This is a genomic window from Streptomyces sp. NPDC033221 (genome assembly GCF_055577005.1).
The window spans coordinates 169,486-223,549 of sequence record NZ_JBVIQN010000004.1; the positions used below are offsets into that span (position 1 = coordinate 169,486).

61 protein-coding genes (2 of these 61 running past the window's edge) are annotated in these 54,064 nt (G+C 71.1%); 16 read left to right on the top strand and 45 right to left on the bottom strand.

What is annotated here, in order from left to right; genetic code table 11:
• Positions 1-565, bottom strand: partial view of a LysR family transcriptional regulator gene (locus ACZ53K_RS06585; protein WP_468832550.1) — the 5' portion only. Its footprint begins 347 nt before the window's first position; the window shows 565 of its 912 coding nt (coding positions 1-565); it begins with the start codon at positions 563-565; the stop codon falls past the left edge of the window.
• Positions 566-644: 79 nt separating this feature from the next.
• On the opposite strand from ACZ53K_RS06585, the gene ACZ53K_RS06590 reads away from it, so the two are divergent.
• Together ACZ53K_RS06590 and ACZ53K_RS06595 are read left to right on the top strand one after the other, a co-directional pair.
• A complete protein-coding gene (locus ACZ53K_RS06590) occupies positions 645-1,310 on the top strand; it encodes an MOSC domain-containing protein (RefSeq protein ID WP_468832552.1) in 666 nt (221 codons plus the stop codon).
• 86 nt (positions 1,311-1,396) lie between these two features.
• The gene (locus tag ACZ53K_RS06595; protein WP_468832553.1) at positions 1,397-2,170 is read left to right on the top strand and encodes an SDR family NAD(P)-dependent oxidoreductase; all 774 of its coding nucleotides are present in this window, start codon (positions 1,397-1,399) and stop codon (positions 2,168-2,170) included.
• 61 nt (positions 2,171-2,231) lie between these two features.
• On the opposite strand, the gene ACZ53K_RS06600 is transcribed toward ACZ53K_RS06595, so the two are convergent.
• Complete coding sequence (locus ACZ53K_RS06600; RefSeq protein ID WP_468832554.1) at positions 2,232-3,788, bottom strand: right-handed parallel beta-helix repeat-containing protein; 1,557 nt, start codon at positions 3,786-3,788, stop codon at positions 2,232-2,234.
• A gap of 42 nt (positions 3,789-3,830) precedes the next feature.
• Positions 3,831-5,801, bottom strand: a complete 1,971-nt coding sequence (locus ACZ53K_RS06605; protein ID WP_468832556.1) for a DUF2264 domain-containing protein — start codon at positions 5,799-5,801, stop codon at positions 3,831-3,833.
• A 197-nt stretch (positions 5,802-5,998) separates the two neighbouring features.
• On the opposite strand from ACZ53K_RS06605, the gene ACZ53K_RS06610 reads away from it, so the two are divergent.
• The 5 genes from ACZ53K_RS06610 to ACZ53K_RS06630 all read left to right on the top strand — a co-directional run bounded on the left by ACZ53K_RS06610 (position 5,999) and on the right by ACZ53K_RS06630 (position 11,675).
• Positions 5,999-7,300 carry a LacI family DNA-binding transcriptional regulator gene (locus ACZ53K_RS06610; RefSeq protein WP_468832557.1) on the top strand — a complete coding sequence of 434 codons (1,302 nt, stop codon included), beginning with the start codon at positions 5,999-6,001 and terminating at the stop codon, positions 7,298-7,300.
• Positions 7,301-7,383: 83 nt separating this feature from the next.
• Positions 7,384-8,706: an ABC transporter substrate-binding protein gene (locus ACZ53K_RS06615; RefSeq protein ID WP_468832558.1), complete on the top strand. Its 1,323-nt coding sequence runs from the start codon at positions 7,384-7,386 to the stop codon at positions 8,704-8,706.
• Complete coding sequence (locus tag ACZ53K_RS06620) at positions 8,703-9,662, top strand: carbohydrate ABC transporter permease (protein WP_468832560.1); 960 nt, start codon at positions 8,703-8,705, stop codon at positions 9,660-9,662. The genes ACZ53K_RS06615 and ACZ53K_RS06620 overlap by 4 nt, the downstream gene beginning before the upstream one ends.
• Positions 9,662-10,597 carry a carbohydrate ABC transporter permease gene (locus ACZ53K_RS06625; RefSeq protein WP_468832561.1) on the top strand — a complete coding sequence of 312 codons (936 nt, stop codon included), beginning with the start codon at positions 9,662-9,664 and terminating at the stop codon, positions 10,595-10,597. Before ACZ53K_RS06620 ends, ACZ53K_RS06625 begins: the two co-directional genes overlap by 1 nt.
• A 28-nt stretch (positions 10,598-10,625) precedes the next feature.
• On the top strand, positions 10,626-11,675 hold the full coding sequence (locus tag ACZ53K_RS06630; RefSeq protein ID WP_468832563.1) for a hydroxyacid dehydrogenase: 1,050 nt from the start codon (positions 10,626-10,628) through the stop codon (positions 11,673-11,675).
• A gap of 112 nt (positions 11,676-11,787) precedes the next feature.
• Here ACZ53K_RS06630 and groL read toward each other — a convergent pair whose 3' ends face one another.
• Together groL and groES are read right to left on the bottom strand one after the other, a co-directional pair.
• Positions 11,788-13,410 (bottom strand): chaperonin GroEL, encoded by a 1,623-nt coding sequence (gene groL / locus ACZ53K_RS06635; protein WP_468832565.1) that lies wholly within the window; start codon positions 13,408-13,410, stop codon positions 11,788-11,790.
• Positions 13,411-13,513: 103 nt separating this feature from the next.
• Positions 13,514-13,822: a co-chaperone GroES gene (gene groES, locus ACZ53K_RS06640; protein ID WP_019329594.1), complete on the bottom strand. Its 309-nt coding sequence runs from the start codon at positions 13,820-13,822 to the stop codon at positions 13,514-13,516.
• 608 nt (positions 13,823-14,430) lie between these two features.
• On the opposite strand from groES, the gene ACZ53K_RS06645 reads away from it, so the two are divergent.
• From ACZ53K_RS06645 to ACZ53K_RS06665, 5 genes are all read left to right on the top strand, one after another.
• Complete coding sequence (locus ACZ53K_RS06645; protein ID WP_468832566.1) at positions 14,431-15,111, top strand: response regulator transcription factor; 681 nt, start codon at positions 14,431-14,433, stop codon at positions 15,109-15,111.
• Positions 15,112-15,166: 55 nt separating this feature from the next.
• On the top strand, positions 15,167-16,663 hold the full coding sequence (locus ACZ53K_RS06650; protein WP_468832568.1) for a sensor histidine kinase: 1,497 nt from the start codon (positions 15,167-15,169) through the stop codon (positions 16,661-16,663).
• Between the two features lie 133 nt (positions 16,664-16,796).
• A complete protein-coding gene (locus ACZ53K_RS06655; protein ID WP_468832569.1) occupies positions 16,797-18,050 on the top strand; it encodes an LCP family protein in 1,254 nt (417 codons plus the stop codon).
• 50 nt (positions 18,051-18,100) lie between these two features.
• A complete protein-coding gene (locus ACZ53K_RS06660; RefSeq protein ID WP_468832800.1) occupies positions 18,101-19,630 on the top strand; it encodes an FtsW/RodA/SpoVE family cell cycle protein in 1,530 nt (509 codons plus the stop codon).
• Positions 19,631-19,678: 48 nt separating this feature from the next.
• Positions 19,679-20,893 (top strand): class I SAM-dependent methyltransferase, encoded by a 1,215-nt coding sequence (locus tag ACZ53K_RS06665; RefSeq protein WP_468832570.1) that lies wholly within the window; start codon positions 19,679-19,681, stop codon positions 20,891-20,893.
• 3 nt (positions 20,894-20,896) lie between these two features.
• On the opposite strand, the gene ACZ53K_RS06670 is transcribed toward ACZ53K_RS06665, so the two are convergent.
• The 5 genes from ACZ53K_RS06670 to tsaB form a co-directional block, all read right to left on the bottom strand.
• Positions 20,897-21,262, bottom strand: coding sequence for a hypothetical protein (locus tag ACZ53K_RS06670; RefSeq protein WP_468832571.1), 366 nt, complete (start codon positions 21,260-21,262; stop codon positions 20,897-20,899).
• A 172-nt stretch (positions 21,263-21,434) separates the two neighbouring features.
• A complete protein-coding gene (locus ACZ53K_RS06675; protein WP_468832573.1) occupies positions 21,435-21,797 on the bottom strand; it encodes a hypothetical protein in 363 nt (120 codons plus the stop codon).
• Between the two features lie 58 nt (positions 21,798-21,855).
• Positions 21,856-22,986, bottom strand: coding sequence for a tRNA (adenosine(37)-N6)-threonylcarbamoyltransferase complex transferase subunit TsaD (gene tsaD / locus ACZ53K_RS06680; protein ID WP_468832574.1), 1,131 nt, complete (start codon positions 22,984-22,986; stop codon positions 21,856-21,858).
• Entirely contained in the window at positions 22,979-23,524 is a 546-nt protein-coding gene (gene rimI / locus ACZ53K_RS06685; protein ID WP_468832801.1) for a ribosomal protein S18-alanine N-acetyltransferase, read from the bottom strand. Before rimI ends, tsaD begins: the two co-directional genes overlap by 8 nt.
• A gap of 53 nt (positions 23,525-23,577) precedes the next feature.
• The gene (tsaB, locus tag ACZ53K_RS06690) at positions 23,578-24,237 is read right to left on the bottom strand and encodes a tRNA (adenosine(37)-N6)-threonylcarbamoyltransferase complex dimerization subunit type 1 TsaB (protein ID WP_468832576.1); all 660 of its coding nucleotides are present in this window, start codon (positions 24,235-24,237) and stop codon (positions 23,578-23,580) included.
• An 86-nt stretch (positions 24,238-24,323) separates the two neighbouring features.
• Between tsaB and ACZ53K_RS06695 the strand changes: the two genes are divergently transcribed.
• Positions 24,324-24,890 carry a hypothetical protein gene (locus tag ACZ53K_RS06695; RefSeq protein WP_468832577.1) on the top strand — a complete coding sequence of 189 codons (567 nt, stop codon included), beginning with the start codon at positions 24,324-24,326 and terminating at the stop codon, positions 24,888-24,890.
• 116 nt (positions 24,891-25,006) lie between these two features.
• Here ACZ53K_RS06695 and ACZ53K_RS06700 read toward each other — a convergent pair whose 3' ends face one another.
• The 7 genes from ACZ53K_RS06700 to glmS all read right to left on the bottom strand — a co-directional run bounded on the left by ACZ53K_RS06700 (position 25,007) and on the right by glmS (position 32,305).
• Positions 25,007-25,231 (bottom strand): hypothetical protein, encoded by a 225-nt coding sequence (locus ACZ53K_RS06700; protein ID WP_468832578.1) that lies wholly within the window; start codon positions 25,229-25,231, stop codon positions 25,007-25,009.
• Positions 25,232-25,372: 141 nt separating this feature from the next.
• Entirely contained in the window at positions 25,373-25,909 is a 537-nt protein-coding gene (tsaE, locus tag ACZ53K_RS06705) for a tRNA (adenosine(37)-N6)-threonylcarbamoyltransferase complex ATPase subunit type 1 TsaE (protein ID WP_468832580.1), read from the bottom strand.
• Positions 25,910-25,981: 72 nt separating this feature from the next.
• Positions 25,982-27,307, bottom strand: coding sequence for an alpha/beta fold hydrolase (locus tag ACZ53K_RS06710; protein WP_468832581.1), 1,326 nt, complete (start codon positions 27,305-27,307; stop codon positions 25,982-25,984).
• The gene (alr, locus tag ACZ53K_RS06715) at positions 27,304-28,464 is read right to left on the bottom strand and encodes an alanine racemase (RefSeq protein WP_468832582.1); all 1,161 of its coding nucleotides are present in this window, start codon (positions 28,462-28,464) and stop codon (positions 27,304-27,306) included. Before alr ends, ACZ53K_RS06710 begins: the two co-directional genes overlap by 4 nt.
• A gap of 137 nt (positions 28,465-28,601) precedes the next feature.
• Positions 28,602-30,029 (bottom strand): NAD(P)H-hydrate dehydratase, encoded by a 1,428-nt coding sequence (locus ACZ53K_RS06720; RefSeq protein WP_468832584.1) that lies wholly within the window; start codon positions 30,027-30,029, stop codon positions 28,602-28,604.
• A gap of 63 nt (positions 30,030-30,092) precedes the next feature.
• Complete coding sequence (locus tag ACZ53K_RS06725) at positions 30,093-30,461, bottom strand: holo-ACP synthase (protein ID WP_468832585.1); 369 nt, start codon at positions 30,459-30,461, stop codon at positions 30,093-30,095.
• Positions 30,458-32,305: a glutamine--fructose-6-phosphate transaminase (isomerizing) gene (gene glmS, locus ACZ53K_RS06730; RefSeq protein ID WP_468832586.1), complete on the bottom strand. Its 1,848-nt coding sequence runs from the start codon at positions 32,303-32,305 to the stop codon at positions 30,458-30,460. The genes ACZ53K_RS06725 and glmS overlap by 4 nt, the downstream gene beginning before the upstream one ends.
• Positions 32,306-32,475: 170 nt before the next feature.
• Here glmS and coaA point away from each other — a divergent pair, with 170 nt between their 5' ends.
• Complete coding sequence (gene coaA, locus ACZ53K_RS06735; protein WP_398168936.1) at positions 32,476-33,474, top strand: type I pantothenate kinase; 999 nt, start codon at positions 32,476-32,478, stop codon at positions 33,472-33,474.
• Positions 33,475-33,510: 36 nt separating this feature from the next.
• Positions 33,511-34,437: a DUF389 domain-containing protein gene (locus tag ACZ53K_RS06740; protein WP_468832591.1), complete on the top strand. Its 927-nt coding sequence runs from the start codon at positions 33,511-33,513 to the stop codon at positions 34,435-34,437.
• A gap of 10 nt (positions 34,438-34,447) precedes the next feature.
• On the opposite strand, the gene glmM is transcribed toward ACZ53K_RS06740, so the two are convergent.
• The 5 genes from glmM to ACZ53K_RS06765 all read right to left on the bottom strand — a co-directional run bounded on the left by glmM (position 34,448) and on the right by ACZ53K_RS06765 (position 40,084).
• On the bottom strand, positions 34,448-35,806 hold the full coding sequence (gene glmM, locus ACZ53K_RS06745) for a phosphoglucosamine mutase (protein ID WP_468832592.1): 1,359 nt from the start codon (positions 35,804-35,806) through the stop codon (positions 34,448-34,450).
• Positions 35,807-35,948: 142 nt separating this feature from the next.
• Positions 35,949-36,461: a 30S ribosomal protein S9 gene (gene rpsI / locus ACZ53K_RS06750; protein ID WP_398347801.1), complete on the bottom strand. Its 513-nt coding sequence runs from the start codon at positions 36,459-36,461 to the stop codon at positions 35,949-35,951.
• A 41-nt stretch (positions 36,462-36,502) separates the two neighbouring features.
• Entirely contained in the window at positions 36,503-36,946 is a 444-nt protein-coding gene (gene rplM, locus ACZ53K_RS06755; RefSeq protein ID WP_073768941.1) for a 50S ribosomal protein L13, read from the bottom strand.
• A 206-nt stretch (positions 36,947-37,152) separates the two neighbouring features.
• Entirely contained in the window at positions 37,153-38,400 is a 1,248-nt protein-coding gene (locus tag ACZ53K_RS06760; RefSeq protein ID WP_468832594.1) for a glycosyltransferase family 87 protein, read from the bottom strand.
• Positions 38,401-38,464: 64 nt separating this feature from the next.
• Positions 38,465-40,084, bottom strand: a complete 1,620-nt coding sequence (locus ACZ53K_RS06765; protein WP_468832595.1) for an ABC-F family ATP-binding cassette domain-containing protein — start codon at positions 40,082-40,084, stop codon at positions 38,465-38,467.
• Between the two features lie 56 nt (positions 40,085-40,140).
• Between ACZ53K_RS06765 and ACZ53K_RS06770 the strand changes: the two genes are divergently transcribed.
• Positions 40,141-40,965, top strand: coding sequence for a hypothetical protein (locus ACZ53K_RS06770; RefSeq protein WP_468832596.1), 825 nt, complete (start codon positions 40,141-40,143; stop codon positions 40,963-40,965).
• An 18-nt stretch (positions 40,966-40,983) separates the two neighbouring features.
• Here the strand turns inward: ACZ53K_RS06770 and truA are convergent, their stop codons facing one another.
• The 23 genes from truA to rplP form a co-directional block, all read right to left on the bottom strand.
• Complete coding sequence (gene truA, locus ACZ53K_RS06775; RefSeq protein ID WP_468832598.1) at positions 40,984-41,835, bottom strand: tRNA pseudouridine(38-40) synthase TruA; 852 nt, start codon at positions 41,833-41,835, stop codon at positions 40,984-40,986.
• Positions 41,836-41,908: 73 nt separating this feature from the next.
• Complete coding sequence (gene rplQ, locus ACZ53K_RS06780) at positions 41,909-42,403, bottom strand: 50S ribosomal protein L17 (protein ID WP_468832599.1); 495 nt, start codon at positions 42,401-42,403, stop codon at positions 41,909-41,911.
• A gap of 286 nt (positions 42,404-42,689) precedes the next feature.
• Entirely contained in the window at positions 42,690-43,712 is a 1,023-nt protein-coding gene (locus ACZ53K_RS06785; RefSeq protein WP_003956430.1) for a DNA-directed RNA polymerase subunit alpha, read from the bottom strand.
• Between the two features lie 198 nt (positions 43,713-43,910).
• Positions 43,911-44,315 (bottom strand): 30S ribosomal protein S11, encoded by a 405-nt coding sequence (rpsK, locus tag ACZ53K_RS06790; protein ID WP_004571845.1) that lies wholly within the window; start codon positions 44,313-44,315, stop codon positions 43,911-43,913.
• Between the two features lie 64 nt (positions 44,316-44,379).
• A complete protein-coding gene (rpsM, locus tag ACZ53K_RS06795) occupies positions 44,380-44,760 on the bottom strand; it encodes a 30S ribosomal protein S13 (protein WP_006604894.1) in 381 nt (126 codons plus the stop codon).
• Positions 44,761-44,965: 205 nt separating this feature from the next.
• Entirely contained in the window at positions 44,966-45,079 is a 114-nt protein-coding gene (gene rpmJ / locus ACZ53K_RS06800) for a 50S ribosomal protein L36 (RefSeq protein ID WP_003956441.1), read from the bottom strand.
• 58 nt (positions 45,080-45,137) lie between these two features.
• Entirely contained in the window at positions 45,138-45,359 is a 222-nt protein-coding gene (gene infA, locus ACZ53K_RS06805; RefSeq protein ID WP_003956442.1) for a translation initiation factor IF-1, read from the bottom strand.
• 194 nt (positions 45,360-45,553) lie between these two features.
• Entirely contained in the window at positions 45,554-46,390 is an 837-nt protein-coding gene (gene map / locus ACZ53K_RS06810) for a type I methionyl aminopeptidase (protein ID WP_468832601.1), read from the bottom strand.
• A 128-nt stretch (positions 46,391-46,518) separates the two neighbouring features.
• Positions 46,519-47,172 carry an adenylate kinase gene (locus ACZ53K_RS06815; protein WP_468832602.1) on the bottom strand — a complete coding sequence of 218 codons (654 nt, stop codon included), beginning with the start codon at positions 47,170-47,172 and terminating at the stop codon, positions 46,519-46,521.
• Positions 47,172-48,485, bottom strand: a complete 1,314-nt coding sequence (secY, locus tag ACZ53K_RS06820; RefSeq protein WP_468832604.1) for a preprotein translocase subunit SecY — start codon at positions 48,483-48,485, stop codon at positions 47,172-47,174. Before secY ends, ACZ53K_RS06815 begins: the two co-directional genes overlap by 1 nt.
• A 234-nt stretch (positions 48,486-48,719) precedes the next feature.
• Positions 48,720-49,175, bottom strand: a complete 456-nt coding sequence (gene rplO / locus ACZ53K_RS06825; protein WP_030016979.1) for a 50S ribosomal protein L15 — start codon at positions 49,173-49,175, stop codon at positions 48,720-48,722.
• A 1-nt stretch (position 49,176) separates the two neighbouring features.
• Entirely contained in the window at positions 49,177-49,359 is a 183-nt protein-coding gene (gene rpmD / locus ACZ53K_RS06830; protein WP_030016980.1) for a 50S ribosomal protein L30, read from the bottom strand.
• Positions 49,359-49,964 carry a 30S ribosomal protein S5 gene (gene rpsE / locus ACZ53K_RS06835; RefSeq protein ID WP_030016981.1) on the bottom strand — a complete coding sequence of 202 codons (606 nt, stop codon included), beginning with the start codon at positions 49,962-49,964 and terminating at the stop codon, positions 49,359-49,361. Before rpsE ends, rpmD begins: the two co-directional genes overlap by 1 nt.
• A 46-nt stretch (positions 49,965-50,010) precedes the next feature.
• Entirely contained in the window at positions 50,011-50,394 is a 384-nt protein-coding gene (rplR, locus tag ACZ53K_RS06840; RefSeq protein ID WP_406522742.1) for a 50S ribosomal protein L18, read from the bottom strand.
• A gap of 3 nt (positions 50,395-50,397) precedes the next feature.
• Entirely contained in the window at positions 50,398-50,937 is a 540-nt protein-coding gene (rplF, locus tag ACZ53K_RS06845) for a 50S ribosomal protein L6 (protein ID WP_468832606.1), read from the bottom strand.
• A gap of 22 nt (positions 50,938-50,959) precedes the next feature.
• Positions 50,960-51,358: a 30S ribosomal protein S8 gene (gene rpsH / locus ACZ53K_RS06850; RefSeq protein WP_227046489.1), complete on the bottom strand. Its 399-nt coding sequence runs from the start codon at positions 51,356-51,358 to the stop codon at positions 50,960-50,962.
• 265 nt (positions 51,359-51,623) lie between these two features.
• Complete coding sequence (locus ACZ53K_RS06855; protein WP_004571834.1) at positions 51,624-51,809, bottom strand: type Z 30S ribosomal protein S14; 186 nt, start codon at positions 51,807-51,809, stop codon at positions 51,624-51,626.
• Between the two features lie 2 nt (positions 51,810-51,811).
• Positions 51,812-52,372 (bottom strand): 50S ribosomal protein L5, encoded by a 561-nt coding sequence (rplE, locus tag ACZ53K_RS06860; protein WP_030016984.1) that lies wholly within the window; start codon positions 52,370-52,372, stop codon positions 51,812-51,814.
• Positions 52,372-52,695: a 50S ribosomal protein L24 gene (gene rplX / locus ACZ53K_RS06865; RefSeq protein ID WP_468832607.1), complete on the bottom strand. Its 324-nt coding sequence runs from the start codon at positions 52,693-52,695 to the stop codon at positions 52,372-52,374. Before rplX ends, rplE begins: the two co-directional genes overlap by 1 nt.
• A gap of 3 nt (positions 52,696-52,698) precedes the next feature.
• A complete protein-coding gene (gene rplN, locus ACZ53K_RS06870; protein WP_003974257.1) occupies positions 52,699-53,067 on the bottom strand; it encodes a 50S ribosomal protein L14 in 369 nt (122 codons plus the stop codon).
• A 131-nt stretch (positions 53,068-53,198) separates the two neighbouring features.
• Positions 53,199-53,483 (bottom strand): 30S ribosomal protein S17, encoded by a 285-nt coding sequence (rpsQ, locus tag ACZ53K_RS06875; protein ID WP_004571831.1) that lies wholly within the window; start codon positions 53,481-53,483, stop codon positions 53,199-53,201.
• Entirely contained in the window at positions 53,483-53,707 is a 225-nt protein-coding gene (gene rpmC / locus ACZ53K_RS06880) for a 50S ribosomal protein L29 (protein WP_030016986.1), read from the bottom strand. The genes rpsQ and rpmC overlap by 1 nt, the downstream gene beginning before the upstream one ends.
• A protein-coding gene (gene rplP, locus ACZ53K_RS06885; RefSeq protein WP_004571829.1) for a 50S ribosomal protein L16 crosses the window boundary here: on the bottom strand, positions 53,707-54,064 show its 3' portion. It continues 62 nt past the right edge of the window; the window shows 358 of its 420 coding nt (coding positions 63-420); the start codon falls outside the window, past its right edge — the gene reads right to left on this strand; it ends in the stop codon at positions 53,707-53,709. Before rplP ends, rpmC begins: the two co-directional genes overlap by 1 nt.

Consider the following 54,064-nt stretch of genomic DNA (forward strand, 5'->3'; position numbering starts at 1 on the left):
CGGCCAGCCGGTGGGTTTCCGGGACCAGGCCCACCAGACGGTCGACCAGGACCGGCCGGACGACCAGGTCGTCCCACTCCGCGTCGGCCGCGGGGTCGGCGCCGCGCACCTCCGGGTACCGGAAGGCCAGCGTGATCTCGCAGTCGCCGTTGCGCAGCATCTCGACGGACCGCGGCGGCTCGGCCTCCACCAGGGAGACGCGGGTGCCGGGGTGGGCGGCGCGCATGGCGGCCAGCGCGGTGGGCACCAGCGTGGAGCTGCCGGAGGGGAAGGAGACCAGCCGTACCCGCCCGGCGCGCAGGCCCGCGATGGCGGCGACCTCCTCCTCGGCGGCGGTGAGCCCGGCCAGGATGCCGGTGGCGTGCCGTACCAGCGCCTCACCCGCCTGCGTCAGCCGCATCTCGCGGCCGGTGCGGATCAGCAGCGGGGTGCCCGCGGACTGTTCGAGGGCCTTCATCTGCTGGCTGACGGCGGGCTGGGTGCAGCCCAGCTCGCGGGCGGCGGCGGAGAAGGATCCGGTCCGGGCGACGGCGCGCAGCACACGGAGATGACGGGCCTCGATCATGGCGCGATCATAAGCGAGCCTTGGGGCGGGCGCGAAATAATGGGTCGCGACTTTGGCCGGATGCCAGTAGCGTGCCGCCATGAAGCTTCTGTCTGTGAATGTGGGGCGGCCGGGGCCCATGGAGTACCCCGGTGCCACGGGCAGTACGGGCATCGGAAAGCAGCCCGTCGACGGACCGGTGGCGGTGTCCGCCCCCGGTCCCAAGGGTGTCGCCGGCAGCGGTCTGGCCGGTGACGCGGTGGTCAACCTCCAGCACCACGGCGGCGACGACCAGGCGGTTTACGCGTACGCCCGCGAGGACCTGGACGTCTGGGAGAAGGAGCTGGGCCGCGAACTGCCCGCCGGGCTGTTCGGGGAGAACCTCACCACCCGCGGCCTGGACGTGACCCACGCCCGGATCGGCGAACGCTGGCGCGTCGGCTCCCGGCTGCTGCTGGAGGTGACCTCGGCGCGCATCCCCTGCCTGACCTTCCAGGGACGGCTGGGCGAGCCGGGCTGGATCAAGCGCTTCACCCGGGCCGGAGTGCCCGGCGCGTACCTGCGGGTCGTCGAGCCGGGCGAGATCCGCGCCGGGGACCCGATCACCGTCGAGCACCGCCCGGACCACGACGTGACGGTCGCGCTCGCCTTCCGCGGCATGACCACGGAACGCGCGGTGCTGCCGCGGCTCCTGGAGGCGGGGGCGGCACTCCACCCCGAACTGCGCGAATGGGCACTCAAGTACATCCGTACCCAAGAGGCTTGAACCCGGGTGAACAAGGCGTCCGGGCCCCGGCCGGCGCGTACCGGCCAGGGGGGAGTGGCGTGCGCGGATGCGGATAGCGTGCCCGTATGACGACTGCATTGATTACGGGAGCGACGGCGGGCATCGGCGCCGCTTTCGCCCGCCGCCTGGCGGGCGACGGCCACAACCTGGTGCTCGTTGCACGCAACGAGAAGCGGCTGCGCGAGCAGGCCACCGAGCTGCACGACCTGCACGGCGTCGAGGTCTCCGTGCTCACCGCCGACCTGGCGACCGAGGACGGCATCGCCGCGGTCGAGCAGCGGCTCGGCGACCGCACCCACCCGGTGGACCTGCTGGTCAACAACGCGGGCTTCGGCAACAAGGGTGAATTCCTGGACGTACCGATGGCCGACGAGCTGAAGATGCTCAAGGTGCATTGCGAAGCGGTGCTGCGGCTGACGTCGGAGGCGCTCAAGGGGATGCGCGAGCGGCGCCGCGGCGGGGTCGTCAACGTCGCCTCGGTGGCCGCGTTCGTGCCGCGCGGCACGTACGGGGCGAGTAAGGCGTGGGTCGTGCAGTTCACCCAGGGCGCCGCCCGCGACCTGGCGGGCAGCAACGTACGGCTGATGGCGCTGTGCCCCGGCTTCGTACGGACCGAGTTCCACGAGCGGGCCGGGATGGGGACGGACAACATCCCCGACTGGATGTGGCTGGACCCCGGCAAGCTGGTGGACGCGGCGATGAAGGACCTGGCGCGCGGCAAGTCGCTGTCCATCCCGGACCCGCGCTACAAGGCACTGATGGGCGTGGCGAAGCTGGCGCCGCGCAACCTCCTCGGCGGGATCACGTCGAAGACGGGGCGCAAGTACGGGCCGCAGTGACGCGGTGCGGTACGGGCCGTGGGTGAGGAATCCGCGGCCCGTACCGTTTCCCGGACAGTCGTCAGCGGACGCCGGGGCCCTCGTAAGCGCCGATGGTGGGGGCTCCGGCGGGCAGCGGTGTGCCGAAGTAGTCGCGGCCGCCGCTGTCCGGCACGTGCTGCCCGGCGGCGTGGGCCGGTGTCCCAATGGTGAGACGGAAGTCGTCGCGCAGTCCGGGGTCGGCTGTGGTGCCGCCGGGGTTGGCGGGCAAGCGCGCCGGTGGCAGGCCGTGGAAGACGTTGTGGTCGAAGCGCAGGCCGGGTGTGGGGTTCTTCAGGGCGTAGCCGCCCTGTCCGCGGCTGACGAAGATGTTGTTGCGGACGGTCAGCTGGTGGTCGGTGGTGGTGGGGGCCGCGGTGTCGTCCTGGACCAGGTAGGCAGGGATGCGGTCCGCGTTAAGGAAGCTGTTGTTGTAAATGCGGGTGTCGAGGATGGGTCCCGCGCAGTTCTGGATCAGCCGGGCGCCGTCGTCGCGGCTGATGTTGTAGCGAACGGTGGTGCCCACGGTCTTGGCGCCGCTGTACGGGCACAGCAGCAGGAAGCCGCCCTTGTTGTCGTGGCTGTTGTTGTACTGGAACACCGTGTTCCGGGAGGCGCCGTCCGCGTCGAAGGACATGCCGTCATGGGTATTGCCACCGCCGGAGACCTCGTTGAACTGGACGAGGGTGTCGTCCGTGTTGAACGTCCAGATCCCCGCGTTGGCCGAGGGCGAGCGGAGCTGGAAGCCGTCCACCCGGTTGTGCTCGACGACGGCGCCCGCCGTGGTGTCCAGCTTGATGCCGTCGCCCGCCAGTGACCTTAGGGTGTTGTGGTGGATGCGGACCCGGGTGCTCGGGGTCCAAGCGCCGGGGTAGGTGTGCGGGTCCTGCTGGTTGCCGACGAGCGCGCGCTTGGACCAGGTCGACTTGAAGTACACGCCCTCCCGGTCGACGTCCTCGATGTGGTTCCCGGCGATCTCCAGGCCGTCGTAGCGGCTCGGCCGCGCCGTGCCTTCGACCGCGACATGGATTCCGCTGGACCCGGTCAGGGTCTTGGCGTCGCCGCCGCGTACGTCGTGCACGTACAGCCCGGTGACCGCGGTTCCGCGGGCGGTGCCGTAATCCGTCAGGCGCAGCCGTACGCCGTTGCGTTCGCCGCCGGGGCGAGCAGCGTTGACGACCTCCAGAGCGCTTAGCCGCACGTACCGCATGTTGGCCAGCAGAACGGTGTCATGCGCACCGGCGCCGTCCAGACGGGCACGGGCGGCGGCGCTCCCGTAATCGGCGATGGTGAAGGGGGCTGCGGCGGAGCCCTCGCCCCTGGGGGCGAGGGTGCCGGTACAGGTGCTGCCGCGGCGGAACAGCAGGCGGTCTCCGGGGCCGTACGGCCGGGCGTTGGCCTGCGCCAGGGTGGACCAGGGGCGGGCGCGGGAGCCGTCGCCCCCTGCGGGCGCGGCGCAGTCGACGTGGAAGACGTGCCCCGCCGAAGCGGAGGGGCGGTCGGCGGCGCGCGCGCCGGGGACTGTGACGAGCGTGAACGCGGCGGACAGAGCGAGCACGGTGGGTATCGCGCGCGCAGCGGCGCGCGGTCCGGGACTCATGGTGCGGTTCCTGAGCCGGGTCTCATGGTCCGTGGGCCTCCGTTATGGGGCGGTGGCGGTGTCCGCGGTCAGGGTCAGGGTGCTGGGGGTGCCGTCCTTCCAGGTCACGTGGATGTCGTGGGAGCCGGTGAGCCGGACCTCGGCCAGTGTGTGAGCCGGTGCCGGGCCGGGCTCGGCAGTGAGCGAGGCGATCGAGACGAACAGCGCGCCTTCCGGGGCGTCCGGCACGGTGCCGTCGAGGCAGGCAGTGCGGGTGTGCTCCCCGAAGGGCGTACTGCCGGTCGGTACGGTCCTCGGCTGCCCGCCGTCCTCACTGAAGCCGTGTACGGCGTGGAGCTGGGCGGCCGGCCCGTCGTCCGGGACGGCCCAGCCGGTCTGGCGTACCGGCGTGCCGGGGGCAGCCCCGGTGACGAGGTGGACGCGCACCTCGGCGCGGCCGTGCGCCAGGGTCGCGGACAGCACCCGTACGCCGGTGAATTCGGAGCCGTCCGCGCGGCGCGGTGTGTGTGCCGAGGCGGCCCAGCCGGGACCGCTGCCGCGCGGTTCGACCGGTCCGCGGCCGGTGGGCGTGCCGTCCACGAGCAGCGCGAAGTGATTGTCCGGGGTCGCGGCAGGAGTGGTGTCGGGGCCGGGGTTGGCGGACGTGTCCAGGTTCTCCGTGGTCTCCTCCGCGGCCGACGGGCCCGTACGCGTCGAATAGGCGAACCGCGCGTAGTTCGGGTCGGCCGGGCCGAAGACCGAGGAACTGCCGTGGTTGTGCAGCCTGACCAGCCCGTCGGCCGCCGTGGACTGCACGAGCAGGCCGGGCGCGCGCAGCGTCGTGACGGCGTCCCCGGTCTCGGCCGGCAGCGGCTCCTCCCGCTCGGTCCAGGCGGGGTGACCGTCCGGCAGCAGCAGGCCGAGAAGGCCCTTGGACGCCCAGTACGGGGAGGCGGGACCGGAGTATCCCTGGAGCATCGGCGCGTACGGGCCGTACCAGCCGAGCGGCAGGAGGCCCTCGTCCGTCACCGCGCCGTGGTCGAGGAAGTGCCGCAGGGTGCCGGAGGCCAGGCGGCGGGTGGCGCCGGGGCTGAGCGGGGTGTGGCCGGTGAGCGCGCCGAGCCAGGGGGCGGCGAGGGTGGCGAAGCGGTAGGTGAGCGAGCGGCCGAACGGCATCGGGGCGCCGTTGGCGTCGAACATCCGGCGGTACCCGTCGAGGTGGGCACGCAGCCGCTCGCCGTACGTGTCGAGCAGCGCGCGGTCGCCGGAGAGATGGGCGTGCAGGACGGGATAGAAATGCAGCGCCCAGCCGTTGTAATGGTCGAATGCCTGGTTGTCGCCGTCGCTGTACCACCCCTCGCCCCGGTACCAGCCGTCGATCCGCTCCAGCGCGCGGTCGACGGACGCCTGCGCGCGCTCCGTCTCGACACCCGCGTCGAGCAGGAAGCCGCCGACGGTGAGACCGAACAGCCACCAGTTGTTGTCGATGGGCGGCGGGTCGAGGGCGGGCAGCAGCCACTCCACGGCCCGGGTGCGGACCTTGTCGTCCAGGGTGTCCCACAGCCAGGGACGGGTCAGACGCAGGCCCAGGGCGACGGAGGCGGATTCGACGATGGCCTGCCGGGTGTCCGGCATGACCGGCCAGGCGTCGGGGTGCTTGCCGTCGAGCCCCGGCTCGGTCACCGGATGCTCGGTACCCGCGGCGAGCCCTTCGCCGTACCGCTCCAGATAGCCGTGCGGATCCCGGCCGCCGCTGCCGGCCACCCGGAAGGCGGCCGCGAGGAAGGTCCGGGCGTACCCTTCGAGACCGTCCGAGCGCGGGCCCGCCCAACTCGGCCGGGCACCCGGAAGGTTGATGAGTCCGTTGCGGGGCGACGCGTACGGGACGACCGCCCCCAGAAGGCTGTCGGCCGTGGCTTCCCAGTGCGCACGGGTCCAGCCGGTGTACGGACTGCGCTCGCGGTCCTCCGGCGGAAGCGGACCGGCCTTTCGGCCGGCGGGCTGGGCGGGCTGCGGGGGCTGGGGCACGGTCATGAGCGCTTCCCTTACGGTCGACGACCAAGAAATCCTCAACTCGCCGCGATCGAACGTCAAGAGCACCTGATCGAATGACCGGATACTGGGCCGTTCGATCACGCTGGACTAGGGTGCGTCTTCACTTGGGAGATGGGCCCGGTCCGGCCGCCGTCCCGGCCGCCACCGGTCCACCACACCGCGAGGGGGCTGCCGCCGTGCGCGAGCGTGCTGTGCAACGTCATGACCGCCTGCTGTCCTTGGTACGGCAGCGGGGCTCGGCCCGCGTCACCGACCTGGCCGGACAGCTCGGCGTCTCGCCCGTCACCGTACGGCGCGACGTCGAGGCGCTGGCCGGCAAGGGCCTGCTCGACCGGGTGCACGGCGCGGTGTCCTGGCCCCGGCAGCGCGACCGGGCGGCCGACGGCCGCGCACCCGCCGCCGAAGGGCTGGTGCTGGGCCTGCTGGCGCCCTCGGCCACGTACTACTTCGCCGACGTGATCCGCGGCGCCCACGAAGCCGCGGCGCGGGCCGGGGCCCGGCTCGTCCTGCGGATATCCGACTACCGGCCCGAGGAGGACCCGGCGCGCGCCGAAGGCCTGCTGTCGGCCGGAGCCGAGGGCCTGCTCGTCGCCCCGGGCTGGCGCGGCCCCGGCGATCCGGCCGAATACGGCGGCTGGGTCGCCGAACTGCCCGTACCCGTAGTACTGCTGGAACGCAGCGTGCCCCCGGACAGCCCGCTGGCAGCACTCGACCGGGTGTGCTCGGACCACGGCCACGGGGTACTGCTCGCCCTGCGCCACCTGATCGCGCAGGGCCACACCGCGCCGCTGCTGGTGGCCCGCGCCGACAGCCCGACGGCGCTTGCGGTGCGCGAGGGGTACGACGCGGCGCTGCGGGCCCTCGGCGCGCCGCGGCCACGACCGGTGATCGGCTCGGTGCCGGCCGAACTGGACCCGGCGGGGTTCGAACGGGCCGTACGGGAACTGCGGGCGGCGGTGGCCTCGGGGGAGGCGACGGCGGCACTGGTGCACAACGACGTGGACGCGATCCAGATGGTGCAGCGGCTGGCCGAACTGGGCGTACGGGTGCCGCGCGACCTGGCGCTCGTCGCGTACGACGACGAGGTGGCCGCGCTGGCGGACACACCGCTGACAGCCGTGGCACCACCCAAACGCGAGGTGGGACGGCAGGCCGCACGCCTCCTGGTGGACCGGCTGCGCGAAGGTGTGGACGGGGGCGGGGAACCGGGCAGGGGCGGGCGCGGGGCTTCGGGGTCGCCGGCGGGGGCGCTCCCCGGCCCGCTCACCGGCCCGGCCGGGGAACCGGCGCCGCGACGCCACCTCACCCTGCTGCCGGCCCTGCGGGTGCGCGCGTCGTGCGGGGTGGGGAGCGGTTCGGGTGGCGGGTCCGCCACTGCGGGAGGCGAGGCCTCGGGCCCCACCCCGGGCGGCGGCTCCCGCTCCCCGCTCCCTCCCCCATCCTGTTCTTTTTTCGATCAATCAATCTTTCGCTCTTGACTTCGCTCAAGGCCGGCCCAAGGATCGCGGATCGCGGCCATCACCTTCGCGCCGTATCCCTCCCCACGCTCAGGAGCCGCGCCATGAGCCCCAGTTGGAGCAGAACGACCCTCGCGCTGGCCGGCGGCCTCACCGCCCTGACCCTCCTCACGGCCTGTGGCGGCAGCAGTGGTGCCGCCGGGAGCGAAGGCCCCGTGACCCTCACGTACTGGGGCTGGACCAAGGGCACGAAGCAGGCCGTGGACGCGTTCAACGCCACCCACCGCGACACGGAGGTGCGGTTCGAGGAGATCCCCTCGGGCACCGCGGGCGGGTACGCCAAGATCTCCAACGCGGTCAAGGCGGGCAACGCGCCCGACCTGGTCAGCGTCGAGTACCCGACCCTCCCCGAGTTCGTCAGCCAGGGCGCCCTCCAGGACATCACCCCGTACGTGACGCCCGAACTGAAGAAGAAGCTGCTGCCGCAGGCCGTCCGGCTGACCACTCTCGGCGGCCGGAACTGGGCTGTTCCCTTCGACGCCGCACCGCAGGTCTTCTACTACCGCAAGGACTTCTTCACCCAGCACAAGATCGAAGTGCCGCGGACCTGGGACGCCTTCCGCACCGCCGCGGCCGCGGTGAAGAAGGCCGACCCGAAGGCCCGTATCGGCACCTTCTTCCCCGACGACCCGACCACCTTCGAGGCGATGGCCTGGCAGGCCGGTGCCCACTGGTTCGCCACCCAGGGCGACTCCTGGAAGCTGACCACCACCGACCCGGCGACCAGGAAGGTCACCGATTACTGGCAGGGCCTCCTCAAGGGCGGCCTCGTCCACACCCATGTCTCCTTCAGCCCCGGATGGACCAACTCGCTCAAGAGCGGCGGCACCGTCGGCTACCTCGGCGCCTCCTGGGGCGCGGGCGTCCTCAAGGGCACCCTGCCGGAACAGAGCGGCAAGTGGGCCGCGGCACCCGTCCCGACCTGGGACGGCAGGCCCGCCAGCGGGATGCTCGGCGGGTCGACGACCGCGGTGACCAAGGGCAGTCGGCACACCGGGGCCGCGATGCGGTTCGCGACCTGGATGTCCACCGCCGCCGACGCGGTCAAGGCCCGCGTCGCCTCCGGCGAATCCAGTGCCTACCCGGCCGCCACCGCACTGCGCCCGGTCGCCCGGCAGGCGTTCGGCACCCGCTACTACGGCGGCCAGGACGTGTACGCCCTCTTCGACGCCGCGGCCGCCTCGGTCAACGAGAAGTGGGGCTGGGGCCCGGCCACCAGCACCACCAACACCACGCTGAAGGACGAGTTCGGCAAGGTGGCGGGCGTGGGCGGCGGTACGGGCTCGCTCACCGCCGCCGTACGCGCCGGAAGCGACGCGACGGTACGCGAACTGAAGAAGCGCGGCCTGAAGGTCATGGGCCGGTGAACGCCAAAGCGCGGGCCGTCACCGTCCTGCTCACCCCCTTCTTCGCCCTGTTCACCGTGGTCATGGTCGTCCCGATCGGGTACGCGGTCTGGCTCAGCCTCTTCACCGAGCAGCAGTCCGGCCTCGGCTTCGGCGGTACGCACACGGTCTTCAGCGGACTCGGCAACTACGCGGCCGCGCTCGGCGACCACGCCTTCCGCGACGGCTTCCGCGTCCTCCTCGGTTACTGCGTCCTCTGCATCCCCCTCCTGCTGGCCGGCGCGCTGGCGCTCGCCCTGCTGCTGGACTCCACCCTCGCCCGCGCCCGGCGCTTCTTCCAGCTCGCGCTGTTCCTGCCGCACGCCGTACCGGGCATCATCGCCGCCCTGATCTGGGTCTACCTCTACACGCCCCAACTCAGCCCGGTCGTCACCGCGATGGAGTCCGGCGGCCTCGGCTTCGACTTCCTGTCCCCCTCCGGAGCGCTGCCCTCGGTCGTCAACATCGCCCTGTGGGAGTGGCTCGGCTACAACATGGTCATCTTCTACGCCGCCCTCCAGGCCATCGACCGCTCGGTGATCGAGGCCGCGACCGTGGACGGCGCGGGCGCCTGGCGCATCGCGACCGGTATCAAGGTCCCCCTCATCCGCTCCTCCCTCGTCATGGTGGCCCTCTTCACCGTCATCGGCTCGCTCCAGCTCTTCACCGAGCCGCTGATCCTCAACCAGGGCTCCGGCTCCGCCGTCACCTCCTCCTGGACGCCGAACATGTACGCCTACACCGCCGCCTTCGCCCGCAACGATTACGGCCTCGCCGCCGCCTCGTCCGTCCTGCTCGCCCTCGCCGCCGCGCTGCTCTCCTTCGCCGTCACCCGCCTCTCCCGCCGGTCCCCCCGGTCCCGCCGGCCCTCCCGGCCCGGCCGCCGCCTGCCGGGCCCGTCCCGTCCCCCGCTCGCCCACCCGAAAGACAGGCCCTGATGGCGCCCCCGCACCGCACCGCCGTCGCCGGTCCGGCGGCCTCCGTGCCCGTACGGCCGTCCCGCACCCCGTCCGTACGCGCCGCCACCCGCCGGCCGCGCAGCCGCTGGCTGTCCCCCGCCGCCGTCAATGCGGCACTCGGCCTCGCCGTCCTCTACACGCTCTTCCCCCTCGTCTGGCTGGTCACCGCCGCCACCAAGGACGCGGGCGGCCTGCTGGCCGGCGACGCCCTGTCCTTCGAGGGCTTCGACCTGGCCGGCAACCTCTCCCGCCTCGCCTCCGAGGGCAACGGCATCTACTTCCGGTGGTACGCCAACAGCCTGCTCTACGCGGGCGTCGGCGCCGCGCTCTGCGCCCTGATCTCCGTCGCCGCCGGATACGCCTTCGACAAGTACGCGTTCGCCGGGAAGGAGAAGCTGTTCGGCGTCGTCCTGCTCGGCGTCCTGGTCCCCACCACCGCGCTGGCCCTCCCCCTGTATCTGCTGGCCAGCAGGACCGGCGTGGTCAACACCTACTGGTCGGTGCTGGTGCCCGCACTCGTCAACCCGTTCGGCGTATACCTGGCACGGGTCTTCAGCGCCGGCCATATCCCGGACGAGGCGCTGGAAGCGGCGCGTATCGACGGCGCGGGCGAGCTGCGCGTCTTCTGGTCCATCGGCCTGCGGATGGTCGCGCCGGGCCTGGTGACCGTCTTCCTCTTCCAGTTCACCGCGATCTGGAACAACTTCTTCCTCCCCCTCGTGATGCTCTCCGACCAGCGGCTCTTCCCCGTGAGCCTCGGCCTGTACGCCTGGAACGGCAACGCGCACGGCGAGCCGTCCTTCTACCCCCTCGTCGTCACCGGCTCCCTCCTCGCCGTCCTCCCCCTGATCATCGCCTTCGTGACCCTCCAGCGGCACTGGAAGGCCGGACTCGCCGCCGGAAGCGTCAAATGACGCCCCGAACCAGGAGCACGCTTCCACCATGCACCACACCACTGACAATCGCCCTGACCAGGCATGTTCTCGCCCCACGCTGCTGCTCGCGATGGAACCCGGCCTCGCCGGACGCCTGTTCGCCGACCAGCACCGCGACCGTCTGGCGGCCCTGGCCCGTACCGACCCGCGCCTGGTCGCCCACGACTTGGCCGACCCGTCCCCGGCCGTGGCCGCCGCGCTGGCCGACGCCGAAGTGCTGCTGACCTCGTGGGGCGCGAGCCCGCTGACCGCCGCCGTCCTCGACCGGGCACCGCACCTGCGGGCCGTCGTCCACGCGGGCGGTTCGGTCAAACCGTATGTGGGACGGGCCTGTTGGGACCGCGGCATCGCCGTCACCTCGGCGGCCGAGGCCAATGCCCAGCCCGTCGCCGAGTACACGCTCGCCGCGATCCTCTTCGCCAACAAGCGCGTCCTGCACACCGCACACCGCTACCGCGCGCTGCGCGCCCCCCACAACTGGCACCAGGAGCTGGAAGGCGCCGGAAACCACCGCCGCGCCGTCGGCGTCATCGGTGCCTCCCGCATCGGCCGCCGCGTCATCGAACTCCTGCGACCCTTCGACCTGCGGGTCCTCCTCCACGACCCGTACGTGGACGAGGACGAGGCCACCCGCCTCGGCGTCACCCGCACACCCCTCGACGACCTCTGCGCCGCCTCCGACGTGGTCACCGTCCACGCGCCCCAGCTGCCCGCCACCCACCACCTGCTCGGCGCCCGCCAACTCGCCCTCATGCCCGACGGCGCCACCCTGATCAACACCGCCCGCGGCGCACTCGTCGACGAGGAGGCTTTGCTCCCCGAACTCGTCGCCGGCCGCCTCAACGCCGTACTCGACGTGACGGACCCCGAGCTCCCGTCCCCCGCATCACCCCTCTACGACCTCCCGAACGTCCTGCTCACCCCGCACATCGCCGGGTCACTCGGCGGGGAACTCCACCGCATGGCCGACCAGGCCCTGGACGAGGTCGAGCGCTATACGAAGGGGCTGCCGTTCCTGGATCCGGTCCGTCAGGAGGATCTTGGGCGATTGGCCTGAAGCGGGGGCCCGGGGGGAGTGGGTGGGGTGAAGTGGGCCCGGCTTCGGAGTCAACGGGACGAGGCCCGGCCCCCTCGAAAGGGGACCGGGCCTCGAACGGCTGTGAGCTGCCTCAGTGGGCGTGCCCGTGACCGTGACCGGCCTCGGGCTCCTCCTCGGCCGGCTTCTCGACGACCAGGGTTTCGGTCGTGAGCAGCAGCGACGCGATCGACGCGGCGTTCTCCAGCGCCGAACGGGTGACCTTGACCGGGTCGATGACGCCGGCCTTCACCAGGTCACCGTACTCGCCGGTCGCGGCGTTGAAGCCCTGGTTCTTCTCCAGCTCCGCCACCTTCGAGGTGATGACGTAGCCCTCAAGGCCGGCGTTCTCCGCGATCCAGCGCAGCGGCTCGACGACGGCACGGCGCACGACGGCGACACCGGTGGCCTCGTCGCCCTCCTTGCCGAGGGAGCCCTCCAGCACCTTGGCGGCGTGCACCAGGGCGGAGCCACCACCGGAGACGATGCCCTCCTCGACCGCGGCGCGGGTCGCGGAGATGGCGTCCTCCAGACGGTGCTTCTTCTCCTTGAGCTCGACCTCGGTGGCCGCACCCACGCGGATCACGCAGACGCCGCCGGCCAGCTTCGCCAGGCGCTCCTGGAGCTTCTCGCGGTCCCAGTCCGAGTCGGTGGACTCGATCTCGGCCTTGATCTGGTTGACGCGGCCCTCGACGTCGCCGGAGTTGCCGCCGCCGTCCACGATGGTCGTGTCGTCCTTGGTGACGGTCACGCGGCGGGCGGTGCCCAGCACGTCCAGACCGGCCTGGTCCAGCTTGAGGCCGACCTCCTCGGCGATGACGGTCGCGCCGGTCAGCGCGGCCATGTCGCCCAGCATCGCCTTGCGGCGGTCACCGAAGCCGGGCGCCTTGACGGCGACGGCGTTGAAGGTGCCGCGGATCTTGTTGACGACCAGGGTCGACAGGGCCTCGCCCTCGACGTCCTCGGCGATGATCAGCAGCGGCTTCGAGGAGCCGGCCTGGATGACCTTCTCCAGCAGCGGCAGCAGGTCCTGGATCGAGCCGATCTTGCCCTGGTGGATCAGGATGTACGGGTCCTCCAGGACCGCTTCCATCCGCTCCTGGTCGGTGACCATGTAGGGCGAGAGGTAACCCTTGTCGAAGGCCATGCCCTCGGTGAAGTCCAGCTCCAGACCGAAGGTGTTGGACTCCTCGACGGTGATGACACCGTCCTTGCCGACCTTGTCCATCGCCTCGGCGATCAGCTCGCCGACCTGCTTGTCCTGGGCGGACAGACCGGCGACGGCGGCGATGTCGGACTTCTCGTCGATCGGGCGGGCGGTCGCGAGGAGGTCCTCGGACACGGCCTTGACCGCGGCGTCGATGCCCTTCTTCAGGGCGGCCGGGGAAGCACCCGCGGCAACGTTGCGCAGGCCCTCGCGGACCAGCGCCTGCGCCAGCACGGTGGCGGTGGTGGTGCCGTCACCAGCGATGTCGTTGGTCTTGGTCGCCACCTCCTTCACCAGCTGCGCGCCGAGGTTCTCGTACGGGTCGTCGACCTCGACCTCGCGGGCGATGGTGACACCGTCGTTGGTGATCGTGGGGGCGCCGAACTTCTTGTCGATGACGACGTTGCGGCCCTTGGGGCCGATCGTCACCTTCACGGTGTCGGCAAGCTTGTTGACGCCGCGCTCAAGGGCGCGACGGGCGTCCTCGTCGAACTTCAGGATCTTCGCCATGAGTTACGTGTCCTTAGTCGTTCTCTGCAACGAACTGCGCCCCGGGAAACCGGTTGTTTAGACGCGGGAACCAGGGGCGCAGAACAAGGCAATCTTCGGTGAATTACTTCTCGACGATCGCGAGCACGTCGCGCGCCGAGAGAACGAGGTACTCCTCGCCGTTGTACTTCACCTCGGTGCCGCCGTACTTGCTGTAGAGCACGACGTCGCCGACGGATACGTCGAGCGGAAGACGGTTGCCGTCCTCGAAGCGGCCCGGGCCCACGGCCAGGACGACGCCCTCCTGGGGCTTCTCCTTGGCAGTGTCCGGAATGACCAGGCCCGAAGCCGTGGTCTGCTCGGCGTCGAGCGGCTGGACCACAATGCGGTCCTCGAGCGGCTTGATGGCAACCTTGGAGCTGGCGGTCGTCACGATCCGACCTCCCCCTTCGGAGATCTCACGGGGTTAACTGTCTGAGGTGGCGACCAGGTGGATCCGTCGTCGCGGGTGCCGGACCTGCCCGTCGCTGTGTTTGGCACTCCCCGGTGGAGAGTGCCAGGGCCGAGACTATGACGCGGTTAGCACTCGGTCAAGCGGAGTGCCAATTTGCTCGCGGCGCGTCTTGGGTGGGGCGGGGGTCCGTACGGCACCTTGCCCAGGTGGAGGGTTCGGCAATCCTGACCTGCGGGGCGCTGTGCGCTGCGCGCTGTGCGCGCGGGGGTCGGGTGAAGGGTCGCCGCTCTTGGTGTGAACGTTCGCGCTTCGCGCGAGGGGTGGCGCTTCGCGCCGGGTTCGCAGGGGTTGGTTTTTGGGTGCGGGTGCGCGCAGGGGGCCAACTCTCCCTCCCGTGGCTCTGCGACTCCCGGCCGGTGGGGGGAGGGGAAAGATGGTGACTCTGGTTGGGCGCCCACCCTGTGAGGAGGCTCGCGGGGCGTGGGGCGCTGGGAGGCCGTGCGCATCACCCGGCTGTGGACTCGGCCCCAGAGCCTTGTACCCAGCCCGACCCCCCAGGAATGGTCCCGAACCGTGACAATGTCCCCATGCACATACTGGTCGTCGAGGATGAAGAAGGGCTGGCCGACTCCTTGCGGCGGGGGCTGGCTGCCGAGGGGCACTGGGTTGACGTGGCGCGGGATGGTCACCGGGGGCTGGAGCTCGCGCTGACCGGGTCGTATGACGCGATCGTGCTGGATGTGATGCTGCCGGGGCCCAGCGGGTACGAGATCTGTGGGCGGCTGCGGCGTGGCGCCGACTGGACGCCTGTGCTGATGCTGACCGCCAAGGACGGCGAGTACGACGTCGCCGAGGGGCTGGACGCGGGCGCCGATGACTACCTGACGAAGCCGTTCTCGTTCGTCGTGCTGCTTGCCCGGTTGCGCGCGCTCACCCGCCGCGGCCGTGCGGCGGAGCGCCCCCGTACCCTTCAGAGCGGCGATCTCACTCTGGACGCCGACGCCCGCCGCTGCCGCCGCGGGGACACCGACATCGAGCTGACCGCCCGCGAACTGGGCGTGCTGCGCTGTCTCATGGCGGGCGACGGCCAGGCGGTCGCCAAGCGGGACATCCTCGACGAGGTGTGGGACTCGCCGGCCGACGTGGACCCCAACATCGTCGAGGTGTACGTCTCGTCGCTGCGCAAGAAGGTCGATGTGCCGTTCGGCCGCCATTCCATCCGTACCGTGCACGGCACGGGCTATCGGATGGCGCCCGATGAGGGCTGACCGCCGGCCACCGCCCCGGGCCGGGAGCAGCCGGTTCCGGACCCGGCCCGCGTCCATGCGCGGCCGTACCGCCGCGGCCGCCGCCCTCGCCATGGCTCTCGTGCTGGCCGTCGGCGGCGGCTGGCTCTACGCGCTGCTGCGCGCCAATCTCCTGGACAACACCACCAGCCGTACCGAAGTCGCCGCCCGCAAGGTCGCCGCGCAGGCGGACACCGGCGCGCTGCCCGAGGTGCTGTCCTCGCCGGCCGACGGCGTCGACCTGGTGCTGGTTCTGGACGCGGCGGGCCAGGTCGTGGCCACGAGTCTCCGTACGGCTGATCCGCTCGCCGCCGAGCTGCGGGGTTTCCGGCCGGCCCCGGGCCAGGATTCCGCCGACCGCGTCATCACCGGCTCCCCGGCCGCGGCGGCGGGCGGTACGCGCGCGGACGTGGTGGTGGTCCGTGCCACGCCGCCCGGTGGCAGCGGGCAGGAGCGGGACGGGGAGCGGTATGTGTACGCCGTGACCGTGCTGTCGGACGTTGACGACGCCACGCACGCCATCGGCGTCGCCCTGCTCGCCAGCGCCCCGCCACTGATCGCGCTGGCCGCCGCCATCGCCTGGGCGGTGACCGGGCTGGCGCTGCGGCCGGTCACGGCCATCCGGACGGAGCTGGCCGCCGTCAGTGAGAGCGAGCTGGCCCGGCGGGTGCCGGATCCGGCGGGCGGCGATGAGATCGCGCTGATGGCCCGTACGGTCAACGCCACCCTGGACCGGCTGGAGCAGGCCGTCACCCGGCAGCGCCAGTTCGTCGCGGACGCGTCGCACGAGCTGCGCAATCCGATCGCGGCGGTGCGGTCCCGGTTGGAGGTCGCGCTTGCGGATGGAGCGCGCGGAGGGGGGTGGGGCGGGGTCCGTGGCACGGCTCCTGCCGGGGCCGGTGGGTCCGCTGCGGCTCCCGCCGAGGGCGGCGATCTCCGTGACTCCGTGCGTGCTGCCTTGCGTGATACCGAGCGTCTCCAGCGGATCGCCGCCGACCTTCTTCTTCTCGCCCGGCTCGACGCGCACGCCTCGCGCGCGGCGGAGCCGGTGGACCTGGCTCTGCTGGCGGCGGATGAGGCCGCGCGCCGTCCGGCCGGTGGTGGGCCGCGGCTGGTTGTCGAGGCCGGTGAGCCTGTTCCCGTACGGGGTGATCCGGTGCAGCTGGAGCGCCTGCTGACCAACCTCGTCGACAACGCCTTGCGGTACGCGGCCTCCGAGGTCCGTGTCACCGCGCGCGCCCAGGGGCGGGAGGGCGGCGTCGGCACCGCTCAGGCCGTGCTGGACGTCGTGGACGACGGTCCGGGCATTCCGGAGGCCGACCGGGAGCAGGTCTTCGAGCGGTTCGCCCGCCTCGACGCCGCGCGCGACCGGGAGACCGGCGGTACGGGGCTGGGTCTGGCCATCGCCCGGGGTATCGCCCGCGCGCACGGCGGGGACCTGACCGTACGGGGCAGGGCGGACGGGCGGCCGGGGGCTCGTTTCGTTGCCGTCCTGCCCGTGCAGGTCGGGCACCCGCACTCCGGTCATACCTGAGTGCCTCTTCAGAACCTTCAGATTTCCTTCAGCGCCGTTCGGCCAGCCTGTTCGGATGAAGCACCGTCGCAGGCTCACCACTCCGGACGCGGCGCGCCCGCAAGGGCGTCGGCGTCGGGCCCGGCACGGGCTCATGCCCCGGCGCCGTGTCGTGCTGCGCAGGCTGGCCCTGTGTGTCTCCGTGCTCGTGCTGTGCACGGCGGGAGCGGGCTGGTACCTCTACCGGGATCTGGCCGCGCGGATCGGCTCGTCGCAGGCGCTCGGCGACGGTGCGCCCAAGTCGTCCGGCGGGGCGACCAACATCCTGCTGATGGGTCTGGACAGCCGCCGGGACCAGAACGGCGACGACCTGCCGAAGGACGTGCTGGAGAAGCTGCACGCGGGCGCCTCGTCGGACATCGGCGGCTACAACACCAACACGCTGATCCTGCTGCATGTGCCTGCCGGTGGGGGGCGGGCCACTGCGTTCTCGATTCCCCGGGACGATCTCGTGGACATCGTCCCCCAGCCACCGCCGGGGGGACCCCCAGGGCACGGCAAGGACAAGATCAAGAAGGCGTACGGGCTGGCCAAGGCCGCGGCGGAGGACCGGCTGGCGCGGCAGGGCGTCACCGATCACGACCGGCTGGAGCACGAGGGGCGGGAGGCGGGCCGGCGGGCGCAGATCGAGACGGTGCGGAACTTCCTCGGTGTGCCGGTCGACCACTTCGCCGAGGTGAACCTGGCGGGCTTCCTGCACATCGCGGACGCGCTCGACGGCGTACCGGTGTGCCTGAAGCACGCCGTCAAGGACCGGTACTCGGGAGCCGACTTCCCGGCCGGACGGCAGACGCTGGACGGGCCGCAGTCGCTGGCCTTCGTCCGGCAGCGGCACGGTCTGCCCGCCGGCGACCTGGACCGTACGCGCCGCCAGCAGGCGTTCCTCGCCTCCGCCACACACAAGCTGAACTCGGCCGGCACCTTCACCGACCCGCTGCGGCTGGTCAAGCTGATGGATGTCGCCAAGCAGGACCTGGTGATCGACGAGGGCTGGGACCTGCTGTCGTTCGTCCGGCAGGCGAAGAACCTTTCGGGCGGGAATGTACGATTCAGCACGCTGCCCGTGGAGGGGTTCGCCAAGCATCACGGGGAGGACGTGAACCGGGTGGATCCGGACAAGATACGGCGGCTGGTGGCCCGGGAAATCGGGCCCGGAAGCGGCCGGTCCACCGCTCCCACCAGCGGTGACGCCCCCGGTGACGGGCCTGTCACACCCCGCTCACCTGCGGGAACCCTGGAACCGTCGCCCTCGTCTTCCCCGTCGACGGTGGAGTCCGGTTCCGGGACGGGTGGTTCCGGGCAGACGGCTCCCATGATTGATGGCGGAGGCATCCCGTGCGTGGACTGACGAGCTCGCTCCGGCCCCCCGGGAGGCCGGAGAGCGACGCCGAACGCACGATGACGTTCGCGGCTCTCGCCCAGGCCCCGAACCGGCGGCGTACGGAGATGTGGCTGCTCGCCTTCGCCGTGCTGATCACGGTCTTCGGCTACACGTACACCGGCCTGTCCATGAACGGCCGGCTGCCCGCCGGGCTGCCGGGCTTCGCCGCCGCCATCTTCTTCATGGCGCTCGTCCCGCACCTGGTCGTCCGCCGCTTCGCGCCGCGCGCCGACCCGCTGATCCTGCCGCTCGCCACGCTGCTGTCCGGCCTCGGCCTGGTGCTGCTGAACCGCCTCGACATCACGTACGTGGCCAAGCCCGGCCTGCACATGGCCCCGGCGGCGGGCGGGCAGCTGGTGTGGACGGTGATCGGGGTGGCGGTCTGCACGGCCGCGCTGATGCTGCTGCGCGACCACCGCTTCCTCCAGCGCTACATCTATCTGACGATGGCCGGCGCGCTGGTGCTGCTGATGGCACCGGCGTTCTTCCCCGGCGACACGTACGGCGCCAAGCGCTGGATCTTCGTCGGGCCGCTGTCGCTGCAGCCCGGCGAGTTCGTGAAGATAATGATCGCGGTGTTCTTCGCGGGCTATCTGACGCTCAACCGTGACGCGCTGGCGCTCTCCGGGCGCCGCGTCATGGGCGTCCAGCTGCCGCCGGGACGCCAGCTCGGGCCGATCTTCACCATCTGGATCATCAGTCTCCTGGTGCTGGTCTTCGAACGCGACCTCGGTACGTCGCTGATCTTCTTCGGCCTCTTCGTGATCACCCTCTACATGGCCACCGAACGCACCAGCTGGGTGCTGTGCGGCCTGGCCATGGCGGTGATCGGCGCCGCCGTCGTCGGCACGACCGAACCGCACGTCAAAGGCCGGGTCGTGGCCTGGCTGCACCCCATGGACATCTTCCTGCCCGAGAAACAGCGGCCGCCGGGCCTGGTCTCCGAGCAGGCCGCCCAGGCGCTGTTCAGCTTCGGCAGCGGCGGCATCAGCGGCACCGGCCTGGGCCAGGGCCACCCCGAACTGATCGGCTTCGCGGGCAACAGCGACTTCATCCTCACCACCGTCGGCGAGGAACTCGGTCTGTCCGGGGTGATGGTCGTCCTGCTCCTGTACGTGCTGCTCGCCCAGCGCGGCCTGCGCGCCGGCCTCACCGCCCGCGACCCCTTCGGCAAGCTGCTGGCGGTGGGCCTGGCCAGCGCGCTGCTGCTCCAGGTCTTCGTCGTCGCGGGCGGCGTCACCGGGCTGATACCCCTCACCGGCAAGGCACTGCCGTTCCTGGCCAAGGGCGGGTCCTCGCTCGTCGCGAACTGGGTGATGGTCGCGCTGCTCATACGGATCAGCGACAGCGCGCAGCGCCGGCGGGAGCCGATAGGACAGCCGGGCGGGCGCGCAGGCCGTCGCGGGCGCCGCGCCCGCGACGCGGCGGTGGACCTGGACGCGACGCAGGCCACGCCCCGCGTGGTGGCGGCACTGCCCGCACCGGCCCCGCCCCAGCCCCAGGCAGGCGGCCGCGCCGCAGGCCACGGCCGCCGCTCCCGCGGCTGAACCCGCATCCCGCGCCCCGCCGCCCCCGTACGCGCGCGCTGGCCCACAATGGACCGGGTGAACCAGGCGAACGACCTCGACTCCTTCTCAGCGCTGCACACACCCGAAGGCCAGGCACTGCTGGCCGAACTGCGCGACCACGATCCGGCCGACGAACTGGCGACCGCGACCCGGCTGCGGCGCGACCACCCCGCGCCGCTGGTCTCCGCCGCGCTGGGCCAGGCGCGGCTGCGCCAGCGCGCCGCCGCCAAGTTCGGGGCGGACGCCGCGCGCATGTACTTCACGCCCAACGGCGTCGAACAGTCCACCCGCAGCACGGTCGCCGCCCACCGCGCCACCCGCCTCGCCGCCCTCGGCGTCCGCTCGCTCGCCGACCTGTGCTCCGGCATCGGCGGCGACGCCATCGCCCTGGCCCGCGCCGGCATCCACGTACTGGCCGTCGACCGCGACCCGCTGGCCTGCGCGGCGGCCCGCGCCAACGCGGAAGCGCTGGGGCTCGCCGACCGGATCGAGGTGCGCTGCGCCGACGTCACCGAGGTGGACACCGCCGCGTACGACGCGGTCTTCGTCGACCCGGCACGGCGCGGCGGACGGGGCGGACGCGGCGGACGGATCTTCGACCCCGAGGCGTACTCGCCGCCGCTGTCCTGGGCCGTGGCGGCCGCCCGGAAGGCCCCGCACGCGGCCCTGAAGATCGCTCCGGGCATCCCGCACGAGGTCGTACCGGACGAGGCGGAAGCGGAGTGGATCTCCGACGGCGGGGACGTGAAGGAAGCCGTCCTGTGGTTCGGCACCGCACCGGGCGCGCGCCGCGCCACCCTCCTCCCGGCCGGTCACTTCCTGCTGGACACCGGCCTGCCCGACCCGGAGCCCGGCCCGGTCGGCCGCTGGCTGTACGAGCCGGACGGCGCGGTCATCCGCGCCCACCTCGTCGCCGAGGTCGCCCAGCAGGTGAACGGCCGCCTCATCGACCCGACCATCGCCTACGTCACGGCCGACGCACACCGCCCGACCCCGTACGCCACCGCCTACGAGATCACCGACACGCTGCCGTTCAACGTCAAGAAGCTCCGGGCACTGCTGCGCGAACGCGGCATCGGTGTCGCCGTCATCAAGAAGCGCGGCTCGGCCGTCGAGCCCGAGGAACTGCGCAGGAAACTGAAGCTCTCCGGCCCGCACTCCTGCGTCATCTTCCTGACCCGGGTGGCCGGCGCCCCCACGATGCTCCTGGGCCGGGAGGCCCCTACGGCGCCGAAAGACTGACGCTCACGCCCGGTCCGTCAGCTCCTCCGCGAACACCTGCGACAGGGGCTGCGGCCCGACGTACTGCTGACAGGTGCACTGCCCCGGCTCGTACCTGACCGGCTTGCGCTCCTCGTCCCAGGCCGTCGGAACCTGCGTCACCTCGTGGCACTTGCCCTGCTTGTCATGCTTGGCGAGGTGGTGCGTACACCCGCACACCGGCTCCGGCGACCGCTGCGCCGCCTCCAGTTCCCGCCGCTCCCGCTGCGAGCTCTCCAGCCGCTCCATCTTCCGCGCGTGCCGCGTGCTCATCGCCTTCCGGCCCACGTCGGCGACCTTGGCGAAACCCCCCGCCATGAAAAACGCGAACACCCACCAGATCCAGTTCACGGCCTGTCCCCTCCCCCGTCACCACATATGTCAGCTGTGGCCAGGGTATGACCTGGCGTCAGGGGGTGGGGCGGGCAGGGTCGGCGGCGGCTCACACCGGGATACCGCGAGAAGGTGCTTCGGGTTACCGCGCGGGGTGCTCCGGACTACCGCGCGGGCAGCTCCGGGGCCTTCACACTCCTTCGCAGGCCACGGCGGTGTGCGCGGCGTCCAGGATGCGGCCGAGTTCCGCCGCGGCGCCGCGGGCCTCTTCCGCGTTGTCGGTGGCCACTGCCAGGTCCTCCAGCTCCCGGTACCTGGCGGCGGTGGCAGGGTCACGCTGGATGCGTACGTGGACGGCCCACTGCGTCGTGAACCGCCGCAGCGGCAGGGGGGCGGAGCCACACAGAGCCTGGTCGGCAGCCCGGGAGAGTTCGCGGACGGAGGCCGGCAGTGCCGCGGGCACCAACTGCCCCACAGCCTCGTGCAGCCGCGTGACCGAGACCGAGGCCGGGTGCTGTGCAACGAAGGGGTGTTCGGCGGAGCTGGCGGGCATGGGGCCTCCATGGGCGGGGTGAGGGTGTGGGAGGCCCGGCCGCTGCCCGGTCGCGCGCCTACGAGTACAGGTTGTCCTTGCTCAGCTCGTGGAAGTGGTCGTGGTCGTGCCCATGGCCGTGCGCGTGTCCGTCATGGTCGTGCTCCGGCCCCGGTACGTGCGGTTCCGTCACCGGCAGGGACGAGTCGGCCGAGAGGTCCCACGCGGAGGCGGGGCGGTTGCGGGCGACCATTTCGGCGCCGAGGGCGGCGACCATGGCGCCGTTGTCGGTGCAGAGTTTGGGGCGGGGGACGCGCAGCGTGATGCCCGCCTTCTCGCAGCGGTGCTGGGCCAGGGCGCGGAGCCGGGAGTTGGCGGCGACGCCGCCGCCGATCATCAGGTGGTCGACGCCGTTGTCCTTGCAGGCGCGTACCGCCTTGCGGGTCAGGACGTCGACGACCGCTTCCTGGAAGGACGCCGCGACATCCGCGACCGGGACCTCCTCGCCCGCGGCGCGCTTGGCCTCGATCCAGCGGGCGACGGCGGTCTTGAGGCCGGAGAAGGAGAAGTCGTAGACCGGGTCGCGGGAGCCGGTCAGGCCGCGGGGGAAGCGGATCGCCTCCGGGTCGCCCTCGCGCGCGTAGCGGTCGATGACCGGGCCGCCCGGGAAGCCCAGGTGCAGGACGCGGGCGACCTTGTCGAACGCCTCGCCCGCCGCGTCGTCGATGGTCGAGCCGAGGGGCCGTACGTCGGAGGTGATGTCGGGGGCGAGCAGCAGGGAGGAGTGGCCGCCGGAGACCAGCAGGGCCATGGTCGGCTCGGGCAGGGCGCCGTGTTCGAGCTGGTCGACGCAGATGTGCGAGGCGAGGTGGTTGACGCCGTAGAGCGGCTTGCCGAGGGCGTAGGCGTACGCCTTGGCGGCCGAGACGCCGACCAGCAGGGCGCCCGCCAGGCCGGGGCCCGCCGTGACGGCGATCCCGTCCAGGTCGGACGCCGCGACGCCGGCTTCCTTCAGGGCGCGCTGGATGGTGGGGACCATCGCCTCCAGGTGCGCGCGCGAGGCCACTTCCGGCACCACGCCGCCGAAGCGGGCGTGCTCGTCGACGCTGGAGGCGACGGCGTCCGCGAGGAGCGTGTGGCCGCGCACGATGCCGACGCCGGTTTCGTCGCAGGAGGTCTCGATGCCGAGGACGAGCGGTTCGTCAGCCATGGGCCTGGGTTCCTTGTGCGGGGGGAGGTGAGGAGGGGGTGCCGCCGGACGGTTCCGCGGGGAAGCCGGCCGGGGATTCGGAGGGAGTTTCGGAGGGGGACACGGTGGTACGGCGCATGACCAGGGCGTCCACGTTGCCCGGCTGGTAGTAGCCGCGCCGGAAACCGATGGGCTCGAAGCCGAACCGTTCGTACAGGCGCTGGGCCCGGGTGTTGTCGACGCGGACTTCGAGCAGCACCTCGGCGCATTCGAAGGCGGTGGCGGCGGACAGCAGCTCGGTCAGCAGCCGGGCGCCGAGGCCGGTGCCCCACTGGTCGCGGGCGGTGGCGATGGTCTGGATATCGCCGGTGCCGTCGACGGCGGCCAGGCCGCCGTAGCCGACCAGGCGCCCGTCCAGCTCGGCGACGAGGTAGCGGCGGTTGGCGGCGGGCCCGCGCGCGTACGCCAGCTCGGACCAGAACATCCCCGCCGACCAGGCGTCCTCGGGGAACAGCCCGCGCTCCAGGTCCAGGACCGGCGCGATGTCCCACCAGCGCATCTCGCGGAGTACGGCGCCGTCGCGCGCGCCGTCCCCGGCCGCCACCCGTGCGGTCACTTCGGGGTGACCACCTTGTAGTTGGCGGGGACCTGCGCGTCGGGGCGGCGCAGGTAGAGCGGCTGCGGCGGCAGCATCTCCTCGCCGCGTGCCAGCTTTTCGGCGGCGAGCGCGGCGAGCGCGCCCGCCGACTGGTGTTCGGGGCCGCCGTCGCGTACGCCGGTGAACGTGTCGGCGTACAGCAGCGCGCCCGCGCCCACCGACGGCAGCGCGCCGGCCTCGTCGGCGAGGTCCGCGGGGCGGTCCACGGCGGGCTCGGTGAGCCGGGTGCGGGCGTCGGCGTAGCGCGCCCAGTAGACCTCCTTGCGGCGGGCGTCGGTCGCCACCAGGAACGGCTCGTCGAGTCCGGCGGCGTACGCGATGCCGTCCAGCGTGCACAGGCCGTGCACCGGCACGTCGAGCGCGGCGCCGAACGTCGCGGCCGTGACGAGTCCGACCCGCAGGCCGGTGTACGGGCCGGGGCCGACCCCGACGACGATGTCGCTGACCGCGTCGAGTTTCACGCCGGCTTCGGCGAGCACCCGGTCGACGGCGGGCAGCAGCAGTTCGCCGTGCCGGCGGGCGTCCACCTGGCGCTCCTCGGCGAGGACGCGGGAGCCGTCGTGGACGGCGACGGTGACGGCGGGGGTTGCGGTGTCCAGAGCAAGCAGCAGCACGCCTTCAAGACTACGGCGCGGCCGTGGGTGCCTTGCCGGGTGCTACCGTCACCCGTAGTCACGCGCGTACGAAAGGTGGCACGGCGGTGTCCGCAAAGAGCAGCTCGATCGTCACCGCTCTGACCACGGTTGCGCTCGCCGCCGTCGGTTTCCTGGCCTACCAGGCGTCCGCCTCGGCCCCCGATCACACCACCGCGGGCAAGAAGCCGTCGTCGACCGCGAGCCCGGCTCCGGGCAAGGGCGAGGACGGCGCGCAGAAGCAGAAGACCGAGGTGCCGGTGCCGCCGGACTCGGGCGAGGGTGAGCGGGTCGTCTACTCGCTGGGCGCGCGGCGGGTGTGGCTGGTCACGGCGGACGGCAAGGTGAAGCGGACGTTCGAGGTCACGCCGAGCACCGTCAGCCCGGCGCCGGGCACCTACAAGGTCAACGGGCGGTCGCTGAAGGTCGCGGGCTCGGACGGGGTGCCGATCGAGCACGTGGTGCGGTTCACCGTCGCCGACGGCGTGGTGGTCGGTTTCAGCGCGGCGCTCGACGGCTCGATGCCGGATCCCGGCGCGACGAAGAAGACCGGCGGTATCCGGGAGTCGCGTGCGGACGGTACGGCGATGTGGGACTTCGCGCTGCACAAGACGAAGGTCGTCGTGGTCAAGTGAGCCGGGGCGGCCGCCGGTAGACGGGGGCGGTACCTGCTCGGCGTGCGCCGGCCGCTCAGGCCGCGCGCCGTACGCACGCCTCTGTATGCCTTCGCGCGCCCCCGTACTCCCCCCCGCTACGCCGCGTCGCGCGCCCCGTGCGGACACGGGCCGGTCTCCCCCGCCTCCGGCGCGGCATCGCGCGCGTCGTCCTGCGCGCCGTCCTCGGCGCGGGACGGCGGCTGTGGGGGCGTGGACACCGCGCTGGCCGCGGCGCACGCCGCCAGCAGCTGGTTCATGGTCGGCGTCGGTTCGGCCGCGCCGTTGCGGACCGCTGCGGTGACGGGCTGGTGGGCCGACATGGATGCCTCCCGTGGCTCCTGGGCAAGCGGGCATAGTTAGGCAGACCTAACCGGCTCTCTCTTCACCCATGTGACCACGTCCGGCGCCGCGCGCGCAACATCTTCCCGACGGCTTGTCGGAAACTACCGTACGGGCGTGGCCTACTCCCCGGCCAGCACCGTCAGATCCGCGGCCGCCCAGCGCGGCCCGACGCCACGGACCGTGACCTCGCGTACGTCGTCCTCCTCCGCCGGCTCGCCCTCGGGGGCCGGAACGGGCGCGTCCGCGCCCACGGCGCGCTCGATGACGACGTGCAGCCGGTCCTCGGACAGCTCCTCGACCTTGCCGTCGCCCCACTCCACGACCACCACCGACTCCGGCAGCGACACGTCGAGGTCCAGGTCCTCCATCTCGTCCAGGCCGCCGCCGAGCCGGTACGCGTCCACGTGCACCAGGGCCGGGCCGCCGGCCAGCGGCGGGTGCACCCGCGCGATCACGAACGTCGGGGAGGTGACCGCGCCGCGCACGCCGAGCCCCTCGCCCAGCCCGCGGGTCAGCGTCGTCTTGCCCGCTCCCAGCTCCCCGGTCAGCAGCACCAGGTCCCCGGGCCGCAGCAGCCCGGCCAGCCCGCGGCCCAACTCCTGCATCCGGTGCGGTGACTTGACGGTTACGTGCACGGTCGTCTCGGTGGCGCTCATGCGCCCGATGGTACGGGGCACACAACCGGCATTCCGAACCCGCCCGCGGCGGGCCGGGGGCCCCGGAACCGCCTACGCCCGCGCCGACCGGGCCGCCGCGGCCGTCGCCGCCGCCCGCTCGATCAGCGTCTCCAGATGGCCGGTGACCACCTCGGGGCGCTCCAGCATCACCAGGTGACCGGCCCCCGCCTCGCACACCGATTCGGCGCCCGGCAGCAGCTCGGCGATGGCCTCGCTGTGGTCGGACGGGGTGATCATGTCCCGGTCACCGGCCAGCACCAGCGCCGGTACCGGGTCGAAGGCCACCAGCGCCTCGGTCTTGTCGTGCACGGCGAAGGCCGGGAAGAACTCGGCGACGACATCGATCGGCGTCGCCTCGATCATCCGTTCGGCGAAGCGTGCCACTCCCGGGTCCGCCTCTTTCGGCGTACCGAACGAGTAGCGCTTGACCAGCCCGGCGAAGAGGTCGGCGGTGGCCCGCCGGCCCTTCTCGACCAGCTCGCTCTGCGCGCCCAGCGCCTTGAGCACACCCGGCGCCAGCTTGTGGAACGCCTTGACGCCCAGCGACGGCAGCCCGAACGCGACCTCGCTGAGCCGGCCCGCGGACGTGCCGATCAGGGCCACGCCGACCACCCGCTCCGCGACGAACTCCGGATACTGGTCGGCCAGCGCCATCACCGTCATGCCGCCCATGGAGTGCCCGACCAGCACGATCGGCCCCTCGGGCACGGCGGTGTCCAGCACTGCCTTCAGGTCCCGGCCCAGCAGGTCGATGGTGACCGGTTCGGTGCCCTCGCCCTGGGCCCGGCCGCGCTCCGAGCGGCCGTGGCTGCGCTGGTCCCAGTGGACGCTGCGCACCGCGCCGCGCAGGGCCGCGCGCTGGAAGTGCCAGGAGTCCTGGTTGAGGCAGTAACCGTGGCTGAAGACGACCGTGGGTGCCTCGGAACGGCGTCCCAGCAGCCCCAGCAGCCGCTTGCGGCGCGCTGCGCCGGTCTTGCCCCCCTTGCCGTCCTTGCCCCCCTTGCCGGTCTTGCCGTCCTGAGCGCCGTGCCCGCCGTGGCCCGCCCGCCCGGCCGGTCCGTCGCCCGGCTCGTCGATCTCGTAGTACAGCTCCGTGCCGTCCTCGGCCACCGCCGTGCCCGGTGTGCCACGCAGCGTCCCGTACGGGCCCGCCGCGTCCAGCGCGAGCCGCGCCTTGCGCCGTACGCCCCGGCCGACCGTCAGCCGCTCGATGGCCACGCCCGCCGCCGCACCGGCCGCGACCACGCCGATCGCGGCGCCCGCGATGCCCGCGTGGCGCCCCGCCCGGGTCCAGCTGCCGACCGCCGTGGCCGCGCCGGCCGCCGCTTCCGCCGCGTCGATCGCGGTGCCGGCGGCCGCCCCCGTCCTGTCGCTCATGTCCCGCTCCCCGTGTCCGCGCGCTCGTCAACATAGACGCGTGGTACCCGGGTACCGATCCGCGTGACGATTTCGTACCCGATGGTGCCCGTCGCACGCGCCCAGTCCTCGGCGGTCGGCTCGCCCCGGTCCCCCGGGCCGAACAGTACGGCCACGTCTCCCACCTGTGCCGGGTCCCCGCCGAGATCGACCACGAACTGATCCATCGCGATCGTCCCGGCGACCGTCCGCCATTTGCCCGCGACCAGGACCGGCCCGCTGTTCGACGCATGGCGGGGGATGCCGTCGGCGTAGCCGAGCGGGACGAGGGCGAGCGTGGTCTCGCCGGACGTCGTGTAGCGGTGCCCGTACGAGACGCCGTGACCGCCGGGTACGTGTTTGACCGACGCCAAAGAAGCCTCCAGCGTCATCACCGGGCGCAGTCCGAAGTCCGCCGGCACGCCCATCTCCGGGCTGGGCGAGATGCCGTAGACGCCGATCCCGGAGCGCACCAGGTCGAAGTGCGCGTGCGGGAGGCTGAGCAGGGCCGGGGTGTTGGCGTGGTGCCGCACCTCGGGGTCCAGGCCGGCCCGGCGGGCCACCGCGTCGGCCTCGGCGAAGGCCGCCAGCTGCGCGTCGATGGAGGGGTGTCCGGGCTCGTCGGCGCAGGCGAAGTGCGACCAGACGCCGGTGACCCGTATCGCGCCCTCGGCCTCCGCGGCGCGCGCGGCGGTGACCAGCTCGGACCAGTCGGCGGGCTGGCAGCCGTTGCGGCCCAGGCCGGTGTCCACCTTGAGCTGGACGCGGGCGGTACGGCCGCACGCCCGCGCGGCGTCCGCCACCTCGCGCAGCGCCCACATGCCGCTGACCGACACGTCGATGTCCTGCTCGACGGCCTGCCGCCAGGGCCCGCCGGGCGCCCACAGCCAGCACATCAGCCGCCCGGTGTCGCCCGCGGCGCGCAGCGCGAACGCCTCCTCGGGGAGGGCGGTGCCCAGCCATGCCGCCCCGGCCTCGCGGGCGGCCCGGGCGCAGCGCACCGCGCCGTGGCCGTACCCGTCGGACTTCACCACGGCCATCAGCTCGGCCCGGGGCGCACGGGCCCGCAGCGCCCGCACGTTGGAGCGCACCGCGGCGAGATCGATGGCCGCACGGGCCCGCATGGCTTCGTGGTTCATCCACCCAGTGTCTCAGAACGGGGTGTTGGGGCAGGGGGAGGCAGGTGCGCCGGGCCCGGGGCGGGGGCCGTCACCGCGCCGTACGGGGACGGGTCCGCCGGGTGCTTCGGGCCGGACCGCGGCCGTACGTCCCGCCCTCAGAATCGGCTGATGTCCCGCCACGCCTCGCCCAGCGCCCCGGCCACGTCCGTCGCCAGGATCGGCGCGCCGTCCGGGGTGGCCGCCAGGCGGGCGGCCAGGCCGTGCAGGTAGGCGCCGGCGGCGGCCGCCTCGCGCGCGGGCAGGCCGGTGGCCAGCAGCGATCCGGTCAGTCCGGACAGCACGTCGCCGCTGCCCGCGGTGGCCAGCCAGCCCGTGCCGGTGGGGTTGGCGCGCACCGGGCCGCCCGCCGCGTCGGCGACGAGGGTCGTGGAGCCCTTGAGGAGGGCCGTGGCGCCGTACCGTTCCGCCAGTTCCCGTACGGAGCGCAGGCGGGCCGCCTCGACATCCGCCCGGTCGGTGCCGAGCAGGGCGGCGGCCTCTCCGGCGTGCGGGGTGAGCAGGGTGGGCGCGCCGCGGCCCCGCACCCGTGCGGCGTCCAGGAAACGCAGCCCGTCGGCGTCCACCAGGACGGGTACGTCGGAGTCGAGGACGTCCCCCATGGCGTCGCCGTCGTCGCCGATGCCGGGGCCGATGACCCAGGCCTGGACGCGGCCCGCCTTCGAGGGCGGTCCGGCGTGCACGAGGGTTTCCGGGAACTGCGCGAGGACGGCGTCGGCCGCCGGGCCGACGTACCGTACGGCCCCGGCGCCGCCCCGCAGCGCCCCCGAGACCGCCAGGACGGCCGCGCCCGGGTAGCGCGCGGACCCCGCGACGACGCCCACCACACCGCGCCGGTACTTGTCGCTCTCGGCCGTCGGGCGGGGCAGCAGCGCCGCCACGTCCGCGTACTGCAGCGCCTCGGCCGCCGCGTCCCCGGGCAGCTCCAGGCCGATGTCCACCAGCCGCAGCGCGCCCGCGTACTCGCGCGCCGGGTCGATCAGCAGCCCCGGCTTGTACGCGCCGAACGTCACCGTCACATCGGCCCGTACGGCATCCCCCGGCACCTCGCCGGTGTCCGCGTCCACCCCGCTCGGCAAATCGACGGAGACGACCCTGGCCTGCCGCGCGGCCTCGGCCAGCCGGGCCGCCTCCGGCCGCAGCCCGCCCTTGCCGCCGATACCGACGATCCCGTCCACGACGAGGTCGGCGCGCCCGATGTCGGCCACGGCGTCGCCGGACACCCGGCCGCCCGCAGAGCGCAGCGCCGCCAGGCCGCCCGCGTGGGCCCGGTCCGGCGACAGCAGGACGGCGCGCACACCCGCGCCGCGCCGGGCCAGCCGGGCGCCCGCGTACAGCGCGTCGCCGCCGTTGTCGCCGCTGCCCACGAGCAGCACGACACGCGCCCCGTACACCCGCCCCAGCAGCTCCGCGCAGGCCACCGCGAGACCGGCGGCGGCCCGCTGCATCAGGGCTCCTTCGGGCAGCCGCGCCATCAGGTCCCGCTCGGCCGCCCGTACGACATCCACGCTGAACGCAGTCCTCATGCCCCCAGTCTCACCCCGTACGGCGCGGGCATTCCTCCCGGCTCGCCCGTGGCCGGGGCCCGCTCACCCCTCCGCGATCACCACCGCCGAGGCCACGCCCGCGTCGTGACTGAGCGACACGTGCCACGACCGCACGCCCAGTTCCGCCGCCCGCTCGGCGACCGTGCCCCGGATCTTCAGTATCGGCTGCCCGGTCTCCAGGACCGCCACCTCCGCGTCCGTCCACCGCAGCCCGGCGGGCGCCCCCAGCGCCTTGGCCACCGCCTCCTTGGCGGCGAACCGCGCGGCGAGCGAGGCGATGCCCCGGCGCTCGCCGCTGGGCAGCGTCAACTCGCGCTCGACGAACAGGCGCCGGGCCATGTCCGGGGTGCGCTCCAGCGCCGCCGCGAAGCGGTCGATCTCGGCGACGTCGATCCCCACTCCGACGATCATTCGACGGTCACCGACTTGGCGAGGTTGCGCGGCTGGTCGACCTCGTTGCCGCGGGCCGTGGCCAGTTCGCAGGCGAAGACCTGGAGCGGCACGGTGGAGACCATCGGCTGGAGCAGGGTCGGGGTGCGCGGGATACGGACGAGGTGGTCCGCGTACGGGACGACCGTCTCGTCACCCTCCTCGGCGATGACGATGGTGAGCGCGCCCCGGGCACGGATCTCCTGGATATTGGAGACGATCTTGTCGTGCAGGACGGACCGGCCGCGCGGCGACGGCACGACCACCACGACCGGCACGCCCTCCTCGATCAGCGCGATCGGCCCGTGCTTCAGCTCGCCCGCCGCGAAGCCCTCCGCGTGCATGTACGCCAGTTCCTTGAGCTTCAGCGCGCCCTCCAGGGCGACCGGATAGCCCACGTGCCGCCCCAGGAACAGCACCGTGTCCTGGTCCGCGAGGCTGCGCGCCAGCTCCCGTACCGGTTCCATCGTCCCCAGCACCTGGTCGACCTGCGTGCCGATCGCGGCCAGCTCGCGCACCACCGCCCGGATCTCGTCGCCCCACTGGGTTCCGCGCACCTGGCCCAGGTACAGCGCGAGGAGGTAGCAGGCCACCAGCTGCGTCAGGAACGCCTTGGTCGAGGCGACCGCGACCTCGGGGCCGGCGTGCGTGTAGAGCACCGCGTCCGACTCGCGGGGGATCGTCGAGCCGTTGGTGTTGCACACCGCGAGCACCTTCGCGCCCTGCTCACGGGCGTGCCGTACGGCCATCAGGGTGTCCATCGTCTCGCCGGACTGCGAGATGGCGACGACCAGCGTGCGCGGGTCCAGGATCGGGTCGCGGTAGCGGAACTCGCTGGCCAGCTCCACCTCGCAGGGGATACGGGTCCAGTGCTCGATCGCGTACTTGGCGATCATCCCGGCGTGGAAGGCCGTGCCGCAGGCCACTATCACCACCTTGGTGGCCTCGCGCAGCACCGCGTCGTCGATGCGGACCTCGTCCAGCGAGAGCACCCCGGACTCGTCCACCCGGCCCAGCAGCGTGTCGGCGACCGCCTTCGGCTGCTCGGCGATCTCCTTGAGCATGAAGTAGTCGTAGCCGCCCTTCTCGGCGGCCGACGCGTCCCAGTCCACGTGGAAGTGCCGCACCTCGCCCGGCGCGCCGTCGAAGCCGGTCACCGTCACCCCGTCCCGGCGCACCTCCACGACCTGGTCCTGGCCCAGTTCGACGGCTTCACGGGTGTACGAGATGAACGCCGCCACGTCCGACGCGAGGAACGCCTCGTCCTCGCCGATGCCCACCACCAGCGGCGAGTTGCGGCGCGCGCCCACCACCACGTCCGGCGCGTCCGCGTGCACCGCGACCAGCGTGAACGCGCCCTCCAGCCGGCGGCACACCTGACGCATCGCCTCGGCCAGATCGCCGCAGGAGGAGAAGTTCTCCGCCAGCAGGTGCCCGACCACCTCGGTGTCCGTCTCGGAGGCCAGCGAGTGCCCCCGCTTGGCCAGTTCCGCGCGCAGCGCCGCGAAGTTCTCGATGATGCCGTTGTGGACGACGGCGACCCGCCCGGCGTTGTCCAGGTGCGGATGGGCGTTGGTGTCGGTCGGCGCGCCGTGCGTGGCCCACCGGGTGTGCCCGATCCCGGTCATACCGGCCGGCAGCGGACGGTCGGCCAGTTCCTTGTCCAGGTTGGCGAGTTTGCCCGCCTTCTTGGCCGCGGCGAGCCCGCCGTCGGCGAGTACGGCCACCCCGGACGAGTCGTAGCCGCGGTACTCCAGCCGCTTCAGCCCGGTCAGCACGACGTCCAGGGCGGACCGGCCACCCGCATACCCCACGATTCCGCACATGAGGGCAGCCTACGGGGCGGTGCGATCCATACCCGCGCTCCATCCGGTCAACCCACGGCGCCCCGGCCCCGCGTCCGGCACCGAACCGGCCCGCGCCGCGACACGCGCGCCGGGCGGCCACAACCCCACCCCGGGGTGAACCGGCCGCCACGCCTGCGGACAATGGGCCCGTGCCCCTCACCACAGAGCCGACCGAGTCGCAGCACCGCCGCCGCGCCGAGCGCACGCCGTACGTCGACCTGACGCGCGCCGAGTGGAGCGCCCTGCGGGAGAAGACACCGCTGCCGCTGACCGCCGAGGAGGTCGAGCGGCTGCGCGGCTTGGGCGACGTGATCGACCTGGACGAGGTACGCGACGTCTACCTCCCGCTGTCCCGCCTGCTCAACCTGTACGTGGGCGCGTCCAGCAACCTGCGCGGCGCCCTGAACACCTTCCTCGGCGACGCGGGCGGCGGCCACGGCGCACAGCCCGGCACCCCCTTCGTCATAGGGGTCGCGGGCAGCGTGGCGGTCGGCAAGTCCACCACCGCCCGGCTCCTCCAGGCGCTGCTGGCCCGCTGGCCGGAGCACCCGCGCGTCGAGCTGGTCACCACCGACGGCTTCCTGTTCCCCAACGCCGAACTGCACCGCCGCGGCCTGATGTCGCGCAAGGGCTTCCCCGAGTCGTACGACCGCCGCGCCCTGACCCGCTTCGTCGCCGATGTGAAGTCCGGGAAGTCCGAGGTCAGCGCACCGGTCTACTCCCACCTGATCTACGACATCGTGCCCGGCGAGCGGCTGACCGTGCACCGCCCCGACATCCTGATCGTCGAGGGCCTGAACGTGCTGCAGCCCGCCCTGCCCGGCAAGGACGGCCGCACCAGGCTCGGCCTCGCCGACTTCTTCGACTTCTCGGTGTACGTGGACGCCCGTACGGAGGACATCGAGCGCTGGTACCTCGGCCGGTTCCGCAAGCTGCGCGAGACCGCCTTCCAGAACCCGTTCTCGTACTTCCGCAAGTACACCCAGGTTTCCGAGGAAGAGGCCCTCGACTACGCGCGGATGATCTGGCGCACCGTCAACAAGCCCAACCTGGAACAGAACGTCGCCCCGACCCGCGGCCGCGCCAACCTCGTCCTGCGCAAGGGACCCGACCACAAGGTGCAGCGGCTGTCCCTGCGCAAGCTCTGACGACGGGGCCCCGCCGCCTTCCACGAGAGGTACACCGTGCTGCACCTGCGCCTGATCGTTCCCGCCGACCGTACGCAGGCCGTGCTGCACCTGGTTGAGAACACCGTCGGCACCACCCACCTCGCCGTCCTGGCCGGCGCCGCGCGCGAACCGCGGGGGGATGTGGTCCTGTGCGACGTCGCCCGCGAGGCCGGTGACGGCCTGCTGCACGAGCTGCGGGCACTCGGCATCGACCGGGACGGCTCGATCGCCGTCGAGAACATCGACCTGTCCCTGTCCACCCGCGCGGACACGGCGGAGAAGGACGCGCCCGGCGAAGGCGTGGACGCCGTGCTCTGGGAGTCGCTGGCCGACGCCACCCACGAGGAGTCCACGCTCTCCTTCACCTACCTGGCGTTCCTGACGCTCGCCACGATGATCGCGGCCTGCGGCGTGGTGCTGGACAACGCGATCCTGATCGTCGGCGCGATGGCCGTCGGCCCGGAGTTCGGCCCGCTGGCCGGCATCTGCACCGCCCTGGTGCGCCGCGCGCCCCGGCTGGCCTGGCGCTCCCTGCTGGCACTCGTCGTGGGCTTCGCGGTGGCGATGGCGGCGACGGTGGGCTTCAGCCTGTTCATGGACGCGGTGGGGCTCTTCGACGCCGGGGCGCTGACGGCGGACCGCCCGAACACGAACTTCATCTACCGGCCGGACTGGTTCTCGTTCGTGGTCGCCGTCCTCGCCGGAATCGCCGGCGTCCTCTCGCTGACCTCGTCGAAGTCCGGCGCGCTGGTCGGCGTGGCGATCTCGGTCACCACCGTCCCGGCCGCCGCGAACGCCGCCGTCGCCTTCGGCTACCACGCGTACAAGCAGGCGTGGGGCTCCACCGAACAGCTCCTGCTGAACCTGGCCGGCATCGTCGTCGCGGGCACGCTGACGCTGCTGGCCCAGAAGTTCTTCTGGGCCAGGCAGCGGCAGCGCTGACCGGCTCGCGTCAGCCCAGCGCCGACTTCACGACATCCGCCAGGCGGCCGGCCACGGCCCCCGCCTGCTCGATGTCGGCGGCCTCGACCATGACCCGTACCAGCGGCTCGGTCCCCGAGGGGCGCAGCAGTACGCGCCCGGTGGCTCCCAGCTCGCGCTCCGCCTCCGCGACGGCCGAGGTGACCTCCGGGGACGTACCGACCCGGCTGCGGTCCACGTCCGGGACGTTCACCAGCACCTGCGGCAGGCGCTCCATGACACTCGCCAGCTCGCCGAGCGGGCGGCCGGTCGCCGCGACGCGGGCGGCCAGCATCAGGCCGGTGAGCGTGCCGTCGCCGGTCGTCGCGTGGTCCAGCACGATGACGTGCCCGGACTGCTCGCCGCCGAGCGCGAATCCGCCGGACTTCATCTCCTCCAGGACGTACCGGTCACCGACCGCCGTCTGGACGAAGGTCAGGCCCGCGCGCTCCATGGCCAGCTTGAAGCCCAGGTTGGACATCACGGTCGCCACGACGGTGTCCTTGCGCAGCGTCCCGGCCTCGCGCATCCCGAGCGCGAGGACGGCCAGGATCTGGTCGCCGTCGATCTCGTTGCCGTCCCGGTCCACCGCCAGGCAGCGGTCCGCGTCGCCGTCGTGCGCCACGCCGAGGTCCGCGCCGTGCTCGACGACCGCGGTGCGCAGGCCGGCGATGTGCGTGGAGCCGCAGCCGTCGTTGATGTTCAGGCCGTCGGGCTCGGTGCCGATGGTGACGACCTCGGCGCCGGCCCGGGCGAACGCCTCCGGGGAGACGCGGGACGCCGCGCCGTGCGCGCCGTCGATGACGACCTTCAGGCCGTCCAGGCGGTTGGGCAGCACACCCACCAGGTGGGCGACGTAATTGTCGAAGCCCTGGTCGTAGTCCTTGACCCGGCCCACGCCGGCGCCGGTCGGCCGGTTCCACGGCTCGCCGGAGCCGTGCGACCGGTAGGTGCGCTCGATGCGGTCCTCCAACTCGTCGGCGAGCTTGTGGCCGCCGCGGGCGAAGAACTTGATGCCGTTGTCGGGCATCGGGTTGTGGCTGGCGGAGAGCATCACGCCCAGGTCGGCGCCGAGCGACCCGGTGAGGTACGCCACGGCCGGGGTCGGCAGCACGCCCACCCGCAGCACGTCCACACCCGCGCTGGCCAGGCCCGCGACCACGGCGGCCTCCAGGAACTCCCCCGACGCCCGCGGATCGCGCCCGACCACGGCCACCGGCCGGTGGCCTTCAAAGGTGCCTGCCTCCGCAAGCACGTGTGCCGCCGCGACCGAGAGACCGAGCGCCAGCTCGGCCGTCAGATCGGCGTTGGCGACACCGCGCACACCGTCCGTGCCGAAGAGTCGTCCCACTGGTGTCCTCCGAGTTGATGTACGTGGACCAGAGCATTGCGTCCAGGTATACGCCGCTGGTCCCGGATAGCCGAACGCCCCGGCAGCACGCATGGTGCCACCGGGGCGTTCGCCAAGAGCCGCGCGAGCAGCCAAGCGGCAATTAGCGCTTGCTGTACTGCGGCGCCTTGCGGGCCTTCTTCAGACCGGCCTTCTTGCGCTCGACCGCACGGTCGTCGCGCTTGAGGAAGCCGGCCTTCTTCAGCGGGCCGCGGTTGTTGTCCTCGTCCGCCTCGTTCAGCGCACGGGCCACGCCCAGGCGCAGCGCACCGGCCTGGCCGGAGATGCCGCCGCCGGAGATGCGGGCCACCACGTCGTAGCGGTTGTCGAGCTCGAGCACCTTGAAGGGCTCGTTGACTTCCTGCTGGTGCACCTTGTTCGGGAAGTAACCCTCAAGGGTGCGACCGTTGATCTTCCACTGGCCGGTGCCCGGGATGATCCGGACGCGGGCGATGGCGTTCTTGCGACGGCCCAGGCCGGCGGCCGGCTGCGGGTCGCCGAAGCGCGAGGCGAGGGACTCGGAGGTGTACTCACCCTCCAGCGGAACCTCGGTCTCGGTCGTGTACTCCTCGACCTCTACCTCTTCGAGCGGGGTCTCGGCGGTGGTCTCAGCCACGATTCTCCTCAGATTCTTTTCGTCTTAGGGGGTGGCCGGACTTACTGCGCGACCTGGGTGATCTCGAACGGGACCGGCTGCTGGGCAGCGTGCGGGTGCTCGGCACCCGCGTAGACCTTCAGCTTCGAGAGCATCTGACGGCCCAGGGTGTTCTTGGGGAGCATGCCCTTGATGGCCTTCTCGACGGCCTTCTCGGGGTTCTTGTCGAGGAGCTCGTCGTAGCGCACCGAGCGCAGACCGCCCGGGAAGCCGGAGTGGCGGTAGGCCATCTTCTGGCTGCGCTTGTTGCCGGACAGGTGCACCTTGTCGGCGTTGACGATGATGACGAAGTCACCGGTGTCGACGTGCGGCGCGTACACCGGCTTGTGCTTGCCCCTCAGGAGGGACGCGGCCTGGGAGGCCAGACGGCCCAGGACAACGTCCTGCGCGTCAATGATGTGCCACTGGCGCTGGACATCGCCGGGCTTGGGGCTGAACGTACGCACGGTTAGCCTTCGCTTCTTCAGTGAATAGGGGCCTGTACTGGTCACCTCGGTCGATCGCCCAGCACTGGCGGCACCACGGGTGACGCAACCCGGGTTCCTGCCGCTGGTCATCGGCCCGGTGGACCGGCGTAAGGGCCCCTCACGTGAGATAGAGCAAGCCAATACGCATAACGAACTGGCAGAATACCGGGCCGCCCCCAGCCGGGTCAAAACACGTCCCGAACCGGCGTGCGATCCGCGCCCTCGGGCCCCACGGGCAGGACGGCCACCGCCCGCAGCACCCGCGGACGGACGCATGTCCATGCCATGACGGCGGCGACCGTCCACAGCATCGCCGCGTCCTTGAAGGCCCGCCGGTGCAGTCCCTCCAGGTGCGGCCAGGCCGGCCCGGTGACCTGCGGCACCAGGGCGACCCAGAACCAGACCGCGCGGGGCACCGAGCCGGGCAGCGCGACCGAGGCCACCAGCGGCAGCAGCACCACCAGCAGATAGTGGTCGAAGGACGGCCGGGACACCAGGAACACCGCGAGCATCAGCATCGCGGCGGTCTCGGCGAGCCGCAGCGGCCCCGCGTCACCCCGCCGCCAGCGCACCCAGGCGCACCAGACCCCGGCCACCGCCGCCACCGCCGCGATCCCGTACGCCGCGGTCTCCGGTACGCCCAGACGGGTCAGAATCATGCCCAGCGACGCGTCGAAGGGCCGCGCGAAGCTGTCCTGGCCGCGCAGCAGGAACGGCAGCGTACGGGTGAAGAACATGCCGGGCCGCGGCATCACCAGCACCGCCAGCACGGACGCCGCGACGGGCACCGCGACCGCCACCGCGAGGGCCCGCCACCGCCGCGCCATCACCAGCAGCAGGAGCAGCGGCACCAGCAGCGGCTTGAGGGCCAGCGCGAGCCCGAGGACCGCGCCCGCGGCCACCCACCGGTTGCGCAGCGCCAGCAGCAGCACCGCGGGCAGCGCCACCACGGAGGCCAGCGTCCAGTTCCCGAGGTTCACCACGTTGCGGAACGGCTCGAAGAACGCCAGGGCCGCCGCCCCGAGCACCGCCAGCCGGCTCCGTACGGAGATCCGGAAGATCCGCAGCGAGACGGCCCAGCCCAGCATCACCAGCCCCACCCCCGCCACCGGCACCAGCAGCCGCAGCTTCCCGGCGGACAGCAGCGCCTCGGGCACCGCGGCCAGCACCGCGCTCGGCAGATACAGGAACCGCTTGTCGGCGTACGGCGCCGCACCGTCCAGCAGCGCACGCGCCGCCTTCACGACGAAGGCGTTGTCCATGCCGACGGTGGGACTGTGCCGCTGGACATGGAAGATCAAGGCACCCATCAGGGCGGCGGCCACCGCCCACAGCGGCCAGGGGGCCCGCCGGAGCAGCCATCCGACGACCGGCGAGTCCGCTGGCCGCCCCGCCTCTTCAGCGCCCGCTATGCCCGCTTTCTCCGCGCTCATGCGTCCATCTAAGAGCCGCCCCCACGGCCCCACCACCGGACACGCCCCGAACGGCTACCCAGCGCTACCGCTTCCGCTCCACCCTGCGCTCGTCCCACACCGGCTCCGCCGTCTCCCGCACCCGGCCGTCCGCGCCGAAGACCAGATACCGGTCGAAGGACCGCGCGAACCAGCGGTCGTGCGTCACCGCCAGCACCGTCCCCGCGTACGCCTCCAGCCCCTCCTGAAGCGCCTCCGCGCTCTCCAGGTCGAGGTTGTCGGTCGGCTCGTCCAGCAGCAGAGCGGTGGTCCCCGCCAGCTCCAGCAGCAGGATCTGGAAGCGCGCCTGCTGGCCGCCCGACAGCCGCTCGAAACGCTGCTCGGCCTGACGCTCCAGCTCGTACCGGCGCAGCGCGCTCATCGCCTTGCCCCGGTCCTTGGCGTGTTCCGTCCACAGAATGTCCAGAAGCGTGCGGCCCTCCAGCTCGGGGTGAGCGTGCGTCTGCGCGAAGTGACCGGGCACGACGCGCGCCCCCAGCTTCCACATCCCCGTGTGGGCGACGTCCTCCCCGGCGAGCAGCCGCAGGAAGTGCGACTTCCCGGAGCCGTTCGACCCCAGCACCGCGACCCGCTCCCCGTAGAAGACCTCCAGGTCGAACGGCTCCATCAGCCCGGTCAGCTCAAGGTCCTCGCAGGTCACGGCCCGTACGCCGGTACGGCCGCCCTTGAGCCGCATGGTGATCTCCTGCTCGCGCGGCGGCTCCGGCGGCGGCCCGGCCTCCTCGAACTTGCGCAGCCGGGTCTGGGCGGCGTGGTACCGCGAGGCCAGCTCGTGGCTGTTCTCCGCCGCCTGCCGCAGGTTGCGCACCAGCTTCTTCAGCTGCTCGTGCTTCTCGTCCCAGCGCCGCCGCAGCTCCTCGAAGCGCGCGAAGCGCTCCTTACGGGCATCGTGGTACGTGCCGAAGCCACCGCCGTGCACCCATACGTCCGACCCGGCGGGCCCCGGCTCGACGCTGATGATCTTCTCCGCGGAACGGGCCAGCAGCTCCCGGTCGTGGCTGACGAACAGCACCGTCTTCTTCGTTTCGCGCAGCCGCTCCTCCAGCCAGCGCTTGCCCGGCACGTCCAGATAGTTGTCCGGCTCGTCCAGCAGCAGCACCTCGTCGGTGCCGCGCAGCAGCGACTCCAGCACCAGCCGCTTCTGCTCACCGCCGCTGAGCGTGCGCACCTGCCGCCACTGCGCCTTGTCGTACGGGACGCCCAGCGCGGCCATGGTGCACATGTCCCACACCGTCTCGGCCTCGTACCCGCGCGCCTCGGCCCAGTCACTGAGCGCCTGCGCGTACGCCATCTGCGCGGCCTCGTCATCCACGGTCATCACCGCGTGCTCAGCGGCGTCCACGGCCGCGGCAGCCTCCCCGAGCCGCGGCTGCGCCACCGACACCAGCAGGTCCCGCACGGTCCGCTCATCCCTGACCGAGCCCACGAACTGCGGCATCACCCCCAGCCCGCCACTGACCGTCACCGCGCCGCCGTGCGGCTGCAGCTCCCCCGAGATCAGCCGCAGCAGCGTCGTCTTGCCCGCGCCGTTGGCACCGACCAGCGCCACCGAGGCACCTTCCCCCACCCGGAAGGAGACGTCCCCCAGCAGGACCCGCCCGTCCGGCAGGTAGTACTCCAGATGTCCGGCCTCCACGTGTCCCATGGCCCGGATTGTCGCCGCCAGTCACGCGTTCCACCAACCGGTTTAGGATGCGCGGCATGAGCTTTGGGCATGGTGGGCCGTTCGGCCCCGGGGGACCGGACTCCTCGACTCCTGACTGGGACGCGCTCGCCGACGAGAGCGAGGCCCGCGGCAAACGCCGCCGCTGGCTGTTCATCGGCGGCGGAGCGCTGGCGACCGTGGCCGTGGCCGGCATCGTCGCCACCGCCGTGATCACCAGCAACAAGGGCGGCAACGACCTGCCGCACGCCCAGCAGCTGCCCGACGAACCCGACGCCCCCAAGCCGTCCTTCTCCGAGGTCTCCGTCCCGCCGCCGCCGAACCCGCGGGACTACATCACCGACCCCAAGAAGGACACCGCGGCGCTCAGCCCCGACACCCTCTTCCCCGACAAGACCATGGTGCTCGGCAAGAACAGCTACCCCCGCAAGTCCACCGCCGCCACCGACGACTGCACGGCCGGCACCCACGGCGCCCTCGGCTCGGAACTGCAGCACAACGGCTGCAAGAAGCTGCTGCGCGCCACCTACGCCAAGGACGGCGTGGCGGTCACCGTCGGCGTCGCGGTCTTCGACTCCAAGGCCGCCGCCTTCAAGGTCAAGGCCGCCAACAAGGCCAGCCTCGCGCCGCTCACCGGCGACGGCGTCGGCTCCTTCTGCCAGGGCACGGCCTGCACGATGTACACCAACGCCACCGGCCGCTACGCCTACTTCACCATCGCCGGCAACCTCGACGGCTCGCCCGTCACCAAGGCATCCACCAAGGCCCTGAAGATAGCTCGGGACGGCGGCCAGTACGCGTACAACCGCATCTGGCAGCGCGGCACGGACCAGGCGTCGAAGGCCGCCAAGGCCCAGTCCTGACACCCGCCCGGGAGCGGCTCAGCAGCAGCCGCTCCCCGGCAGGGTCCGCTTGTTGCGCGCTTCCTTGTTACGGGCCATGAGCAGGTCGTCCGCCGGATAGCCGACCTCCTCCAGCGTCAGCCCGTGCGGCCGTACGACGTGCACGGCGGAGTCCCGCACCCCGGCCGCCAGCACCTTCCCCGGCCACTCCACCGGCCGGTGCCCGTCCCCCACGAACAGCAGCGCGCCCACCAGCGACCGCACCATGTTGTGGCAGAAGGCGTCCGCCTTCACCGTCGCGGTGATGATCCCGTCGGCGTCCCGGACCCAGCTCAGCGTCTGCAGCGTACGGATCGTCGTCGCGCCCTCACGCCGCTTGCAGTAGGCAGCAAAATCATGCTCCCCCAGCAGCGCCTGCGACGCCGCGTTCATCGCGTCCACGTCCAGGTCCCAGTCGTGCCACAGCACATGGCCGCGCAGCAGCGGATCGACACCACCCGGGTGGTCCGTCACCCGATAGGCGTACCGCCGCCAGATCGCCGAGAACCGCGCGTTGAACCCGTACGGCGCCTCGGCCACCCGCCACACCCGTACGTCCTTCGGCAGCCGCCCGGCCAGCCGCCGCAGCAGCTTGTCCGCGTGCTCGGCCCACAGCTCCGCCGGCAGATCCACGTGCGCCACCTGACCGCGCGCGTGCACCCCCGCGTCCGTACGCCCCGCCACCGTCAGCTCATACGCCGCGGCCGACCGCGTCACCGTCCGCAGCGCCGTCTCCAGCTCCTCCTGGACCGTGCGCCGCGCCCGCTGCTTCGCCCAGCCCGAGAAGTCCTTCCCGTCGTACGAAAGGTCCAGCCGCACCCGTACGAACCCGGGCTCCACTTCATCGCTCACGCGAGCATCCTCTCAAGCGGAACGGGCCCGCCCCCCTGAGGGGAGCGGGCCCGTCCAACGGCCTGTGTCAGGCTCAGGCGTCCTTCGACTCCTCGGCCGGGGCCTCGGCGGCCTCGCCCTTGGTGTCCTCGGCCTTGGCGGCCTCGTCGGACTCCTTCACCGCGCGCTTGGTCGCGGCCTCGGCCTCGGCAACGGTCGCCTTCTTGGCGATCTCGCCCTCGACCAGCTCAATGACCGACATCGGGGCGTTGTCGCCACGACGGTTGCCGATCTTGGTGATACGGGTGTAACCACCCGGACGCTCCGCGAAGCGCGGCGCGATCTCCGTGAAGAGCGTGTGCACGACGCTCTTGTCCGAGATCAGCTGCATGACCTGACGACGGTTGTGCAGGTCACCCTTCTTCGCCTTCGTCACCAGACGCTCGGCGTACGGACGCAGACGACGGGCCTTGGCCTCGGTCGTCGTGATGCGGCCGTGCTCGAACAGCGCGGTGGCCAGGTTGCGCAGCATCAGACGCTCGTGCGCTGCGCCGCCGCCCAGACGGGCACCCTTGGCGGGCTTCGGCATGGTATTTCTCCTTCATTGCTGCACCGGCCGTATCAGGTACCGGTGTCAGTTCCCGTGGGGCGGCCGCCCCGCGGAAGATCATTCACGCTGGCCGCGACAGGTCGCCCTGCCGCTCCCAGTCTCGGCCAGGCTCGTCACTCCAGCCCGGCCAGGCACACTCCAGCCCGTCCTGGGGGAACCTCCCAGCGGTAGCTGGGGGAGCTTGAGGACAAGGCCCCAGGGCCGGTCAAGCCTGCACCCAAGTACGGCGGGCCGCCGTTCCCGGCCGACCCGCCGTACGGCGGGCTCAGTACTGCTCGGTCTCCACGAACCCGGCATCCGCGTCATCATCGGCGCCAAAGGCGTCAGCCGCAGCGGTCGGGTCGAACCCGGGAGGCGAGTCCTTCAGGGCCAGGCCCATGCCGGCCAGCTTCGCCTTGACCTCGTCGATCGACTTCGCACCGAAGTTGCGGATGTCGAGCAGGTCGGCCTCGGAGCGGGCGACGAGCTCACCCACGGAGTGGATGCCCTCGCGCTTGAGGCAGTTGTACGACCGAACGGTGAGCTCCAGCTCCTCGATCGGCAGCGCCAGATCGGCGGCCAGGGCGGCGTCCGTGGGGGACGGGCCCATGTCGATGCCCTCGGCGTCGATGTTCAGCTCGCGCGCCAGACCGAACAGCTCGACCAGGGTCTTGCCGGCCGACGCCATGGCGTCACGGGGACGCATGGCCTGCTTGGTCTCGACGTCGACGATCAGCTTGTCGAAGTCGGTGCGCTGCTCGACACGGGTCGCCTCGACCTTGTAGGTGACCTTGAGGACCGGCGAGTAGATGGAGTCGACCGGGATGCGGCCGATCTCCTGGCCGACCTGCTTGTTCTGCACGGCGGAGACGTAGCCGCGGCCGCGCTCGACGGTCAGCTCCATCTCCAGCTTGCCCTTGCCGTTGAGGGTGGCGAGGACCAGGTCGGGGTTGTGCACCTCGACACCGGCCGGCGGGGCGATGTCCGCGGCGGTGACCAGGCCGGGGCCCTGCTTGCGCAGGTACATCACGACCGGCTCGTCGTGCTCCGAGGAGACGACCAGCTGCTTGATGTTGAGGATGAGGTCGGTGACGTCCTCCTTGACGCCCGGCACGGTGGTGAACTCGTGCAGGACACCGTCGATGCGGATGGACGTGACCGCCGCACCCGGGATCGAGGAGAGGAGCGTACGACGCAGGGAGTTGCCGAGGGTGTAGCCGAAGCCCGGCTCCAGCGGCTCGATCACGAACCGGGAGCGGTATTCGTCGACGACCTCTTCGGTCAGCGAGGGGCGCTGAGCGATCAGCATGAGGTGTTTCGCCTTCCAGTCTTGGCACCCGCTATTTGATGCCAGCTGCGCCGGACGGTGGCCCGGCGGTTTCTACAAGGGTACGGGCGGCACGGCGCGGCTCCCAGGAGTCGCGGCGTACCGCCCGAAAAGTGCCCGGTGCCGGGCCGCGCCGGAGCGCGGACCGACAGGCTGCGGCCGTCGAGCGGCCGCGCGGCGTCAGACGCGACGACGCTTGGGGGGACGGCAGCCGTTGTGCGGCGTGGGGGTGACGTCCTGGATCGAGCCGACCTCCAGGCCGGTGGCCTGGAGCGAGCGGATCGCGGTCTCACGGCCGGAGCCGGGACCCTTGACGAAGACGTCGACCTTGCGCATGCCGTGCTCCTGCGCGCGGCGGGCGGCCGACTCGGCAGCCATCTGCGCGGCGAACGGCGTGGACTTGCGCGAGCCCTTGAAGCCCACGTGGCCCGCCGAGGCCCAGGAGATCACGTTGCCCGTGGGGTCGGTGATCGAAACGATGGTGTTGTTGAACGTGCTCTTGATGTGAGCGTGCCCGTGGGCGACGTTCTTCTTCTCCTTGCGGCGCACCTTCTTGGCGCCGGCCGTACGGCCCTTCGGAGGCATGTATTACTCCCGGTGGAGGTGGTCGGTCCTACAGCGAAGACCGCTGATGAGCGTCCGCTGAGGACTACTTCTTGCCCGGCTTCTTCTTGCCGGCGATCGCGCGACGCGGACCCTTGCGGGTACGGGCGTTCGTGCTGGTGCGCTGACCGTGCACCGGCAGGCCGCGGCGGTGACGCAGACCCTGGTAGCAGCCGATCTCGACCTTGCGGCGGATGTCGGCCTGGATCTCGCGACGGAGGTCACCCTCGGTCTTGAGGTTGTTGTCCACGTACTCGCGGATCTTGACCAGGTCTTCCTCGGCCAGGTCGCGAACGCGGGTGTCCGGGTTCACGCCGGTGGCGGCGAGGGTCTGCTGCGACAGGGTGCGCCCGATGCCGAAGACGTAGGTGAGGGCGACCTCGACGCGCTTTTCGCGCGGGAGATCAACGCCTGCGAGGCGTGCCATTTATAGGCTCCTGATGTATTCGGAGGTCTTCCGCAGCACCGTTCCCGTAAGACTCTGGAGCATTACGAGCCGGGTCCCCGGCCTCCGAGCCGGGGGTGTCGTTCCCACGTGAGCGAACACGAGGGGTCGGGTGTCTGCGTATGTACGTTTACTGTGCGTATGCGTCGCGCGAAGATACTGCGAAATGCAGAGAGGTCGGCGTGCGTCAGCCCTGGCGCTGCTTGTGGCGCAGGTTGTCGCAGATCACCATGACCCGGCCGTGACGGCGGATCACCTTGCACTTGTCGCAGATCTTCTTGACGCTCGGCTTGACCTTCATGGGATGCAGGTTCTCCGGGTCAGTGCCGCCACCCCACGGGAGGGGGCGTCGACAAGATCTACTTGTAGCGGTAGACGATCCGGCCACGCGTCAGGTCGTAAGGAGACAGCTCCACGACGACCCGGTCATCCGGGAGGATGCGGATGTAGTGCATCCGCATCTTGCCGCTGATGTGCGCGAGGACCTTGTGACCGTTCTGGAGTTCCACCTTGAACATTGCGTTCGGCAGGGACTCGATCACGGTGCCCTCGATCTCGATGGCACCTTGCTTCTTGGCCACGCTTCGCCCTTCGAATCGGCTACCTTGATCGACTACGCGCATACGGCATGCCCGACAAACAGGCACACGGATGCACGACAGCCGACGCGTCAGTCTACGTCAGGGTTCCCGAAAAGACGAATCCACGATTATTGCCCACCGACAGTGATCGTTACGCCTTGGGGCCCGGGACGCGCCGGGGACGTACGCAAAGGTCAGGCCAGCGGGTCGGGAGCGGCCTCGATGCCCAGCTCGGCCAGCTTCGCCTTGCCGCCGTCGGGGGCGGTCAGCACCAGCGGGCCCTGCTCGGTCAGCGCGACCGAGTGCTCCCAGTGCGAGGACCAGCTGCCGTCGTTCGACTTGACCGTCCAGTCGTCTTCCAGGACATGGGTCTTGGCCGTGCCCAGGTTCACCATGGGCTCGATGGCGATGCAGAAGCCGGGGACCAGCTTCGGGCCGCGGCCGCGCTTGCGGTCGACGTAGTTCAGCAGGTGCGGGTCCATGTGCATCTGCGAGCCGATGCCGTGGCCGCCGTAGTCCTCGACGATGCCGTACTTGCCGTTGGCCGGGCGCGGCTGGCGGCGGATGAAGCCCTCGATCGCCTTGGAGATGTCGACCAGGCGGTTGCCCTTGCGGACGGCCGCGATGCCGGCCCACATGGACTCCTCGGTCACCCGGCTCAGCTCGACCAGCTCCGGAGCATGACCGGAGCCCACGAAGGCGGTGTACGCGGCGTCGCCGTGCCAGCCGTCGATGATCGCGCCGCAGTCGATGGAGATGATGTCGCCGTCGGCGAGGACGGTCTCGGTGTCGGGGATGCCGTGGACGACGACGTCGTTGACCGACGTGCAGATCGTCGCGGGGAAGCCGCCGTACCCGAGGAAGTTCGACTTGGCGCCGTGCTCGGCCAGCACCTTGCGGGCGGCATCGTCCAGGTCCTTGGTGGTGGCGCCGGGCACCGCCACCTCACGGGTCGCCGCGTGGATGGCGGCGACCACCAGCCCCGCCTCGCGCATCTTCGCGATCTGCTCGGGGGTCTTGATCTCCACCATGGGGGCTTACGCCTTCCTCAAACCGACTTCTACGACGCTGCTGCGGCGGCACCCGGCCGCCCCACTACACGATACGGCCGCGGCGCCCGACTCCGGGCACCGCGGCCGTACGCGTGGTCCTGCCGTGCCTACTCGCCCTTGCCCAGGGCGGCCATCGCGCGCTGGGTGACCTCGTCCACCTTGCCGAGGGCCGGGATCGTGACGACCAGGTCCTGGGCCTTGTAGTGGTCGATGATCGGCTCGGTCTCCGTGTGGTAGACCTCCAGCCGCTTGCGGACGGTCTCCTCGCGGTCGTCGTCGCGCTGGTACAGGTCACCGCCGCAGATGTCGCAGACGCCCTCGGCCTTCGGCGCGTGGTACGCGACGTGGAAGACGTGGCTGCTGTCGTTGCGGCAGATCCGGCGGCCCGCGATCCGCTTGACGACCTCGTCCTCCGGGACCTCCAGGTCCAGGACGGCGTCCAGCTTCACGCCCTTGGTCTTGAGGTACCCGTCCAGCGCCTCGGCCTGGCCCAGGTTGCGCGGGAAGCCGTCCAGCAGGAAGCCGTGGGCGGCGTCCTCCTGGTTCATCCGGTCCTCGGCCATCGCGATCGTCACCGAGTCGGGGACCAGGTTGCCCGCGTCCATGTAGGACTTCGCCTCTTTGCCGAGGTCGGTGCCCTGGCTGATGTTGGCGCGGAAGAGGTCGCCCGTGGAGATGTGCGGGATCGAGAGGTTCTTGGCCAGGTACGCGGCCTGCGTACCCTTGCCTGCCCCAGGAGGCCCGACGAGGACGATTCGCATCAGCGGAGGAACCCTTCGTAGTTGCGCTGCTGGAGCTGGCTCTCGATCTGCTTCACGGTCTCCAGACCCACACCCACGATGATCAGGATGCTCGTCCCGCCGAACGGGAAGTTCTGGTTGGCCTTGAACAGCACCAACGCCACGGTGGGCACCAGCGCGATCAGACCCAGGTACAGCGAGCCCGGCCACGTGATCCGGTTGAGCACGTAGCTGAGGTACTCGGCCGTGGGGCGACCGGCCCGGATCCCCGGGATGAAGCCACCATACTTCTTCATGTTGTCGGCAACTTCTTCGGGGTTGAAGGAGATGGCGACGTAGAAGAACGCGAAGAAGACGATCAGCAGGAAGTACGTGACGATGTAGACCGGGTGGTCGCCCTTGGTGAAGTTGGTGGCGATCCACGTCGCCCAGCCGGCCTTCGACCCGCTGAACTGTGCCACCAGGGCCGGGATGTAGAGCAGCGACGAAGCGAAGATGACGGGGATCACACCCGCCTGGTTCACCTTGAGCGGGATGTAGGTGGACGTACCGCCGTACGAGCGGCGTCCGATCATCCGCTTGGCGTACTGCACGGGGACCCGCCGCTGAGCCTGCTCGACGAAGATCACCAGGGCGACCATCGCCAGACCCACCACGATGACGGCGAAGAACTCGATCCAGCCGTCGGCCAGCTTGCCGGACATCTTGATCTGCCACAGCGAGCCGGGGAAGCCGGCCGCGATGCCGACGAACATCAGGATCGACATGCCGTTGCCGATGCCCCGGTCGGTCACCAGCTCACCGAGCCACATGACCATGGCCGTACCAGCGGTCATGGTGATGACCATGGTGATGGTCGTGAAGATGGAGTCATTCGGCACGATCTCGCCGGCGACGGGGCAGCCCTGGAACAGCGAGCCGCTCTTGGCGGTGGCGACCAGGCCGGTGCCCTGGAGGACCGCCAGCGCGACGGTCAGGTAACGGGTGTACTGGGTGATCTTCGCCTGTCCGGACTGGCCCTCTTTCTTGAGGGCTTCCAGACGGGGGATCACCACGGTCAGCAGCTGGAGGATGATGCTCGCCGTGATGTACGGCATGATCCCCAGCGCGAAGATCGTGATCTGGAGCAGCGCACCACCGCTGAACATGTTCACCAGGCCGAAGAGGCCGCCGTTGGCGCCGGCCTGCTTCATGCAGGTGTCGACATTGGAGTAGTTCACCCCGGGCACCGGAACATGTGCTCCGAGCCGGTAGACGAGCACGATGCCCAATGTGAACAGCAGCTTCTTGCGCAGGTCGGGCGTCTTGAACGCTCGGGCGAACGCGGTGAGCACGGTGCCTCCTGCGCCTCCCGCCTCTGGAGCGAGAGGTGACGGTCTTGAGGATGACGGATACAGAGCGGCCAAAACCGCGCAGACATTAGCCCACGCGGTGGGGGCCCGGGGGAAGAACCCCCGGAAAATACAGCAACAGTGCACGCCACCTTACCGGCGACCACGCCCCCCTTGGAACGACCGACCGGGGATGCCCCAATACGTGGGCATCCCCGGTCAGTTGATTCACTGAGCTCAGATGAGCTCGGTGACGCTGCCACCGGCAGCGGTGATCTTCTCCTTGGCGGAGCCGGAGACGGAGTCGACCGTCACCGTCAGCGCCACGGAGATCTCGCCCTGGCCCAGGACCTTGACGAGCTCGTTCTTGCGCACCGCGCCCTTGGCGACCAGGTCGGTCACCGTGACCTCGCCACCCTGCGGGTAGAGCGCGGCCAGCTTGTCCAGGTTCACGACCTGGAACTGCTTGTGGGCGGGGTTCTTGAAGCCCTTCAGCTTCGGGAGGCGCATGTGGAGGGGCATCTGCCCGCCCTCGAAGCGCTCCGGAACCTGGTAACGGGCCTTCGTGCCCTTGGTACCACGACCTGCGGTCTTACCCTTGGACGCCTCACCACGACCCACACGGGTCTTGGCGGTCTTGGCGCCCGGGGCAGGACGGAGGTTGTGGACCTTCAGCGGGTTGTTCTCCGCCATGTCAGTCGACCTCCTCGACCGTCACGAGGTGGCGGACGGTGTGCACCATGCCGCGGTACTCGGGGCGGTCTTCCTTGACAACCACGTCGTTGATCTTCTTGAGACCGAGCGAACGCAGGGTGTCGCGGTGGTTCTGCTTGCTGCCGATGATGGACTTGGTCTGCGTGATCTTGAGCGAAGCCATTACGCGTTCACCCCGGCACGCGCCCGCAGCAGAGCGGCGGGAGCAACGTCCTCCAGCGGCAGACCACGACGGGCGGCGATCTCCTCGGGCCGCTGAAGGCCCTGGAGCGCGGCGCGCGTGGCGTGCACGATGTTGATCGGGTTCGACGAACCGAGCGACTTGCTCAGCACGTCGTGGATGCCCGCGCACTCCAGCACGGCGCGCACCGGGCCACCGGCGATCACACCGGTACCGGGGGAAGCCGGCTTGAGCAGGACGACGCCCGCGGCCTCTTCGCCCTGGATCGGGTGGGGGATGGTGCCGCCGATACGGGGGACCTTGAAGAAGTGCTTCTTGGCCTCCTCAACACCCTTGGCGATGGCGGCCGGCACCTCCTTGGCCTTGCCGTAACCGACACCCACGGTGCCGTCACCGTCGCCCACCACGACCAGCGCGGTGAAGCTGAAGCGACGACCACCCTTCACAACCTTGGCGACGCGGTTGATTGCGACAACCCGCTCGACGTAGGCGGTCTTCTCGGCAGCTGCGCCGCCGTCCCGCCGGTCCTTACGGTCCCGCCGCTCGCCGCCACCGGCACCGCTCCCGCGGCGCTGGGGTCCAGCCATTGGATTTACCTCTCTCTGTTACGTCCGCTAGCTACGGAACCGGGGCTTAGAACTTCAGCCCGGCTTCGCGGGCGGCGTCGGCCAGAGCGGCAATCCGCCCGGCGTACTGCTTGCCACCACGGTCGAACACGACGGCCTCGACGCCGGCGGCCTTGGCGCGCTCGGCGACCAGGGAACCGACCTGCTTGGCCGAGTCCGTCTTGTTGCCCTCGCCGCCGCGGATCGACGCGTCCAGGGTCGACGCCGACGCCAGGGTGTGACCCTTGATGTCGTCGATGACCTGGGCGGTGATACCGCGGTTGGACCGCGTCACGACCAGACGCGGACGCTCCGGCGTACCCGAAATCCGCTTACGGATGCGGATGTGGCGACGCTTCGCGGCGGCGCGCTTGTAGGCGTCGCCCTTCGCGACCTTCACACCGTATGCCATGGCTTACTTACCAGCCTTTCCGACCTTGCGGCGGATGACCTCGCCGGCGTACTTGACGCCCTTGGCCTTGTACGGGTCGGGCTTGCGCAGCTTGCGGATGTTCGCGGCGACCTCGCCGACCTTCTGCTTGTCGATGCCCTCGACGCTCAGCTTGGTCGGGGACTCGACCTTGAACGAGATGCCCTCGGGCGCCTCGATCAGGATCGGGTGGCTGTACCCGAGCGAGAACTCCAGGTCGGAGCCCTTCGCCTGGACGCGGTAACCGACACCGCTGATCTCGAGCGCCTTGCTGAATCCCTGGGTCACGCCGGTGATCATGTTCGCCACCAGCGTGCGGGACAGGCCGTGCAGGGCCTTGTTCTGACGCTCGTCGTTCGGGCGGGTGACGGCGATGACGCCGTCTTCACCCTTGGCGACCTCGATGGGCGCGGCGACGGTGTGCTGCAGGGAACCCTTGGGGCCCTTCACCGAAACCGTGCGGCCGTCGATGGTGACGTCCACACCAGCGGGAACCTGGATGGGCAGCTTGCCAATACGCGACATTAGCTATTCCTCCGTTCCCGAATTACCAGACGTAGGCGAGAACTTCTCCGCCTACGCCCTTCTTGCTGGCCTGCTGACCGGTGAGGAGACCGTGCGACGTGGAGATGATCGCCACGCCCAGGCCGCCGAGCACCTTCGGCAGGTTGGTGGACTTTGCGTAGACCCGCAGGCCCGGCTTCGAGATGCGCTTGATGCCGGCGATCGAGCGCTCGCGGTTCGGGCCGAACTTCAGCTCGAGGGTGAGGTTCTTGCCGACCTCGGCGTCCTCGACCTTCCAGCCGGTGATGTAGCCCTCCTGCTGGAGGATCTCCGCGATGTGCGACTTGATCTTGCTGTGCGGCATCACGACGGTGTCGTGGTACGCCGAGTTCGCGTTCCGCAGACGCGTGAGCATGTCTGCGATGGGGTCAGTCATGGTCATGAATTGGCCTTCGGCCTCTCTCGCCGGGGTTTCCTGTATGCGCCATCCCTCTCCCCGATCAGGGTCGGGACGGGTGCGGCGCGGGGACCTTCGGCGTAGTAAGTCGTTCCTGGGCGGCGGGCGCCCAACCCTTCTACCCTACGGGATCAAAGGGCGGGGCCCCGCCGAACAGATGCTTACCGAGAGACTCCGGAACCACCCACATGATTCCTGCCGTCCGCCGGGGCGCCCGTGAGGGCGCTGGTCGGACGTGCGGGAGGGGGTGTTACCAGGAGCTCTTGGTCACGCCCGGCAGCTCGCCACGGTGAGCCATCTCACGGAGGCACACGCGGCACAGGCCGAACTTGCGGTAGACGGAGTGCGGGCGGCCGCAACGCTGGCAACGCGTGTACGCGCGCACAGCGAACTTCGGCTTGCGGGCCGCCTTAGCGATCAGAGCCTTCTTCGCCACGGTCAGTTCTCCTTGAACGGGAAGCCGAGGTGACGAAGCAGGGCGCGGCCCTCATCGTCGTTGGACGCCGTGGTGACCACGGTGATGTCCATGCCCCGCTGCCGGTCGATCTTGTCCTGGTCGATCTCGTGGAACATGACCTGCTCCGTGAGACCGAAGGTGTAGTTGCCCCGACCGTCGAACTGCTTCGGGGACAGACCACGGAAGTCGCGGATGCGCGGCAGCGCGAGCGACAGCAGGCGGTCCAGGAACTCCCACATGCGGTCACCGCGGAGGGTGACGTGGGCACCGATCGGCTGGCCCTCGCGCAGCTTGAACTGCGCGATGGACTTACGGGCCTTGGTGACGGCCGGCTTCTGGCCGGTGATCGTGGTGAGGTCCTTGATGGCACCCTCGATCAGCTTGGAGTCGCGGGCGGCGTCGCCCACACCCATGTTGACCACGATCTTGGTCAGACCGGGGATCTGCATGACGTTCTCGTACGAGAACTCGTCCTTCAGCTTCCCGGCGATCTCTTCGCGGTAGCGCTGCTTGAGGCGCGGCGCGTTGGTGGTGGCAGTCATCAGATGTCCTCACCGGTCCGCTTGGCAACGCGGATCTTGTTGCCTTCGTCATCGAAGCGGTACCCGACGCGGGTGACGACCTTGTTGCCGTCCTTCTCCACGACCAGCTGAACGTTGCTGACGTGGATGGGGGCCTCGGTCGTCACGATGCCGCCGGTCTGCGAACCGCGAGCGGTCTGACCGGCCTTGGTGTGCTTCTTGACCCGGTTGACACCCTCGACCAGGACACGGTCCTCGCGGGGGAAGGCCGCGATGACCTTGCCCTGCTTGCCCTTGTCCTTGCCGGTGATGATCTGGACCAGGTCGCCCTTCTTGATCTTCATCGGTTACAGCACCTCCGGCGCGAGCGAGATGATCTTCATGAACTTCTTCTCGCGCAGCTCCCGGCCCACCGGGCCGAAGATGCGGGTGCCGCGGGGGTCGCCATCGTTCTTGAGGATGACGGCCGCGTTCTCGTCGAAGCGGATGTACGAGCCGTCCGGACGGCGGCGCTCCTTGACGGTGCGAACGATGACGGCCTTGACGACGTCACCCTTCTTCACGTTGCCACCGGGGATCGCATCCTTGACGGTGGCGACGATGACGTCACCGATGCCCGCGTAGCGGCGGCCCGAACCACCGAGAACACGGATGGTGAGAATTTCCTTCGCACCCGTGTTGTCGGCGACCCGAAGCCGCGACTCCTGCTGGATCACGTCTATCTCCTGATCGTCTGCCGGTTCCCGGCGGGGGCCTCATTGCTGAGGCCCACCGCCGAGCCTGGCGGAACTGACCTGGGGGAAACCCCCCAGGCGGTATCTAGCGGAATTCCCGAACGGGAAATTCCTTACTTGGCCTTCTCGAGGATCTCGACGATGCGCCAGCGCTTGCTCGCCGACAGCGGACGCGTCTCCATCAGGAGGACGCGGTCGCCGACACCGGCAGCGTTCTGCTCGTCGTGCGCCTTGAGCTTGTTCGTACGGCGGATGACCTTGCCGTACAGCGCGTGCTTGACGCGGTCCTCGACAGCGACGACGACGGTCTTGTCCATCTTGTCGCTGACGACGAGACCCTCGCGGGTCTTGCGGAAGCCGCGCTGCTCGTTCGTCTCAGTCACATTCTTCTCGCTCATCAGGCGCTCTCCACCGTCTCGATGCCGAGCTCGCGCTCCCGCATCAGGGTGTAGATCCGGGCGATGTCCTTGCGGACGGCCTTCAGCCGGCCGTGGTTTTCGAGCTGTCCGGTCGCCGCCTGGAAGCGGAGGTTGAACAGCTCCTCCTTGGCCTCACGCAGCTTCTTGACGAGGTCCTCGCCATTCAGCTCGCGCAGCTCGGTCGCCTTGGTACCGGCCGCCATCACGACTCACCTGCCTCGCGCCGCACGATGCGGCACTTCATCGGAAGCTTGTGGGCGGCGCGGGTCAGCGCCTCCTTCGCAACCTTTTCGTTCGGGAAGGACAGCTCGAACATCACCCGACCGGGCTTGACGTTCGCGACCCACCACTCCGGAGAACCCTTACCGGAACCCATGCGGGTTTCGGCCGGCTTCTTCGTCAGCGGGCGGTCCGGGTAAATGTTGATCCAGACCTTGCCGCCACGCTTGATGTGACGGGTCATGGCGATACGAGCGGACTCGATCTGCCGGTTCGTCACATAGGCGGGGGTCACGGCCTGAATGCCGTACTCACCGAAGGCAAGCTCGGTGCCACCCTTG

Bases quoted from the DNA above. Each gene is read 5' to 3' on its own strand.
- ACZ53K_RS06590 (WP_468832552.1), top strand. From the start codon at position 645: ATGAAGCTTCTGTCTGTGAATGTGGGGCGGCCGGGGCCCATGGAGTAC.
- ACZ53K_RS06595 (WP_468832553.1), top strand. From the start codon at position 1,397: ATGACGACTGCATTGATTACGGGAGCGACGGCGGGCATCGGCGCCGCT.
- ACZ53K_RS06600 (WP_468832554.1), bottom strand. From the start codon at position 3,788: ATGAGTCCCGGACCGCGCGCCGCTGCGCGCGCGATACCCACCGTGCTC.
- ACZ53K_RS06605 (WP_468832556.1), bottom strand. From the start codon at position 5,801: ATGACCGTGCCCCAGCCCCCGCAGCCCGCCCAGCCCGCCGGCCGAAAG.
- ACZ53K_RS06615 (WP_468832558.1), top strand. From the start codon at position 7,384: ATGAGCCCCAGTTGGAGCAGAACGACCCTCGCGCTGGCCGGCGGCCTC.
- ACZ53K_RS06625 (WP_468832561.1), top strand. From the start codon at position 9,662: ATGGCGCCCCCGCACCGCACCGCCGTCGCCGGTCCGGCGGCCTCCGTG.
- ACZ53K_RS06630 (WP_468832563.1), top strand. From the start codon at position 10,626: ATGCACCACACCACTGACAATCGCCCTGACCAGGCATGTTCTCGCCCC.
- groL (WP_468832565.1), bottom strand. From the start codon at position 13,410: ATGGCGAAGATCCTGAAGTTCGACGAGGACGCCCGTCGCGCCCTTGAG.
- ACZ53K_RS06645 (WP_468832566.1), top strand. From the start codon at position 14,431: ATGCACATACTGGTCGTCGAGGATGAAGAAGGGCTGGCCGACTCCTTG.
- ACZ53K_RS06650 (WP_468832568.1), top strand. From the start codon at position 15,167: ATGCGCGGCCGTACCGCCGCGGCCGCCGCCCTCGCCATGGCTCTCGTG.
- ACZ53K_RS06655 (WP_468832569.1), top strand. From the start codon at position 16,797: ATGCCCCGGCGCCGTGTCGTGCTGCGCAGGCTGGCCCTGTGTGTCTCC.
- ACZ53K_RS06660 (WP_468832800.1), top strand. From the start codon at position 18,101: ATGACGTTCGCGGCTCTCGCCCAGGCCCCGAACCGGCGGCGTACGGAG.
- ACZ53K_RS06665 (WP_468832570.1), top strand. From the start codon at position 19,679: ATGGACCGGGTGAACCAGGCGAACGACCTCGACTCCTTCTCAGCGCTG.
- ACZ53K_RS06675 (WP_468832573.1), bottom strand. From the start codon at position 21,797: ATGCCCGCCAGCTCCGCCGAACACCCCTTCGTTGCACAGCACCCGGCC.
- tsaD (WP_468832574.1), bottom strand. From the start codon at position 22,986: ATGGCTGACGAACCGCTCGTCCTCGGCATCGAGACCTCCTGCGACGAA.
- rimI (WP_468832801.1), bottom strand. From the start codon at position 23,524: ATGCGCTGGTGGGACATCGCGCCGGTCCTGGACCTGGAGCGCGGGCTG.
- ACZ53K_RS06700 (WP_468832578.1), bottom strand. From the start codon at position 25,231: ATGTCGGCCCACCAGCCCGTCACCGCAGCGGTCCGCAACGGCGCGGCC.
- tsaE (WP_468832580.1), bottom strand. From the start codon at position 25,909: ATGAGCGCCACCGAGACGACCGTGCACGTAACCGTCAAGTCACCGCAC.
- ACZ53K_RS06710 (WP_468832581.1), bottom strand. From the start codon at position 27,307: ATGAGCGACAGGACGGGGGCGGCCGCCGGCACCGCGATCGACGCGGCG.
- alr (WP_468832582.1), bottom strand. From the start codon at position 28,464: ATGAACCACGAAGCCATGCGGGCCCGTGCGGCCATCGATCTCGCCGCG.
- ACZ53K_RS06720 (WP_468832584.1), bottom strand. From the start codon at position 30,029: ATGAGGACTGCGTTCAGCGTGGATGTCGTACGGGCGGCCGAGCGGGAC.
- ACZ53K_RS06725 (WP_468832585.1), bottom strand. From the start codon at position 30,461: ATGATCGTCGGAGTGGGGATCGACGTCGCCGAGATCGACCGCTTCGCG.
- glmS (WP_468832586.1), bottom strand. From the start codon at position 32,305: ATGTGCGGAATCGTGGGGTATGCGGGTGGCCGGTCCGCCCTGGACGTC.
- ACZ53K_RS06760 (WP_468832594.1), bottom strand. From the start codon at position 38,400: ATGAGCGCGGAGAAAGCGGGCATAGCGGGCGCTGAAGAGGCGGGGCGG.
- ACZ53K_RS06765 (WP_468832595.1), bottom strand. From the start codon at position 40,084: ATGGGACACGTGGAGGCCGGACATCTGGAGTACTACCTGCCGGACGGG.
- ACZ53K_RS06770 (WP_468832596.1), top strand. From the start codon at position 40,141: ATGAGCTTTGGGCATGGTGGGCCGTTCGGCCCCGGGGGACCGGACTCC.
- rplQ (WP_468832599.1), bottom strand. From the start codon at position 42,403: ATGCCGAAGCCCGCCAAGGGTGCCCGTCTGGGCGGCGGCGCAGCGCAC.
- ACZ53K_RS06785 (WP_003956430.1), bottom strand. From the start codon at position 43,712: ATGCTGATCGCTCAGCGCCCCTCGCTGACCGAAGAGGTCGTCGACGAA.
- rpsK (WP_004571845.1), bottom strand. From the start codon at position 44,315: ATGCCTCCGAAGGGCCGTACGGCCGGCGCCAAGAAGGTGCGCCGCAAG.
- rpsM (WP_006604894.1), bottom strand. From the start codon at position 44,760: ATGGCACGCCTCGCAGGCGTTGATCTCCCGCGCGAAAAGCGCGTCGAG.
- rpmJ (WP_003956441.1), bottom strand. From the start codon at position 45,079: ATGAAGGTCAAGCCGAGCGTCAAGAAGATCTGCGACAAGTGCAAGGTG.
- map (WP_468832601.1), bottom strand. From the start codon at position 46,390: ATGGTGGAGATCAAGACCCCCGAGCAGATCGCGAAGATGCGCGAGGCG.
- ACZ53K_RS06815 (WP_468832602.1), bottom strand. From the start codon at position 47,172: ATGCGAATCGTCCTCGTCGGGCCTCCTGGGGCAGGCAAGGGTACGCAG.
- rplO (WP_030016979.1), bottom strand. From the start codon at position 49,175: ATGGCGGAGAACAACCCGCTGAAGGTCCACAACCTCCGTCCTGCCCCG.
- rpmD (WP_030016980.1), bottom strand. From the start codon at position 49,359: ATGGCTTCGCTCAAGATCACGCAGACCAAGTCCATCATCGGCAGCAAG.
- rpsE (WP_030016981.1), bottom strand. From the start codon at position 49,964: ATGGCTGGACCCCAGCGCCGCGGGAGCGGTGCCGGTGGCGGCGAGCGG.
- rplR (WP_406522742.1), bottom strand. From the start codon at position 50,394: ATGGCATACGGTGTGAAGGTCGCGAAGGGCGACGCCTACAAGCGCGCC.
- rplF (WP_468832606.1), bottom strand. From the start codon at position 50,937: ATGTCGCGTATTGGCAAGCTGCCCATCCAGGTTCCCGCTGGTGTGGAC.
- rpsH (WP_227046489.1), bottom strand. From the start codon at position 51,358: ATGACCATGACTGACCCCATCGCAGACATGCTCACGCGTCTGCGGAAC.
- rplE (WP_030016984.1), bottom strand. From the start codon at position 52,372: ATGACTGCCACCACCAACGCGCCGCGCCTCAAGCAGCGCTACCGCGAA.
- rplX (WP_468832607.1), bottom strand. From the start codon at position 52,695: ATGAAGATCAAGAAGGGCGACCTGGTCCAGATCATCACCGGCAAGGAC.
- rpsQ (WP_004571831.1), bottom strand. From the start codon at position 53,483: ATGAGCGAGAAGAATGTGACTGAGACGAACGAGCAGCGCGGCTTCCGC.
- rpmC (WP_030016986.1), bottom strand. From the start codon at position 53,707: ATGGCGGCCGGTACCAAGGCGACCGAGCTGCGCGAGCTGAATGGCGAG.